Below are 57,671 nucleotides of genomic sequence, written 5' to 3'. Positions count from 1 at the left end.
CCTTGCTGATGCTATCGATCGGTACACTCGGCGCATTTATGAGTTCAACCGGTATTGTGGCGATTTTTATTCCGGTGACTTTAGCGATTTGTGCCAGTTTAAATATTTCGCCTCGCCGTTTAATGATGCCGCTTGCTGTTGCCGGTTTAATCAGCGGTATGATGACTTTAATCGCTACCGCACCTAATTTAGTGACACATGCCGAATTAGTTAAAGCCGGTTATGAAGGGTTTCATTTCTTTAGTTTTACCCCGATCGGTGCGTTAGTTTTAGTGCTTGGTATTTTATATATGTTAGCAGTACGCCGTTGGTTAGATGACGGCAGTATGCCTGTATCAGTCAATAATGACGATTCAATGGCACATTTGATTGAAGAATATAAATTAAATGGTCGAGCCAAAATGGTAGTGTTAAGCGAAGGTTCACACTTTATTGGTAAAACTATTGATGAATTGAATTTGCGTTCGATTTATCAGCTTAATATTATTGCAATTCAACGTTATAAGAACTTCCGTCATATTACCTTAGCGGCTTTTGGTAAAGACCAATTACAAAAGAAAGATATTCTGTTGATGGATATCGGGGTGGATGAAACTCGCTTTGCACAACTTTGCGAAGAATTCGGGATGCAGCAAATTGAGTTAAAGGGAGAATATTTTTCAACGCAATCTAAGTCGGTCGGTATGGCGGAATTGGGCGTGATGCCGGAAACCGAAACCATCGGGCAAACCGTTGATGCGTTAAATTTCCGTTCTAACTTTGGTTTAAGCGTGGTGGGGATTAAGCGAGAAGGGCAAATTCTACAAAATAACTTACTGACCGAAACAGTGAAGTCTGGCGATATTTTACTGGTAATGGGCGTGTGGCAGAAAATCACCGCGATGGTACAAATTCGCAAAGATTTCTTCTTAATCGGCATGCCGAAAGAAAGTAAGCAGGCTGTTCCTGCTGCAAGTCAAGCGCCTCATGCCTTATTCGCATTGGTAATTATGATCGGTTTAATGATTAGCGGATTAGTACCGAATGTCATTGCCGCTTTTATTGCCTGTTTGTTATTGGGGGCATTTCGCTGTATTGATATGAAATCCGCTTATGAATCGATTCATTTTCCGACCTTGATTTTGGTGATCGGTATGATGCCTTTCTCACTGGCGATGCAGAAAACTGGCGGTGTCGCATTGATGGTTGAGAAATTTATCGGGTTAACCGGTGGGGCGAACACGGCATATCCGCTCATTTTGATTGGGTTATTTGCATTGACTGCAGTGGTCGGTTTGTTTATTTCAACCAGTGCGACAGCCATTTTGATGGCGCCAATTGCGATTGAAGTGGCTCGTCAGCTCGGTTATCCGCCGACAGCATTAGTGATGGTGGTGGCGATTGCGTCTTCCGCGGCATTTATGACGCCGATCTCGCCGGTCAATTCAATGGTAGTTTCGCTTGGTAATTATCGTTTTAGCGATTTTCTTAAAGTCGGTTTACCTTTTACGGTAATTACGATGTTAGTTACCGCCTTTTTGGTACCAATTCTTTTCCCTTAGATAAGTAAGCGGTCGATTTTGAATGTTTTTTTACGAGTGTAACATTTAAAATCGGCCGCTTTTTTATGGGGTTAGACGTAAAAGTATGAGAAAAATTATTTCTTTTTTATTAATAGTCTATTAACGATAATTGGTCTTATCATTAATAATTATTCCTCTATAATACGCCCCTGCACAAAAGAGAAGAGATGATATTCGAGGAATAATAATGAGATTAACGTTTAAACATATTTTTTTATCACTTTTTTTAGGCATTGCCTTAAGTATTACAGCCAGTTTACCCGTCATTACGAATGCTGAAGCGAAGCAAGAACAACAAGAGAAAGTGATTGGTGCATACGAAGAATTAAATAGTGCCTTAATTAACCCGAATTTTACTAAGTTACAAAGTCTGTTAGCTGATGACTTTAAATTAATCACAGTAAAAAATGATACGCTCACAAAGCAAGAATGGATTAAAAGCCTCCAAAAAGGCAACATGAAGTACAATGCGATTCAAGAATCTAAAATCAAAGCAAAAGGTTATGATGAATTGTTAGTAACAGCTCGTGTATTTGGTGATCTATGGGATCAAGAAGGTAGTTGGAATGTAAAATTTGATATTGGTACTAAGCAAAACGGCGATAAAGTACAAATTACCAAAATCGTGGTAAAAGCAGTGGATGCATAAGTACGCTATCTAAGAACAGTGTTCACCTTGGCGGTCGGACTTTGCAAGTTTTTTGCAAAATCTGACCGCTTTTTTTATCACTCGCCATAGCGTCTTTGCATGATTTCCGTAAGAATATCAAAGACTTTTAAGACTCGAGGAGATGTGATCTGTTGATAAGGACGATATAAATAGAGTTGCCATTTTTCAAATTGTTGTTCAGGAAAAATTTGTACCAGTTGTCCGTTTTCAATATATGGTTTGCAAATAGTATTACCAATATGTGCAATGGTTCTACCGGCAAGAGCAGCTTGTAATTCACTATAGAGATCCGTCGTAATAAAGCCTAATTTTTGTGGCACGAGGACAGTATTCTCATCGATATAAATTTCCCACGGCTGACCGGTCGTTGCATTAATGAGGCTGCTAAAAGGAAAGTTTTTACGTAAATCGTCTAAGTCTTTCGGCACTCCCCAGCGTGCAATGAAATCGGGCGATGCGACAAAAATATCGTGCATTTCAGCTAATGGTCGCACGATAAAGTTTGGATTCGGCTCTTTACTGGCGCGGATACCGATATCAATTCGGTGTTTAACATTATCTAAGCGTGCGGCATCGACTCGCCAATCAATAATTAAATCCGGATAAGGCTTAAGAGCCTGTAGCAGTTCAAATAATATTTGTTCTTGATCACGTAGTTTAGGTAGGGTGATGCGTACCGTGCCAGCCATCTCATCTTGTTGTTTTTTACCTAAATTGAATACGCGTTCACTCTCAGTTAAAAGTTGTTTAGCGTGTAATAGAAATTCTTCACCGAAATCTGTTAAGGCAATATTGCGGGTGGTTCGTTTGAAAAGTTGTTCGCCTAATTCATTTTCCAATGCATTGATAACCCGTGTAATGACAGGCGGAGAAATCGCTAATTGATTTGCCGCCTCTCGGAAATTTAATGTTTGTGCTGCAGTGCAGAAGTATTTCAAAGCATCAAGTTTATTTAACATATTGTTTCGCTATCGGAAAGAATGAGAGAAATCGATTGTATAAAAATACCAATGATTTGAATATAGAAAGTTAGCGGTTTATGTCTTTTGTTATTTATTTTACATCCTAAAATATTTTGCATAGTTATGATTAGTTTTATTTATTTGAGCAATAAGTAAAACTTTTCTATAATAAATAACTGAATTTGGTGATATTTTAAGAATATTTAAGGAGAATCTTGTATGTCATTAAAAAGTGGAGTGTTTGGGCTTACACTCCTTTCGATTTCTATTGCTCAAGCTCACAATGTATGGCTAGAACCAACAAAAAATACGAATGAATATGTTGTGAAGTTTGGTCATGAAACCACAGAACCCTATCCTGAAACAAAACTCCAATCTGTTCAATTACTACAAAAGAATGGAGTTCTCTCTTCCATAAAACCTCAATTTAATCAAGGTGAAGCCTATTTTAATGCCGGTCGTCATTCCATGGTATTTTTGGAATTTAATAACGGTGTTTGGTCGAAATTACCGAGTGGTAAATATGTTGAGAAAACCAAAGCACAAGAACCTACAGCTGTACTCAGTTTAAATCCAATAAAACTTGGTAAAGCGATTCTAGTGTGGAATGCCGATTCATTTAAACCTCATGCCGTTGAATACGAGTTAATTCCGCTTTCAAAACCTGTTGCGGACAAAGCGATGGATATTTTGGTTTTACGCCACGGTAAGCCAGCATCGGGTATTAAAGTCGGTTTAGGTGAGGATAAACCTTTTAACCTAACAAATGAAAATGGGATTGCTCAATTTACACCGACAGCAGGCTATAACAAAGTTTGGGCTGAGTTTGAAGAAAAGGGCGTTGTTCATCCGGATTATACGGAGAGAACAATCGAATATATGCTGACGTTTGAAGTAAAATAATGAGATTAAAATATTTATTAGTAATGCTATTTGCATTGACCTCTTTAGGTGTTTCAGCGCATAGCCTACATTTATTTGCGCTTTATGACGGGCATGAAATTTCGGGTAAATCGTTTTATTCCGATCAATCGCCTGCTGCCGAAACTTATTTGGAAGTCTTTAGATTAGGTAGAGATGGGAGTGAGACAGTGCCGATTGCCACGGCAAAAACCGATGTTTACGGCAGTTTTTCTATTCCGATTTCCGGTGACGGCCCGTTCAAAGTGGTGGTAGAAGGAGCGGAGGGGCATCGTGCCGAGGGTATCGCTGATAATGTTGTTAAACGTACATTAGGGCGAGCCGAGTTCGAAGTATTACGAGAAGATATTCAGAAGTTAAAACATAAAATTTACCTCCACGATCTTATTGGTGGGATTGGTTATATCTTCGGATTATTTGGTATTGTGACATTATTAAAAGCAAGAAAGGACAAAAGCTAAGTGCATTTATCAGAAGGCGTTTTGCATGCCCCAACATTACTTGTCGGTGCCGTTATAGCGACTGTCGGAGTGGCAATTGGCTTGCGTAAACTTGATTATGGTCGTTTAACATTGACCGCATTATTTGCATCCGCATTTTTTGTTGCCGGAACCATTCATGTACCTGTCGGCATTGGTAGCGTACATTTAATTTTAAATGGGATGGCAGGGCTGTTTTTAGGTTGGGCCGTGTTTCCCGCCTTCTTCGTTGCACTGGTTTTACAAACGTTATTGTTTTCATTTGGTGGTTTTTCCATCTTAGGCATAAATTTATGTGTCATGGCATTACCGGCATTACTCGTGCATTACGTTTTTCGAAGTTCGCTTGCTTTAAATCTCTCTCGTCAGCAATTAATGGTGTCCGGTGTTGGCGCAGGCGTGATAGGAGTCGGAGGGGCAATCTTACTTGCTTCGGCGGTTTTGGCGTTTGATGGCGGTAAGAATTATGCAGATTTGATCGGCTTGTTGATCGTTTCACATCTGCCGATATTTTTAGTTGATAGCATCGTGAGTGTCGGCACATTATTTACGCTGGCAAAAATGTATCCTAACGTATTACAAGAAGTATAATGGCGCATTTATTTCAAGTACATTGGCGGCTGTTTTATTTGTTTGTCTTTGGCGTAGTAATCAGCGGGCTGAAATCGGTAAATATTTTACTTTTTTTGACCGCTTGTTTAGTCCCTTGTGTTCTTATCAGCCAAATTTTTTATGGACGATCATTAAAAGCCTTAGGTCGCCGTTGGCTCAAATTCAATATTTTTACGTTATTGATTTGGCTAACGCTAAGTTGGCGCTTGGATACATTCTCCGTGCAATGGAATCCGCATGGTATTGAACTGGCAAGCTTAATTAGCCTACGAATGAATTTGATTTTATGTGCGACATGGTTACTATTATTGAATGTAAATGAAGTCATGTTGGTTCAAGCTATTAGCCGACTTCCTCTTTCATCGAAATTAATTCATCTCTTTGTTTTAAGTATTCGCTATATTTCCGTATTAAATGAAGTAAACCGCAAGATGGATATCGCAATGCGAGCACGAGGCTATCAGCCGAAATGCAATTGGCTCACCCTGAAAATCACTTCACAACGCGTGGCATTATTGCTTATTCATGCCATGGTGCGAGCGGAAAGAACGGAAATAGCGCTGAAAGCACGAGGCTTTAAATTTGGCGCTAAATGATTTGCGGCTAAGTATAAAAATAAAAAATGAGTATATTGGAAATTAACAACCTGACGGTTTTTCGCAATCGACAAGCGGTCATAAATGCCCTAAGTTTTGCCATTGAACCGCAGCAACGAGTGTTTTTACAGGGGGAAATCGGTGTAGGAAAATCCACACTACTGCTTTCATTGCTCGGTTTCTTGCCGATTCACTCCGGTGATATTTATTTGTTTGGCACGCATTGCCAACGAGAAAAAGATTTTGTGCCGTTTCGTGGCAAAGTCGGCATTTGTTTTCAAAATGCAGAAGACCAATTATTTGGCCCCACCGTATTAGATGATGTTGCCTTTGGTGTGTTAAACCAAGGCTACCCTCAAGCACAAGCTTATCAAATCGCTCTTGAACAACTTCAGATGTTAGATCTTGAATATCTGAAAGATCGTCCGGTGAATGCGCTTTCCGGCGGTGAACAGAATTTTACCGCTTTAGCCGGCGTACTCGCGATGAAACCCAAACTACTACTGCTTGATGAGCCGACCAATGGTTTAGATGCAAAAAACTGTGCGAAATTGACCGCTTTACTCAAACAACTCCAATTACCGATGTTGGTGGCTTCGCACGATCAAACCTTTACGCGACAGTTAGCAGATAAAACGCTTTATTTACAAAAATAGTGGCAAAGCCACTTATGCAAACACACAGGAAAATGAAATGAAGCTTATTAAAACTACCCTTACTGGGATAGGGCAAATCTTTTTGCAAGAAAATGGTTTGTCCGGTTTGGTTATTGTTATTGCGATGTTTTTTAGTCACTGGACGTTAGGGGTAAGCTGTTTTCTCGGCGCACTTATCGGTACGCTGACAGCTAAAATATTAAAGTATCCGCCACAGCAAATTAGCCAAGGACTTTATGGCTTTAATGCAAGTCTAGCGTTTATGTGCACCATGTTTACCTTTGCGGAAGTGGATGCCTCCAATCCGTTAATTTGGGGTATTGGTCTTGTTGCTTCGATTGTTGCAACGTTAATTATGCGTTTATTTGTGAAGAAGAATAAAGTCGCATTTACCTTTCCGTTTGTGTTGAGCTGCTGGTTCTTTTGTTGGGGAATCGCCAAATTAGGTTTATTCGGTTTAACCCAGACAACGCCTCCTTTAGCGGATTACACCGGCACGCTCGATGCAATCCAAGAACCTTTCTATGCTTGGGCGGAAGTGAATTTTGGAACCAGTATGGTGACCGGCACCTTACTTTTTTTAGCGATTGCTATCAGTTCACCCATTGCAGCAATGTATGGTGTAGCGGCAGCTGCGATAGGCGCGGCATTTGCTCATCATTTACCGGGAATCGATCACAATAGTCTTGCCAACGGCATTTATGGCTTCTCTCCTATTTTAGTGGCGTGTGCTTTTGCCGGCACCCAATTACGCCATTTCCTATATGTCATTATCGGCACTTTACTTGCTATTCTTATTCAATATGCGGTTGCTCAAACAGGACTGGCAACTTATACCATCGGATTTATCGTTGCCAGCTGGCTTTTATTGATTGTTAAGAAACGATTGGATAAGGCTGCATTTGATAAACATAAATTAGTGCAATTACTCAATCCATAAATTCTTCCTCTTCCCCTCTTGGGAACCGGATTTTATAAATAACTCATAAAATTAAGAAGGTACAAAATGCATTTAACTTCAAGAGAACAAGAAAAATTGATGTTATTTCTTGCGGGGGAGCTTGCGGCAAAACGCAAGGCTCGTGGTGTGAAATTAAATTATCCGGAAGCAATCGCTTATATCGCCAGCCACTTACAGGAAGCGGCACGTGACGGAATGTCGGTGGCGGAAGTAATGCAATACGGCGCAACGTTATTGACGGTTGACGATGTAATGGAAGGCATTGCGGAAATGGTTCACGAAGTCCAAATCGAAGCCACTTTCCCTGACGGCACCAAATTAGTGACGGTGCATAATCCGATTAGATAGCATAAGTGATACCCTCGCCCTCTGTGGGAGAGGGTATCCCCCTCTCTCTGCAGAAAATTGCCTGACGCAATTTTCTGCTGTCTCTCTCCCTCAAGAGGGAGAGAGTAATAACATAAGGAATAAAAAATGATCCCCGGAGAATACCAATTAGCAGACGGTGATGTACGAGCGAATGTGGGTCGCAAAACCGTCAAATTAGAAGTCGTAAATAGCGGCGACCGTCCGATTCAAGTCGGTTCGCACTATCATTTTTTTGAAACCAACCACGCCCTAAAATTCGACCGCTTGCAGGCTCGCGGTATGCGCTTAAATGTGCCGTCCGGCAATGCAGTGCGTTTTGAACCCGGTGAAGCGAAAGAAGTAGAACTGGTTGAGTTTGGTGGTAATAAAGTGATTTACGGTTTCCATAACGAAATCGACGGCAAATTATAGGGAGTAAGAAAATGGCATTAACAATCCCACGCAGTCAGTATGTAGCGACTTATGGTCCAACAGTCGGTGATAAAGTCCGTTTAGGCGACACCGATTTATGGGCGACAATTGAACAAGATTTTTTAACTAAAGGTGATGAGTGTAAATTCGGCGGCGGTAAGTCGGTACGTGACGGTATGGCACAATCCAGTACCGCTACCCGAGATAATCCGAACGTATTGGATTTTGCTCTCACTAACGTGATGATTATTGACGCAAAATTAGGCATTATTAAAGCGGATATCGGGATTCGTGACGGACGTATTGTCGGCATTGGTCAGGCGGGTAATCCGGACACCATGGATAATGTGACGCCAAATATGATTATCGGCGCAAGTACCGAAGTACATAACGGCGCTCATTTAATTGCGACTGCAGGCGGTATCGATACTCACATTCACTGGATTTGTCCGCAACAAGCACAACATGCTATCGAAAACGGTATTACCACCATGATAGGTGGTGGTTCAGGCCCGGCGGACGGCACGCACGCGACCACTTGTACTTCGGGTAAATTCAATATTGAAAGAATGTTCCAAGCTTGCGAAGCGTTACCGGTTAATATCGGCTTTTTCGGCAAAGGTAACTGTTCTACGCTTGAACCGCTTAAAGAACAAATTGTTGCCGGTGCGTTAGGCTTAAAAATCCACGAAGACTGGGGCGCAACACCGGCGGTGATTGACGCAGCGTTAAAAGTGGCGGACGAGATGGACGTGCAAGTGGCAATTCACACCGACACGCTCAACGAAAGCGGCTTCTTAGAAGATACAATGAAAGCGATTGACGGACGTGTGATCCATACCTTCCACACCGAAGGTGCCGGCGGCGGTCATGCACCGGATATTATTAAAGCAGCGATGTATCCAAACGTATTACCGGCTTCAACCAACCCAACTCGCCCATTTACTGTGAACACGATTGACGAGCATTTAGATATGTTGATGGTTTGCCATCACTTAGATAAACGTGTGCCGGAAGATGTCGCATTTGCCGACAGCCGTATCCGCCCTGAAACGATTGCGGCGGAAGATATTCTGCACGATATGGGCGTGTTCTCAATTATGAGTTCAGACAGTCAGGCAATGGGACGTGTCGGCGAAGTAGTCACTCGTACGTGGCAGACTGCGGATAAAATGAAAGAACAGCGTGGAGCATTAGGCGATGAAGGTAACGACAACTTCCGTATTAAACGCTATATTGCGAAATATACGATCAACCCGGCAATCGCTCATGGTATCAGCCAACACGTTGGCTCGCTTGAAGTGGGTAAACTGGCTGATATCGTACTATGGAAACCGCAATTCTTCGGCGTAAAACCGGAGTTTGTGATGAAAAAAGGCTTTATCAGCTTTGCGAAAATGGGCGACCCGAACGCTTCAATCCCAACGCCACAACCGGTATTCTACCGTCCAATGTTTGGTGCAAGTGCGAAAGCGAATACCGAAAGTGCAGTATACTTCGTTTCCCAAGCTAGCGTGGATGCGAACATCAAAACGCAATACGGCATTCAGAAAGAAACCCTAGCGGTAAAAGGCTGTCGTGATGTAGGCAAAAAAGACCTCGTTCACAACAATGCAACGCCTGAAATTACCGTTGATCCGGAACGCTATGAAGTACGTGTAGACGGCGAGCATATTACTTGTGAACCAGCGACAAAAGTGCCGCTTGCACAGCGTTATTTCTTGTTCTAAATGAACTGCATACGAGCCGTATGCAGTTCGCTGACCCGAACCACTTTGTGGCTCTCAGAAAAAGCCGCAAAGTGGCTTAGATTAATTAACCTAGTACGGCTCGTGCTAGGTTTGTAAGGAGACTCTATGAAACTCTGGTATTCCACCACTAGCCCTTTTGTGCGTAAAGTGTTAGTTACGCTAAAACATCAACAATTAGAAGCTAAAACCGAGCTGTTAAAAATTAGTTCGTCATTTGACCCAAATTCGCCGCACAACCAAGACAATCCGCTTGGACGTGTACCGGCTTTACAACGTAATTGCGGCAATTGGTTATTCGGCAGCCAACTGATTTGTGAATATCTCGATCAAAAAGGCGACCAACCGAAATTATTCCCGGAAAGCGGTAAACCACGCTGGGCGGCGTTAGCGTTACATAACCTTGCGGACGGTATTTTAGAAAACACCGTACCGATTATGGCTGAACGTATGCTTCGCCCTGAAAACGAATGGTGGACAAGCCGTCAAGAGCAGTTAATGGATCGTAATATTCGCTCGTTCCCACAGCTTGAAAAAGCGATTGAGCCATTCGGCACAGAGCTAAATATCGGCACAATCAATGCAGTTTGCTTAATCGACTGGTGGCAATTCCGTGCCGAAAAACTTGGTTACGATCTTGCAAAAAATCACCCGAATTTGACCGCTTGGGCGGAAGAAATGAATGGCAAATATGCTGTATTGGCGGAGACAAAACCACACGTCTAACTACAAAACAGGTTGCAGAGCAACCGTACAATGCGTAACCCCATACGTAGTATGGGGAATGGAAGAAAGATAATGCAAATCCTTAACCCAATCCTTCCGGTAATGGAAGACATTTTAGGTAATTTGGCGGCACTTAAAGCAAGTGGGCAAATTACTACACAACAAATTGATTATGTACCGCTCGAATGGTTTGAGAGCGAGCGCAATATTTTACGTAAAAAAAGTCGGTCGGGACGTGAAGTGGCGTTTCGCCTTTTGAAAGAAGGACAACGTTTGAAGCACGATGACGTGGTGTTTGTGGGCGAGAACCTGGTGATTGCGATTGAAATTTTGCCATCTGAGGTCATTGTACTTTCGCCGAAAACCTTGCCGGAAATGGCGCGTGCTTGCTATGAAATCGGTAACAAACATTCGCCATTATTTTTAGACGGTGATGAAGTCACGCTTCCGTACGACAAACCGATGTTTGAATGGCTACAAGCGGCCGGATTTGAACCGAAGAAAGCAGAACGACGCTTAAGCCAAGCGTTGCGAGCAAATTCCGCGCAGGGACACGGACATTCTCACGGTCACAGTCATGCGCACGATCATCACGGCTATCATCACCATGGAGACGGAAATTGGCACAAGCACTAGATTTCGCACGTATGGGGCAGTTAGGGGCGTTGTTACACTTAGTTGATCCTACGCTGCCAATCGGTGGTTTTAATCATTCCAACGGCTTGGAAACCTTTGTGCAACAAGGCAAAGTGAACAGTCGAGCAAGTCTTGAAGAGTATGTTCAAACCCAGCTGATGCAGAACTGGATTTACAATGACGGTGCGTATTTATCACTGGCATTTGATGCAATGGCAAACCACGATTTAGACCGCTTGTTGGCGTTAGATCAAGAGCTTGCCGCCAGCAAAATCGCTCGTGAGAGTCGTGAGGGCAGTTATAAATTAGGTGTACGATTGCTGAAGATTTTTATTCGTTATGAAAATCACCCATTACTGAGTGCTTTCCAACAAGCGATCAGCGAAAAGCGTTGTCAGGGTTATTTCCCAATCGTATTTGCAATGGTGGCGCAAGCAATGAATCTAGATAAAGCCGAAACGCTCTATGCGTTCTACTACAATGCGGCAGTCGGAGCGGTAACCAATGGCGTAAAACTAGTACCGTTAAGCCAAATGGACGGGCAAGATATTTTATTTGCACTACGCACACCACTTGCGCAAGCGGTCGAAAATAGCCTAAATCCTGATCCTGAATGGCTCGGTGCAGCAACACTAGCAAGCGATATTCGCTCAATGCAACATGAACAGCTTTATACAAGACTTTATATGTCTTAATTTGAATAATAGGAAAACCAATGCGTAAATATATCAAAATCGGGGTGGCAGGCCCTGTGGGGGCGGGGAAAACCGCATTAATCGAACGTTTAACTCGTGAAATCGCAAGCAAATACAGTGTTGCGGTTATTACTAACGACATTTACACCCAAGAAGATGCGGAGTTTTTAACTAAAAACAGTTTGCTTCCACCTGAACGCATTATGGGGGTGGAAACCGGTGGTTGTCCGCACACTGCGATTCGTGAAGATGCTTCAATGAACCTTGAAGCGGTGGACGAAATGGTCGCTCGTTTCCCGGAAGTTGAGCTGATTTTCATTGAATCAGGCGGCGATAACCTTTCAGCAACCTTTAGCCCGGATTTAGCGGATGTAACCATTTTCGTAATTGACGTGGCACAAGGTGAGAAAATTCCACGTAAAGGCGGGCCGGGTATCACACGTTCAGACCTCCTAGTGATCAATAAAACCGACCTTGCACCGTTTGTGGGGGCGGATTTAAGCGTAATGGAACGTGATGCTCGCCGTATGCGTAACGGTCAGCCGTTTATTTTCACCAACCTAATGAAAAACGAAAACCTTGATGGTGTGATCGGTTGGATCGAAAAATATGCATTGTTAAAAAATATTGAAGATCCGGCGTCTTTAGTTCGTTAATACTTATAACCCTCGCCCCTTGTGGGAGAGGGACGGATTTTTCTTCGTACAGAAGAAAAATCAGGGAGAAGGGTAAGCGGTGAGAATATCGTAACATTTTGCAAATTTCCCCTCTCTCTGCAAAAAATTGCCTAACGCAATTTTTCGCTGTCTCTCTCCCACGAGGGGCGAGAATGAGCAATCAAATGCAAAGCAAACTTTTACTTTCAACAAAACTTACCTCGCAAGGTAAAACGCAGCTTGATCAATATTTTGTATCGCCACCGTTTAAGGTGATGACCTTGCCGAATTTGGATTCACATTGGCGCAATGCTTTGAATGCGATGCAGATGTCGTCATCGCCGGGATTACTGGCGGGCGATCAGCTGGATATAGAGATGACTTTGGCGGAGGGTACTGCGCTTTCGTTGAACACGCAGGCATTTACTCGCGTGCAATCAATGAATGAGGGCGATTATGCCACGCAAAAAACGTGCATAAAATTGGGCAAAAATAGCCGCTTGTTTTATCTTCCGCATCCGTTGGTGCTGCATAAAGACAGCGGATTTAAGCAAACGACCGAAATTGAGATGGGCGAGCAGTCTGAGCTGATTTATGGTGAGATTGTGGCGATTGGGCGTGTGCTAAACGGCGAACGATTCGCCTTCCGCCATTTTGCGTCCTATTTGCGAATTTCTCACCAAAATCGACCGCTTGTTACCGACCGTATTCAATGGCTGCCGGCAAAAATGGCATTGACGTCATTGAGCCAAATGGAAGATTTTTCGCATCAAGGTTCATTAACCTACATCAATTTGGCAAAAAATGCCTTAGAAATTAAGGCGATTGTGAGTGAGTTACAAGCCTTGATTGCCGAGCAAAAAGAGATGTTGGTGGGGGTATCCCAGCTAAATGACGGCGGATTAATAGTTCGAGTGCTTGCACATCGAGCGGATATCATTCAACATTTATTTGAGCGGATTGGGCAAGCTTTAAAAGCACATTCCAACATCGTGTAATTTTAGTTTAGGAGAGCAATTATGATCGCAGTTTATGCAGTATGTCATGTAAAAGCGGATAAAATCGCAGAATTTGAAGCATTGGCAAAAAACTTAATTCGTGCTTCGCTTAACGACCAAGGTTGTATTGCTTACGGCTGTGGTCCGGTACAAGGTCAGCCGAATGTGTATACTTTTGTGGAACAATGGCAATCGCAACAAGATTTGGCATTACACGCTCAGCAAACACATTTTATTGATGCAGGCGCTAGATTTGCCGAGTTATTAAGCCAGCCGATAGCGATTAATATCGTAGATTTACTTGAAGTTTGATTCTCTTTAATTGAAACAAGCGGTCGTATTTTCACAAGAATTTACGACCGTTTGCTTTTTTAATGATAGGTAAATTTGATTGGCAAGCCGGGTAACTTATTGCTAATTTGGCGGACGAATGAGCACTTAGTGCGCTAAGTGTATTAACCCTCAATCTTATTGGAGAAGAAACCCTATGGATTTCAGCAAAATTTTAAATCAAGTGCTAAGCGTTGCGCAGGAATCAGCAAAAAATGCGATGAACGGCAATACCACAACCGATAAAGTCGCTAAAATCGGTGGCGGTGCGGCGGCAATCGGTATTCTTTCTATGATCTTCGGTCGTAATGGTGGCTCTAGCCTAGCGAAATTAGGGTCATTAGCGGCAATCGGTAGTCTTGCTTATCAAGCTTACCAAAAATATCAGCAAAACCAAACGCAAGCTGCACCGGTGAGTGAAGAAAATTTTGCGGTGACAGAACAAAATGCCCAAGCAAGCAGCCAAGTGATTTTACAAGCAATGATCTCCGCAGCAGCTTCTGACGGTACGATTTCGGAAGAAGAAAGACAAGCCATTTTAGGCGAAGCGGGACAAGATCCGGAAATTCAACAATGGATTGAACAAGCGATGTACCAACCGGCAACCGTACAACACATTGCCGCACAAGTCGGTAACAACCCGGCATTAGCGGCACAAGTCTATTTAGCCGCTCGTGTAGTGTGTGCCGATTTAGCTCGCAAAGAAATCGTCTTCCTCGCCGACCTTGCCGAAGCACTTGGTTTAGACGATGCGTTAGTAGAGCAATTAGAACAACAAGCGGGCTTCTAATTCAATCGATAAGCGGTCGTATTTTATGAAAATTTTGCGACCGTTTTTTATTGTAAATCAACAACGGTATAAAGCTCGGTTGATTCAAACTCGCTTTAGTATTAGAGTAACAAGGTGATTAACTTATAATTTATAGGGGTTTTTATGAAATCAGATAAACCGGTTGAATGTGTGGGTTGTAATACTTTTGATGTCGGCTCAATCATTGATAACAGTGAACGAGATGCGAAATTTGAAAAAGTGTATGAAACACAAGCGGAAGCAGAACAAGCACTTGTGAAATTAACCCAAAAAGCACGTGATACGGAAAGCGAACCGTGTGAAATCACCAGTGAAATTAAAGCGGTAGAAGGTGGTTTTTTACTGGATGCGAATTTCCGTTTTAGTTGCCAAGCGGAAGTGGTAATTTTCCAATTAGGTACACGTGCGATCTAATTTTATTAATTTGAAAAGCGGTTGGATTTTGCTAGAAATTTGCAAAAAATGAGCAAAATCCAACCGCTTTTGTTTTCGGAGGAATTGATGAACCCTTGGATTTTATTGGGCTTTGCGATTGTTATTGAAGTGATCGGCAGTAATTGCATTAAGGCAAGCGAAGGTTTTAGCAAACCGTTACCGACAGCGGTAGCAATTGGGGCTTTTGTGGTAGCGTTATATTTATTATCGGTGATTACCAAAACATTGCCGATTGGTATTGTTTATGCAGTGTGGTCGGGTGTCGGTATTGTGCTAACCGCCATTGTGGCGTATTTCGCTTTCGGACAAAAACCGGATTTGGCGGGCTTTATCGGTATGGGTATGATTATTGCAGGTGTATTAGTGATTAACCTGTTTTCAAAGGCATCGGCTTAACTTTTGAATAAGATACAAGCGGTTGATTTTTGGAAGAATTTTGTAAGTTTTTCTTTAAAATCAACCGCTTGTTTTTACTTAAGGCTGATCACCGGCTAATGCACGAGGGAATAAATTATTATTTTCCAAATCTACATGTGCATCTAAATCAGCGGCAAACTCTTGTAAGCCTTGATATAGATTACACCAAGATGTGCAAGCCCCTTCTGGAGGAGTAAAGTTATTGGTCAGTTTTTGCATTGCTTCGACATCATTACCGGCTTCATCATGTTCGGATTCCATTACGGAAATCGGAGCCGCCGCCATTTTTCCTCTGCCGGCTTTAATCAATGGGAACAGAATTTGTTCTTCCTTCATCATATGATTCACTAAATCCGCATAAACTTTACGGATAAGTTCCGCTAAACCTTTCGGGCAATCAGCTCTATCTGCGTGAACGGATTCCACTTTTTCTGCCAATTCAATCAGCGTTGGCAATTGATTGCGATGTGTATCGTGAAAACGAGGGATAATAAAATCAATAATTTCACCAAGCGGGGCAGTACGCCAATCTTTATCAGTTAAAACGGACATCGTAAACTCCTAATAATATAGTTGATTAAATTAGTAGGAATTATAAATTTGGAAATTTAGTGGCTCTATAATCAAGACGGGGTAGCGGTTAGACTTAAATCAAAAAGCGGTTATTTTTCGCAACTTTTTCGGTATTATGTAGCTGTTGCACAAAATTATTGATAAATGAAACGTAGGGGCGAACCGATGTGTTCGCCCAAGAAAAACCAATAAGAAATGGTGTTTATCAAGGGCGGACACATCGGTCCGCCCCTACAAACTGATTTGTGCATTTGCTACATAATACTGAACTTTTTGCAAAAAATAACCTCTTGTTAGGAATGGATTAGCGATTTAACCACGCCATATATTCTTTCGTACCTTCGGCTACGGTTTTAAATGTGCCGGTGTAGCCTGCCGCACGGAGTTTGGTTAGATCCGCTTGGGTGAAGGTTTGGTAGCGAGATTTTAAATGATCCGGGAATGGGATTTTTTCGATTTCGCCTTTGCCGTGGAAGTCGATCACCGCTTGTGCCACCGCTTGGAACGATTCCGCTTTGCCGGTACCGAGGTTATAAATGCCGGAAATACCGTTTTGCCACGCCCAAATATTTACTTTCGCCACATCTTCCACATACACGAAATCACGTAAGAAGGTTTCTGAACCTTCGAATAATTTCGGATTTTCTCCTTTTAGCATTTGATTGTTTAAGTGGAACGCCACGCTTGCCATTGAGCCTTTGTGTTGTTCACGTGGACCATATACGTTGAAATATTTGAAACCGCATACCGGCGAATCCGCTTCCGGTAAAACTTGGCGTACATATTCGTCAAATAGGAATTTTGAATAGCCGTAAGCATTGAGCGGTTGTTCAAATTTACGCTCTTCAATAAAGTTATCCGAACGACCACCGTAAGTTGCCGCACTTGATGCGTAGAAGAACGGGATTTGGCGATCTAAACAGAAATGTAATAACTCTTTTGAATATTCGTAGTTATTGTGCATTAAGTATTTGCCATCCCATTCGGTAGTTGCCGAGCAAGCACCTTCGTGGAATACTGCATCAATATCGCCGAAATCATCGCCGGCAATGATCGAAGCGATAAAATCTTCTTTATCACAATAATCCGCAATATCTAAATCTACTAAATTTACGAATTTTTCGCCGTTTTTTAAGTTATCTACAACAAGAATATCTTTTCTGCCGATTTCATTTAATGCTTTGACGATATTGCTACCGATCATACCAAAGCCGCCTGTTACGATAATCATAGCTTTTTCCTTTTTGAAATTAAAAACGGGGATATTATCGGTGGATTAGGGCGGATTTGCAAATTTTGCAGCAAATTAGACCGCTTGCTAGCAAACAAAGAAAAAGCGAGACAATGCTCGCTTTTATTAATAGATAGGATTATTTTGCACGCTCAATTTGTTTTTTGAGTTTTTGCATTTTTTCTTTAATGCGTTGGCGTTTAAGTGCAGAGATGTGATCCACGAACAGCACACCGTTGAGGTGGTCGATTTCATGTTGGATACAGATAGCGAATAAACCGTCCGCATCGTAAATCACTTCTTCACCTTTACGGTTTAACGCTTTTACCTTCACTTTTTCTTTACGTGGCACTAACGCACGATGACCGGGAATCGATAAACAACCTTCTTCGATACCGGTTTCGCCGCATGATTCTAAAATCTCCGGGTTAATCAGTACCACTTGGTTAGTTTTATCGCCTTCAATATCAATCGTAATAACACGTTTTAATACGCCCACTTGCGGTGCGGCAAGGCCGATACCTTCGTGTTCGTACATCGTGTCAAACATATCATCGATGAACTGATTTAATTCATCGTCCACCTGTGCGACAGGCTCACACACTTTTGCTAACCCTTCATCCGGGTAAAGTACAACTTCTAAAACTGACATTTTTTTGTGATCTCAATCGAAAAATAAAAAATTATAAATTGGTTAATTAACTCGTTTTCTTATGATTGGCTATTTTGTGAAAAACATAGCCAAATAAGACGAACGTCCGACTAAATTACCTGTTTAATTGCGGTTTGTCTATGTTTCCTTTCAATAATCCATAATTAATTTGGGGAACTTATTAATGTCACAGACTGATTTACTGAAATTATTGCAGATTCCGCAACTGGGCGCGCAGCGAATAGCTCGTCTGTTATCCGAAGTGGATTTCGCCCAATTTTGCCAATATGACAAGCGCCAATTACAACAAATCGGTTGGAACGAAAAACAAATTCAGCGCTGGTTCAATCCGGAAATGCGTTGGATTGAGAGTGCATTGGCGTGGGCGGAGCAACCGAATCAACATTTATTGACCTTATTTGATGAGGAATATCCGTTTTTATTACGGCAAATCAGCACCGCACCGCCGGTATTATTTGTGCGAGGTTCGATAAGCAGTTTGAGTCTACCGCAAATTGCGATTGTCGGTAGCCGGGATTTTTCCGCCTACGGAGAATATTGGGCGGGCTATTTTACCGAGCAACTGATTAAACATCATTTGGCGGTAACCAGCGGACTCGCGATAGGTATAGACGGTTTTTGTCATCAGCGAGCGGTAGCGGAACAGGGAATCACTATTGCCGTTTTGGGTAGCGGTTTAGATCAAGTGTATCCGGCAAGGCATAAAAAATTGGCGGATCAGATTGTCGCAAGCGGCGGGGCGTTAGTGTCGGAATTTTTTCCGAATCAACCGCCGCTTGCCGAGAATTTTCCTCGTCGTAATCGGATTATCAGCGGTTTATCGCTTGGCACATTAGTGGTTGAAGCTACGGTGAATAGTGGTTCACTGATTACCGCCCGTTATGCGTTGGAGCAAGGGCGAGAAGTCTTTGCACTCCCGAATTCGGTACAAAATCCGTATGCACAAGGCTGTCATAAACTGATCAAAGAAGGGGCGCTTTTAACTGAGACGATAGAGGATATTTTGCAAGCGATTCAATATCAACTGCCGGATCAGCCTCGGCAACAGGCTCTGTTTGAACCGCCACAAGCGGCTGAAAACTCACAATTTTTTGCAAGGGGCAATCATCTTGCAAAAAAATTGCCGGAAATGACCGCTTGTCAGCAACAAATTGTGGAACATATCGGTCTTGATCCAATTTCGATTGATGATTTAGCGAAAGTGACCTCATTGGAAGTGGAAATACTATTAGTCGAGTTACTTGGTTTGGAATTATTAAGTGTAATTAAGCAGGTGAGTGGCGGTTATGTCAGACAATAAAAAAACGGCATCCGAAGATGCCGTTTAATGCAAAGAAGGGAAATTTATTTTTTCGCTTGTAGTACACGACGAGCGAAAATAATACAGCCGATCACAAATAGCGTTAAGCCGAGTAATTCCGCCATACCGTCCCAGTTCTCGAGATTTAGCGCTAGCGGCGCGTCAGAACCGCCCGAAGTAACGGAACCTGCAATCACAAAGGCTAACAGTACGCCGACTAAGCTTTCACCAACGATTAAACCGGCTGCGAAAAGGGTGCCGTAGCGTTCCGCTTTTTTACTTGCCGCTTCAACATCTTTGCCGCTACGTTTTGCATGGCGTTGAATATGACGATTAACCAACCAAGAAAGTAATGCGCCGATAATTAACGGTACGTTTACCACCGGCGGTAAGTAAATACCGATGCCCACGGCTAAAGTCGGTAAACCTAAACGACCTGCGCTGGCTTTTTTCAGTAAGGTATCCACGATAATTAAACAAATACCGAAAGCAACACCGACTAAAATGTAAGTCCATTCAAGGCTATTTGAGAAAATACCGTTTGAAATAGTCATCATAATCGTAGCTTGCGGTGCAGAAAGTGCTTGTGCCGCATCCATTCCTTCTCGTGGCATTGCACCGGCAAAACCGTATGCGTGGTAAAGAATTTCCAATACCGGTGTAATGACGAACGCACCTACGATACAACCGATAATTAACGCAAACTGTTGACGCCATGGCGTTGCTTTCACTAAATAACCGGTTTTTAAATCTTGTAGGTTATCGTTTGAAATCGTTGAAACACAGAATACGATAGATGCGGTGAAAATAGTTAATGCCGTGAGGAAACGTTGTCCATCCGCATTTTCCATTAAACCGATCGTATTACCCACCACCATCAGAACCAGCGAAATAATCACGATTGAGATGATACCGATACCTGAAATTGGGCTTGATGATGAACCAACCAAACCCGCCATATAACCGGATGCCGCTGCAACTAAGAAGCCGACTACCACTGCAAGAATCGTACAAAGTACAACTAATAAGAACGCTAATTCCATCGGTAAACCGACCGGTTGTAAGAAGCTGACTAATGCAATAATGATTAATGCGACGCTAGCGAGTACGGTATAAATCATCGTTTTCGGTGACAGGTCTTGTGCGGTACGTTCCACATTTTGTAATGTCGGATCTTTTAACGCACGGAAAGCTTGTGACATACCTTGTAACATCGGTTTGAACAATACGAGCAATGTCCAGATTGCCGCAATACCGATAGTTCCTACCCCGATAAAGCGAACTTTACTTTTCCATAAACCCATCGCAAAGCTAATCATATCCGCATCGGCCGGCATTGAAGTAGTCGCTGTGAAGTAAGGGACTGCAACACCCCAAGTAAAGATTGTACCGACTAACATAGCGATACCGCCCATCATACCGACTAAATAGCCAGCACCGAGTAATGCAAAAGAGAAGCCCATCGGTAATTGGAAGATCGCATTACCACCTTTAAACCAGTAGCTTGCTCCGTCAGCAACCACTCGTAAACCGTTAGTTAAGAAGCTTACCAATGCAGCCAATAGACCGCCTGATACGATCTCTTTGACGCCACTATCTTTGCTATCTGCTTCATCACCAGCTTTTAGAATTTCTGCTGCCGCAACGCCTTCCGGATAAGGAAGATCACTTTTTACCACCATGACATTACGTAACGGCACGGTGAAGATAACCCCTAAAGTCCCGCCGGAAATACAAATCAGTAAAGTTTGCCAAAACGGGAAGTTTTGCCAATAACCCATCATTAATAATGCAGGGATAACAAAGATAACCGATGAAAGTGTACCGGCAGATGATGCTTGGGTTTGTACCATATTGTTTTCTAGGATATTTGACCCCTTAAACATTTTGAGTACAGCCATTGAGATAACCGCGGCCGGAATTGATGACGCAAACGTCATGCCCACTTTTAGGCCTAAATAAACGTTAGATGCTGTGAACACCACCGTGATGAGCGCCCCTAAAATCATTCCGCGTAGGGTCAACTCACGTAGAGCAGTAGGATTATGCATAAGTCCTCCGAAATAAATAAAACAACATATTATAGGAAAACCAACAAATGTAGATAATTATTCAGCTTATTTTGCGTACATTCCAACTAACATTTACACCAAATTGTGATATAGCGCAAAAAAATAGAGCCAATTTTATAAAAATTGGCTCTAAATGAAAGAATGCGTAAGTGCATTAAAATGCAGTTTTTGCAAATTTTTATGAAAATTTGACCGCTTGTTATTGTTCTTCCGTATCGGTCACCGGTTTTTTAGCGAAATAGTTATAAGCGACTAACAACGCAAATAATCCGACAATAATGGCGGTAATCACATCTTTATTGAAGACCTGTGCCATATAACCTAATACGATACCGACCCCACCGAAATCTGCGTCCGAGAAGGTAGTATTGGCAAAACCTAATGAACCGAGAACAGGTAATAAGAACACCGGTAAGAAAGTGATTAATACACCGTGTGCAAATGCACCGATAATCGCACCGCGGCGACCGCCGGTGGCATTACCGAACACGCCTGCGGTTGCACCGCAGAAGAAGTGTGGCACAACACCCGGTAAAATCAGTACCCAATTTAATTGTCCTAATACGGCTAAACTGATGACCCCGCCGGCAAAGCTGGCTAAGAAACCGATTAATACCGCATTCGGTGCATAAGGGAAGACAATCGGGCAGTCCAACGCTGGTTTGGCATCCGGTACTAATTTTTCAGAGAAGCCAGTAAATGCCGGTACGATCTCCGCTAAAATTAAACGTACCCCTTGTAGAATGACATATACGCCGGCAGCAAAGGTAATCGCTTGGATCGTTGCATAAACCAAATAGTGTTGTCCGCCGCTGAGAGTTGAAACATATTCGCTACCGGAGGCAATCGCTAATACGTAGTAGATCACCATCATGGTGAGTGAGATTGAAATCGAACTGTCACGCAAGAAGCTGAGGTTTTTCGGTAAATCCATTTCTTCGGTAGATTTTGAGCCTTTTCCGACCGCTTGCCCAATTGCGCCGGCTAAGACATAACCTAAGGTGCCGAAATGACCGAAGCCGACATCATTACTACCGGTTACCTGACGCATATAACGATGTGCAATTGCCGGAAAGAACGCCATAATTAAGCCTAAGGTTAATGCACCGACAAATACCAATTGTACGCCCTCAAAACCGGCTACGGTCAGAATCACGCCGATCATACACGCCATATAAAAAGTGTGGTGACCAGTTAAGAAGATAAATTTCAGACGGGTAAAACGTGCAACGATAATGTTCGCAACCATACCGAATGCCATAATTAGTGCGGTAGCAGTTCCGTATTTTTCGATTGCCATAGATACAATCGCTTCGTTATTCGGAATAATACCTTGTACATTAAATGCATGTTCAAACATACCGCCTAACGGTGTTAATGAACTGAGTAACACGGTTGCACCGCCGCTTAGCACTAAGAATCCGAGAATGGTTTTTACTGTGCCTTTAATAATATCGGGTAGCGCTTTTTTCTGGGCGACTAAGCCAACTAAAGCGATTAAGCCGACTAAAACGGACGGCACTTTCAATATATCTAAAATGAAAAAGAGAATTGAGTCCATAACTCACCTCACGCACGATTAAAATAAGCGGTTAATTTTTCTTCAAATTCATTCACGCTAATAATATTTTTAACGACAATAATTTTGTCTTCTTCAATATTACTGCTGCCGGCTATGTCTTTTGCCATCACAAATACATCCGCATCAGCCGGCGTAACAGAGGCTAAATCGGTATGCCCGACTTCTGCTTCAACCCCAATTTTGGCTAAGGCTTTTTTGATGTTCATTTCCATCATAAAACTACTGCCGATACCATGACCACAAACTGCCATAATTTTCATGTTTGCCTCCATTTAAGAAAATTTTGTTGATAACTTCGGCGAATTCGAAGTGGGATTGACTATAAAATAGAAAGATTACCCGCTGCAATGAGCAAAAATGAAAAATGTGAACTGGCTAACATTTATTCTGATAAGAAAGTGAAAGTCATTTTGTTGTTTTATTTAAATGAATCCTTTGCAAAATATTTCGAAATAAAAATTTTGGATAAATTTGCATAAAAGATCGTGGCAAGTAAGGCTAAAAATGTTAGAATCTAATGCTTTTCAAAATAATTGTTCTCTTTTTCACAACATTTAGGTTTTATATGGCTACTGAGATTAAAAAGAAAACCCCTGAACAGATCGAAGAAAAGGGCGTTAAAAGTAAGGGTGTAAATGGTGCACTATGGGTTGTTGCTATTGCATTACTTGCTGTAGCTGCGATTGGTAATGCGTATTTCGCATCGCATTTTTCATTAGTTGTACGCGTATTATTACTTGTCGTATTAGTGGTAGGCGCTATTGTACTTGCAGCAATGACTAACCAAGGTCAAAAAGCGATTGGCTTTATTAAAGAATCTCGTACAGAGCTTAGAAAAATTATTTGGCCAACTCGCCCGGAAGCGACTCAAACTACATTAATTGTGCTCGCAATGTGTGTAGTGGTGTCATTAGTATTATGGGGTATCGACTCTATTATCGTTACATTGATTACGTTTTTAACAAATTTAAGGTTCTAAGATGAGCGAAGTAGAAAATACAGAAGTAACAAAAATGCGTTGGTATGTATTACAAGCATTTTCAGGTTTTGAAAACCGTGTTGCAGTAACATTACGCGAATATATCAAATTACATCAAATGGAAGATCAGTTTGGCGAAGTATTGGTACCGACTGAAGAAGTAGTTGAAAACGTAGGTGGTAAACGTCGCCGTACCGAACGTAAATTCTTCCCGGGTTACGTGTTAGTGCAAATGGAAATGAATGACGACACATGGCATTTAGTAAAAAGCGTGCCGCGTGTAATGGGCTTTATCGGCGGTACAGCGGATAAACCAGCACCGATTTCTAAACGTGAAGCGGATCGTATTTTAAACCGTGTTCAAGAAACAGCTGAAAAACCACGTCATCGTAACGAATATCAACCGGGCGAAAATGTTCGTGTAACGGAAGGCCCATTCGCAGACTTTACCGGTACGGTTGAAGAAGTGGATTACGAAAAAGGCCGCTTAAAAGTGTCTGTATCTATCTTCGGACGTGCAACTCCGGTTGAACTTGAGTTCGGCCAGGTAGAAAAACAATCGTAATTGTTTTTTATACAGAATCTAGCTGAAAGTAAGCGGTTTATTTTTACCTAATTTTTGCAAAAAATTTTAAAAAATGACCGCTTGTTTCATTTTGTAATGTATCTTTTATAGTACATATGAATTTTTCAGCAATAAAATTTTATTATTCCAAATAGTTTTGCTTGAAAAATGATCGCAATTTATTTAGAATAATCAGTCTATACGAGTTGGCTTGCTAACTCGTTTTTTGTGTAACAGGGGAGCCGATTTTCGGCGTTATTACCCACTTAGAGGAAACTTAAAAATGGCAAAAAAAGTCCAAGCATACGTTAAGTTGCAAGTTGCAGCTGGTATGGCTAACCCTTCACCACCAGTTGGTCCTGCATTAGGTCAACAAGGTGTTAACATCATGGAATTCTGTAAAGCATTCAACGCTCGTACTGAGAGCTTAGAAAAAGGTTTACCAATCCCTGTTGTTATCACAGTTTACGCAGACCGTTCATTCACTTTCGTAACTAAAACTCCACCGGCAGCAGTATTACTTAAAAAAGCTGTAGGTATCAAATCTGGTTCAGGTAAACCGAACAAAGATAAAGTGGGTACAGTAACTCAAGAGCAATTACGTCAAATCGCTGAAACTAAAGCGGCAGATATGACTGGTGCTACTATCGAAACTAAAATGAAATCAATCGCTGGTACAGCTCGCTCAATGGGCTTAATCGTAGAGGAATAATACAATGGCTAAATTGACTAAAAAAATGAAAGCAATTAAAGCTGGCGTAGATTCTACTAAAGCTTACGAAATCAACGAAGCGATCGCAGTTTTAAAACAATTCGCAACAGCTAAATTCGTTGAAAGCGTAGACGTAGCGGTGAACTTAGGTATCGACCCTCGTAAATCAGACCAAAACGTACGTGGTGCAACAGTATTACCACACGGTACAGGTCGTACAGCTCGCGTAGCAGTATTCACACAAGGCGCTAACGCAGAAGCAGCTAAAGCAGCAGGTGCTGATTTAGTAGGTATGGAAGATTTAGCAGAGCAAATCAAGAAAGGCGAAATGAACTTTGACGTTGTTATCGCTTCTCCGGATGCAATGCGTGTTGTAGGTCAATTAGGTCAAGTATTAGGTCCACGCGGCTTAATGCCAAACCCGAAAGTTGGTACTGTAACACCAAACGTTGCTGAAGCAGTTAAAAATGCTAAATCAGGTCAGATCCGTTACCGTAACGACAAAAATGGTATTATCCATACAACGATCGGTAAAGCAGACTTCGCACCTGAACAATTAAAAGATAACTTAGTTGCGTTATTAGCAGCGTTAAACAAAGCTAAACCAACAACAGCTAAAGGTATCTTCATCAAGAAAGTAAGCATCTCTACAACTATGGGTGCTGGTGTTGCTGTTGATCAAGCATCACTTTAATTTCTAACAGAAGTTAAAACTTTACAAGGTCGTAGATTATTGTATAATTTGCGACCTTAACTTGCGAGAGCAAGCTGATGGTGCTTAGCCTATCTAAGCCCCGTCCAAGACCGTAGGTGAATAAGTTTTCTTATTCTTAATCAAAACCTACGTAGATGGTGAACAGACAGAATTTTCTGCTTCTGGACACCTTAGGCTCAGAAGATTGCTACTTGCGATGCAAGCGGTGAGTTTTTTGAGGTTTTTTGTAAATTCCACTTTGGTGGAGTGTATCAGGAGCTAAAACCAATGGCATTAAATCTTCAAGACAAACAAGCGATTGTTGCTGAAGTAAACGAAGCTGCCAAAGGTGCCCTTTCAGCTGTTGTTGCGGATTCTCGCGGCGTAACAGTTGAGAAAATGACTGAGTTACGTAAATCTGCTCGTGAAGCTGGTGTAACAATGCGTGTTGTACGTAATACTTTATTACGTCGTGCGGTTGAAGGCACAGAATTCGAGTGCTTAAAAGATACGTTTACTGGTCCGACTCTTATCGCATTCTCTCACGAACACCCGGGCGCAGCAGCTCGTTTATTCACTGAATTTGCGAAAACAAATAAAGAGTTTGAACTTAAAGGTGCAGCCTTTGAAGGTAAAGTACAAGATGTAGAATTCTTAGCTACATTACCAACTTACGAAGAAGCAATTGCACGTTTAATGGGCACAATGAAAGAAGCTGCGGCAGGCAAACTTGTTCGCACTCTTGCGGCATTACGCGACAAATTACAAGAAGCTGCATAATTTTTAGCAGAAAACTTCTTAACTCGTTTAACAACTTATTTACTTTAGGAATTGATTGTCATGTCATTAACTAACGAACAATTAATCGAAGCGATCGCTTCAAAATCAGTATCAGAAATCGTTGAATTAATCGCAGCGATGGAAGAAAAATTCGGTGTTTCAGCAGCGGCAGCAGTAGCAGCAGCTCCAGCAGCAGGCGCAGCGGCAGCAGAAGAGAAAACTGAATTCGACGTAATCCTTGCTAACGCAGGTGCAAACAAAGTTGCTGTAATCAAAGCAGTACGTGGTGCAACTGGTTTAGGCTTAAAAGAAGCTAAAGACTTAGTTGAATCTGCACCAGCAGCATTAAAAGAAGGCATCTCTAAAGCTGAAGCTGATGCACTTAAGAAAGAATTAGAAGAAGCTGGCGCACAAGTAGAAATCAAATAATTTTTGATTTAACTTTTCCAGAACTTCAAGTTCAGAAAAAGCCAACGAGAAATCGTTGGCTTTTTCATTTTTGTTAGGCGGCGAAGTACAAGTACAGATTTATTTTTTAGCAAGAGAGTGTTCTTTAGACGAGAAAAATGCTTTTAGGCGTTATCATTGCAAGCGGTCAAAATTTTCCCATTTTTTGCAACGGGATTGACCAAAATTGCGAATCTCTGCTATAATTGCCAACCATTTTTGCATTCCGGCTGACGGCTATAACTCCGTCAGCCTTTTGTGCTTGAACGCAATTGCTGATTTTGTCATTTTAATCAACAAATTTTGCAAATTTCCTGCCCATTTTGACCGCTTATAGTAGTGATTTTTGACTGTAAGTTAGGCAAATGGAAAATGACACCTCGTAAATTAATGCCACTTCCAACTCGTCCTGTGACAGTCGGATTGTGTAATCTTAACCAAAAAAATCAGAAGGCTATCTAACAATGGCATACTCATATTCCGAGAAAAAGCGTATTCGTAAGAGCTTTGGTAAGCGTCCACAGGTTCTTAACGTACCTTATCTATTAACAATTCAGCTTGATTCTTTTGAAAAATTTATTGAAAGAGATCCAGATGGACAACAAGGTTTAGAAGCGGCATTCCGTTCAGTATTCCCAATTGTGAGTAACAATGGTGCGACTGAATTACAATACGTTTCTTACGAATTAGGTGAGCCGGTATTTGACGTTCGTGAATGTCAAATTCGTGGTACAACCTATGCAGCGCCATTACGCGTAAAATTACGTTTAGTGACTTTTGATCGTGAAGCGGCAGCAGGCACGGTAAAAGACATTAAAGAACAAAACGTGTATATGGGCGAAATCCCATTAATGACCGACAACGGTACTTTCGTTATCAACGGTACTGAGCGTGTAATCGTATCTCAGTTACACCGTAGTCCGGGCGTATTCTTCGATTCTGACAAAGGTAAAACCCACTCATCAGGTAAAGTGCTTTATAACGCACGTATTATTCCTTACCGTGGTTCTTGGTTAGACTTTGAATTCGATCCGAAAGACAACCTTTACGCGCGTATCGACCGTCGTCGTAAATTACCTGCAACAATCATTCTACGTGCATTAGGTTACACTACCGAAGAAATCTTAACGATGTTCTTCGATAAAATTACGTTCGAGATCCAAGATAATAAACTTTTAATGACATTGGTACCTGAGCGTTTACGTGGTGAAACAGCACAATTTGATATTGAAGCAAACGGCAAAGTTTATATTGAAAAAGGTCGCCGTATTACCGCACGTCATATCCGTACTTTAGAAAAAGACGACATTAAACAAATTGAAGTGCCGGTAGAGTACATTGTAGGCAAAGTAGCAGCGAAAGATTATGTTGATCTTTCAACAGGCGAATTGGTTTGCCCAGCAAATATGGAAATCTCAATGGAGATGTTAGCGAAATTATCGCAAGCAGGCTACAAAGAGATCGAAGTGCTCTTCACAAACGATTTAGACCATGGTCCGTATATTTCAGAAACATTACGTGTAGATCCAACTTATGACCGCTTAAGTGCATTAGTTGAAATTTATCGTATGATGCGTCCGGGCGAGCCGCCAACAAAAGAAGCAGCGGAAGCGTTATTCGATAATATGTTCTTCTCGGCAGACCGTTATGATTTATCTGCGGTAGGTCGTATGAAATTCAACCGTTCACTTGATATTCCGGAAGGTGTCGGTTCAGGTATTTTAAGCAACGATGACATCATCGGTGTGATGAAGAAACTGATCGAAATCCGTAACGGGCGTGGTGAAGTGGATGATATCGACCACTTAGGTAACCGTCGTATTCGTTCTGTAGGTGAAATGGCAGAAAACCAATTCCGTATTGGTTTAGTGCGTGTGGAACGTGCAGTACGTGAACGTTTATCATTAGGCGATTTAGACGGTATTACTCCGCAAGATTTAATCAATGCGAAACCAATTTCTGCGGCAGTGAAAGAGTTCTTTGGTTCTTCACAACTTTCGCAATTTATGGACCAAAATAACCCGCTTTCAGAGGTTACACACAAACGTCGTATTTCGGCATTAGGTCCGGGCGGTTTAACCCGTGAACGTGCAGGCTTCGAGGTTCGAGACGTACACCCGACTCACTATGGTCGTTTATGTCCAATCGAAACCCCAGAGGGTCCAAACATCGGTTTGATCAACTCACTTTCGGTATATGCACGTACCAATAACTACGGTTTCTTAGAAACACCATTCCGTAAAGTAGTAAACGGTCAAGTAACGGAAGATATCGAGTATTTATCAGCGATCGAAGAAGGTAACTACGTTATCGCTCAGGCGAACTCTAACTTAGATGAAGAGTTCCGTTTCACTGATACATACGTAACTTGTCGTGGTGAACACGGTGAGTCAGGTTTATACAAACCGGAAGATATTCACTATATGGATATCTCAACACAACAAGTTGTTTCTGTTGCGGCAGCGTTAATTCCGTTCCTTGAGCACGACGATGCGAACCGTGCGTTAATGGGTGCGAACATGCAACGTCAGGCAGTTCCTACATTACGTGCGGATAAACCACTTGTTGGTACCGGTATGGAAAAACCAATCGCACTTGACTCAGGTGTGGCGATTGTGGCGAAACGTGGTGGTACTATCCAATACGTTGACGCATCTCGTATCGTGGTGAAAGTAAACGAAGATGAAACGATTCCGGGCGAAGCAGGTATCGACATCTATAACTTAATTAAATATACCCGTTCAAACCAAAATACCTGTATCAACCAAATTCCTTGTGTGAATTTAGGTGAGCCGGTAGCACGTGGTGAGATCTTAGCAGACGGTCCTTCAACAGACTTAGGTGAATTAGCATTAGGTCAAAACATTCGTGTGGCATTCATGCCATGGAATGGTTATAACTTCGAAGACTCAATGTTAGTTTCTGAGCGTGTGGTACAAGAAGATCGTTTCACGACAATCCACATCCAAGAATTATCTTGTGTGGCGCGTGATACTAAACTTGGTGCGGAAGAAATCACTGCAGATATTCCAAACGTAGGTGAATCAGCATTAAGCAAACTTGATGAATCAGGTATCGTGTACGTTGGTGCAGAAGTTAAAGGCGGCGACATCTTAGTAGGTAAAGTAACGCCTAAAGGTGAAACCCAATTAACACCGGAAGAAAAACTTTTACGTGCAATCTTCGGTGAGAAAGCATCTGATGTTAAAGATTCTTCATTACGCGTACCAAACGGTACTTCAGGTACAGTTATTGACGTTCAAGTATTTACTCGTGATGGCGTTGAAAAAGATAAACGTGCATTAGAAATCGAGGAAATGCAGCTTAAAGAAGCGAAGAAAGATTTAACTGAAGAGTTAGAAATTTTAGAAGCTGGCTTATTCACACGTGTTCGTAACTTATTAGTTGAAGGCGGCGTATCTGAAGCTGAATTAGATAAAGTTTCTCGTGAGAAATGGTTAGAACAAACCTTAGATGACGAAGCAAAACAAAATCAATTAGAACAGCTTGCGGAACAACACGAAGAATTACGTAAAGAGTTCGAACGTAAACTTGAAATTAAACGTAACAAGATCATCCAAGGTGACGATTTAGCACCGGGTGTGTTAAAAGTTGTTAAAGTTTACTTAGCGGTTCGTCGTCAAATCCAACCGGGTGATAAAATGGCGGGTCGTCACGGTAACAAAGGTGTTATCTCGAAAATCAACCCAGTTGAAGATATGCCGTACGATGAAAACGGCCAACCGGTTGAGATCGTATTGAACCCGCTGGGCGTACCTTCACGTATGAACATCGGTCAGATCTTAGAAACACACTTAGGTTTAGCGGCGAAAGGTATCGGTGATCAGATTAATAAGATGATCAAACAGCAACAAGAAGTGGCTAAATTACGTGAATATATCCAAAAAGCGTACGATTTAGGTCACGGTTCACAAGTTGTTGATTTAAGTACCTTTACTGATGAAGAAGTAATGCGTTTAGCAGAAAACTTACGTAAAGGTTTACCGCTTGCAACACCAGTATTTGATGGTGCGCACGAAGCTGAAATCAAAGGCTTATTAGAATTAGGTGGCTTACCGACTTCAGGTCAGATTACATTATTTGATGGTCGTACCGGTGAGAAATTCGAGCGTCCTGTAACCGTAGGTTATATGTATATGCTCAAATTGAACCACTTAGTTGACGACAAAATGCATGCTCGTTCAACAGGTTCTTATAGTCTTGTTACTCAACAACCACTTGGTGGTAAAGCGCAATTCGGTGGTCAGCGTTTCGGTGAGATGGAGGTTTGGGCATTAGAAGCATACGGTGCTGCTTACACCTTACAAGAAATGTTAACGGTTAAATCGGATGACGTAAACGGTCGTACGAAGATGTATAAAAACATCGTAGACGGCACACACCAAATGGAACCGGGTATGCCGGAATCATTCAACGTATTGTTGAAAGAGATTCGTGCCTTAGGTATCGATATGGAGTTAGACGAAGACTAGTCGTCAACCGTCAAGCGGTCGAATTTGGTAAAAGTTTTGCAAAATTTGACCGCTTGTAAAACCTGATTTCCTCGTTTAGAGCCCAGCGTTCTAAGCAAAACTTTAATTCCTCACTAGGGGCAAAAAGTGAAAGACTTAGTAAAGTTTTTAAAAGCACAATCAAAATCGAATGATGATTTTGATGTAATTAAAATTGGTTTAGCGTCACCGGATAAAATCCGTTCTTGGTCTTTCGGTGAAGTAAAAAAACCGGAAACAATTAACTATCGTACCTTTAAACCTGAGCGTGATGGTCTTTTCTGTGCACGTATCTTCGGACCGGTAAAAGATTACGAATGTCTTTGTGGTAAATACAAACGCTTAAAACACCGTGGTGTAATTTGTGAAAAATGTGGCGTTGAAGTAACCCAAACTAAAGTACGTCGTGACCGTATGGGTCATATCGAACTTGCTTGTCCGGTTGCGCACATTTGGTTCTTAAAATCACTTCCGTCCCGTATCGGTTTAATCTTAGATATGCCTTTACGTGATATTGAACGCGTACTTTATTTCGAATCTTATGTTGTTACTGAACCGGGTATGACTGATTTAGAAAAAAATCAGTTATTAACCGAAGAACAATATTGGGAAGCGGAAGAGCGTTGGGGCGATGAGTTTGAAGCGAAAATGGGTGCGGAAGGTATTCAAGCACTTTTACGCGATATGGACTTAGAGCACCAATGTGAAATGATGCGTGAAGAGTTACAAGAAACTAACTCTGAAACAAAACGTAAGAAAATCACAAAACGCTTAAAATTATTAGAAGCATTCCAACAATCTGGTAACAAACCGGAGTGGATGGTAATGACTGTGTTACCAGTGCTTCCACCGGATCTTCGTCCATTAGTACCACTTGATGGTGGTCGTTTTGCGACTTCGGATCTGAACGATTTATATCGTCGTGTGATCAACCGTAATAACCGTTTAAAACGCTTATTAGATTTAGTAGCACCGGATATCATCGTACGTAACGAAAAACGTATGTTACAAGAGTCTGTTGATGCGTTATTAGATAACGGTCGTCGTGGTCGTGCGATTACAGGTTCTAACAAACGTCCATTAAAATCTCTTGCAGATATGATCAAGGGTAAACAAGGTCGTTTCCGTCAGAACTTATTAGGTAAACGTGTAGACTATTCAGGTCGTTCGGTAATCACCGTAGGTCCTTACTTACACCTACATCAATGTGGTTTACCGAAAAAAATGGCATTGGAATTATTCCGTCCGTTTATTTACTCTAAATTAGAATCTCGCGGCATTGCTTCAACAATCAAAGCTGCGAAGAAAATGGTTGAACGTGAAGAACCGATCGTATGGGATATCCTTGCGGAAGTTATTCGTGAACACCCAATTTTATTAAACCGTGCGCCAACACTTCACCGTTTGGGTATCCAAGCGTTTGAACCGTTATTAATCGAAGGTAAAGCAATCCAGTTACACCCACTTGTTTGTGCGGCGTTCAACGCGGACTTCGATGGTGACCAAATGGCGGTACACGTACCATTAACACTTGAAGCGCAGTTAGAAGCTCGTGCGTTAATGATGTCAACTAACAACGTACTTTCACCGGCAAGTGGTGACCCGATTATCGTACCTTCTCAGGACGTTGTATTAGGTCTTTACTACATGACGCGTGAGAAAGTAAATGCGAAAGGTGAAGGAATGTATTTCCTTGATCCACGTGAAGCGGAAAAAGCATACCGTACAGGTCAAGCTGAATTACACGCACGTGTAAAAGTTCGTATTACTGAATACGTGAAAAATGAAGCAGGTGAATTAGTTCCAGAAACTAATTTATTAGATACTACAATTGGTCGTGCAATCTTATGGATGATCGCACCAAAAGGTATGCCGTTTAAAGTATTCAACCAAACGTTAGGTAAAAAAGCGATTTCAAAACTAATCAATGAAAGCTACCGTCGTTTAGGTTTAAAAGAATCGGTAATCCTTGCTGACCAAATTATGTACACTGGTTTCGCATACGCTGCGCGTTCAGGTGCATCAGTTGGTATCGATGATATGGTTATTCCTGCGCAAAAACACGAAATCATTCGTGCAGCAGAAGCAGAAGTTGCAGAGATCCAAGAACAATTTAACTCAGGTCTTGTAACTGCAGGTGAACGTTATAACAAAGTAATCGATATTTGGGCGGCTGCAAACGAACGTGTTGCAAAAGCAATGATGGAAAACCTTTCAACGGAAGAAGTGATCAACCGTGAAGGTAACCCGGAAAAACAAGCGTCATTCAACAGTATCTTTATGATGGCTGACTCGGGTGCGCGTGGTTCTGCAGCTCAGATTCGTCAGTTAGCGGGTATGCGTGGTCTTATGGCTCGTCCGGACGGCTCGATCATCGAAACACCGATTACCGCAAACTTCCGTGAAGGTCTGAACGTTCTTCAGTACTTTATTTCAACCCACGGTGCGCGTAAAGGTCTTGCGGATACCGCATTAAAAACAGCTAACTCAGGTTACTTAACACGTCGTTTAGTAGACGTAGCACAAGACTTAGTAATCACTGAAGATGACTGTGGTACACACGAAGGTATCGTGATGACTCCGTTAATCGAAGGTGGTGACGTTAAAGAAGCATTACGTGATCGTGTATTAGGTCGTGTGGTTGCAGAAGACGTATTAAAACCGGGTACGGAAGAAGTATTAATTCCACGTAACACCTTAATCGATGAGAAATGGTGTGATGTGATTGATGCGGAATCTGTGGACGTAATCAAAGTACGTTCGGTGGTAACTTGTAACACAGACTTCGGTGTGTGTGCGAAATGTTACGGCCGTGACCTTGCTCGCGGTCACCTTATCAACCAAGGTGAAGCAGTGGGTGTTATCGCGGCACAATCAATCGGTGAACCGGGTACACAGTTAACCATGCGTACGTTCCATATCGGTGGTGCGGCTTCTGCGGCAGCAAAAGAATCTAGCATCCAAGTGAAAAACGCAGGTACGATTAAGTTAACTAACGCTAAATTTGTAACTAACAAAGAAGGCAAAATCGTATTAACTTCACGTAACACAGAATTAACCGTAATCGACACATTCGGCCGTACCAAAGAAAACTATAAAGTACCTTACGGTGCAGTGCTTTCTAAAAACGACGGTGCAGAAGTTGCAGTAGGTGAAGTAGTTGCGAACTGGGATCCGCATACAATGCCGGTAATCTCAGAGGTAAGCGGTCGCATCCAATTCAGCGACATCGTAGATGGCTTAACCGTTACTCGTCAAACCGACGAATTAACCGGTTTATCATCTATCGTGGTGCAAGATGTGGGTGAACGTGCAACAGCAGGTAAAGATTTACGTCCGGCATTACGTTTAGTTGATGCGCAAGGTAACGACATCTTAATCCCTGGCACAGACGTTGCAGCACAATACTTCTTACCGGGTAAAGCAATCGTAACCTTAGATGACGGTGCAGAAATCGAAGTCGGTGAAGCATTAGCACGTATTCCGCAAGAATCTGTGGGTACGAAAGATATTACCGGTGGTCTTCCACGCGTAGCAGACTTATTCGAAGCACGTAAACCGAAAGAGCCGGCAATCCTTGCTGAAATTTCAGGTATCGTGTCATTCGGTAAAGAAACGAAAGGTAAACGTCGTTTAGTGATCACGCCGGCGGAAGGCGAAGCATTCGAAGAAATGATTCCAAAATGGCGTCAGCTCAACGTATTCGAAGGTGAGATGGTACAACGTGGTGACGTAATCTCTGATGGTGCAGAAACTCCGCACGACATCTTACGTTTACGTGGCGTTCACGCTGTAACAGATTACATCGTAAACGAAGTACAAGAAGTTTACCGCTTACAAGGGGTAAAAATTAACGATAAACACATCGAAGTTATCGTTCGCCAAATGTTACGTAAAGCGGTTATCACCAACGCATACGACAGCGAATTCCTCGAAGGGGAACAAGTTGAAGTGGCTCGCGTGAAAATTGCTAACCGTAAACGTGCAGAAGAAGGCAAACCACTTGTTGAGTTCGAACGTGAATTACTTGGTATTACCAAAGCGTCGCTTGCAACTGAGTCGTTTATCTCAGCAGCGTCGTTCCAAGAAACCACACGTGTTCTTACTGAAGCGGCAGTGGCAGGTAAACGTGACGAATTACGCGGCTTGAAAGAGAACGTAATCGTAGGTCGTTTAATCCCAGCTGGTACAGGTTTCGCATATCACCAAGCGCGTGCGAAAAAACGTAGCCAACAAGAACAAGCGGTCGCTTTTGAAGCACCAGTTGCACCGGCTAACGTATTCGCAACGGATGCTGATATCGAAGCAGAATTCGAATTCGTTGCAGACGATGCAACTCAGAGCCTAGCAGCGTTATTAAACGCAGGTGATGAAGATTAATTCGTAGGGTGGGCATTCTTGCCCACCGATAGATAGAAAAATTAAAATCCCCAGAACGAAAGTTCTGGGGATTTTTGTTGCTAAGAGACAAGTTTGATTTATACTTTTTCAGCTAAACTTAATTGAGGATCTAGGAATGACAAAACAAGAATTAGTTGATTTTTTACTTATTGTCGATAAACAACATATTAATGAATTAATCGATATTGTAACGGACTTCGGCAAAGGTCGATTAATGCTCAGTTCTAACGTGAAAGATGTGCTATTACATGCTAAAGAATTTGAGCAACCATTTACAAAGAAAGAGTTGGATTTGCTTATACAAGAATTCCAAGACTTTAGTGGGCATACAATTATTAATTTAGTTAGAGATGTAGTTTCTTCACAAAAAGTAGAATACAAAGAAATATTAGATGATGTTTTTAGCAGAGTTATTAGTGAGAGTCATAATGATTTATCTGATAAAGAAAAGGAAGATAAAATTATTGCTAAATTATTTGGAGATAAGTGGTTAGATCTTCCTTTTAAAAAAAGATATGAGGCTAGCTCTAATAAGAGATACCTAGTTAAAAGTATTACAAGCACTATAATGAGTACTTCATCTGGTATATTGGGCGGTACAGTAAATAAAATAGCCGCTCCTATTGGCATTGGATTAGGGATTGTGAATTCCTTTTCGGAATCTTCCTATAGGTTGATGATACCATTTATTGCTCAAGTAGCATGGTTAAAAAAGAAATATAAATATTATGAATCTCCTAGTAGCTTGGTGTGTGATCATTTATCAAAAAAAGAATTATTGATAAATGATAGTAATGAAGTAGTTTTGTCAGAGCTAGAATATTCTAAACAGTCAATAATATATGGTTCGTTAAATGAAAATGATATCTCAGCTTTTAATCAGTTATTCAATAATGTACCTAGCCTAGCAGCTAAATATCAAGCAGTAAAAAGTCATACTGTGAATATTAACTTAGATCCTAGAAAATTAACGCCTGCTAGAGATGGGAATGGATTGAGAGGTATGATTCATGAAAAGAAAGGAATTAAGGAAAACGTACGTATTTATGAGGCAAAAGGATTAAAGCAAGCTATAAATACAGGCGTTTTATGGAATTTAGCCTCCACAGTTGTAGCTCAAAAACATTTAGCAGATATTAATGAAAAGCTCAAAGATATTCAGCAAGGTATTGATGATATTAATGAATTTTTGAATAATGAAAGAACAGCTAAACTTGAATCGGCACTAGAAAGTGCTTGTGAAGAGTTTGAATATATTAAAGAAGGTAATCTTGTTCCAGCTAAAATGATGAAGGTATTGGTTGATAAATTATCTAATATTGAAGATGTGGAGAAGCATTTAGAAAAAGAAATGAAAAGAAATCTCCAAAAGATTACAAAATTAAAATGTGATAGTTTATTTGGTCAGAATACTCAAGGTGAACTTAGAAAGTTAACAAAGGAGCTACAAAACTGGTATAAATCTTATCGAGAATACAAACTGTGTTGTAATGTAATTATGATGATTTACTCTATCTTACGTTTTAATACACGGGACAAAAATGAGCAAGAACGATATGAAACGAAAGTATATAATTTAGGAAAGAAAGCTTCTAAATTTATGAATGGTACGGTATCAGAGTTAATAAAACACTTAGAAAGTGCCTATAAAAACTCTAAGGGGATTACTAATTTTGGGAATACGGATAAAGCAAATCAGGTTTTTTTTGAAAGTCGCATACAAAATCTGAGAGATTTTAGAAACGAAATCATTAAAGATCTAGAAATGTTACCTCTTTCTATTAAAGGAGAACTACCTATTAATGTAGCTTTACGAATTGAGAATGGTAAGATAATTGAAGGAAAATTTATTGATATAAGCGAAGATTTTATAAACATAAGCAATTAAATATTGCAAGCCTCCCTAGATAGAAACCCTCTCCTGACGGGTTCTATATTTTAATATAGTGAAAGGTTTATACAAGCACTCGTCAGAGACGAGCGCTATCATTTCTAGGAATAGAGAGCAGAGAATAGAAACCAAGCGGTTAAATTCCTTCAACTTTTTGCAAAAATCCTGAGGAATTTAACCGCTTGTATTGTATCAATTACTCTAAACCGACAATTTTCCAGCGGTTGTGAGACACGCCTTCCACTTTGCCTTTTTTCACGTTAGAGATGTAATCGATCATCATATTTTGAATGGTGCCAGCTTCGCTGCCCATTGCGACTTTAGATTCCCAAACAACTGGGATTTGTTGTCCTTCCCATACGCCGCCTTTTTTGATGAGCTGTTCATAGCGATATGAATTCATACCGAGTTTGATTTTGCTGTCATCAGTGATTGCTTTGCCATTCGCAAGGCTAAGATCAACGATTTTTTCACCACTTGGTTTGCGTAGGTCAATCTGATATTTCACGCCACCAAAAATATCGAAAGTAACGTATTTCGATTTTCCACGTTTTTCATTGATACGGTAATCTTTGTCTTGCGGCTGAATTGTATCGAAGTAATCTGCCGACCAGTTCATATACGCCTTGAGCTGTTTGCCGGTCACTTCGTACACGCTCACATCACCGCCCGCATAGCGATAGTTATAGATAATATCTTTTTTCTTAATATCGCCTTTGTCTAAACGTACGGTTTGGTGGTCGAAGGCAAAAGACACCACGTCCGCTTTGCTGTAATGTTGTTGCACGTCATTAATCAATGAAGATAAGCCGGTATCTTGTGTGAAGGCAATCGCTACGCCGTGATTTTTACCTTGCGGAATCATGGTTTGTGCGGTTTCACCGATTTTCACATTATTTAAACGGCGTAATTCGTCGTGATACGGTTGGTAAATTTTTTCGATTGCCGGATCGGAAGCCAATTCCTTAACCGGTACGGTTTTGGCATTTTTTGAAAGTAATTTCACTTTGCCGTCATCCGCGACATCAAAGGTTAAATCCACTTCTGAAACCACGGTACCGTAGCGGTGCGGTTCGGTAATCAGTGTATTTTTAATCGTTTCTGCTGAAACGTTTTTGTGCATATGACCGGCGATAATTACATCAATACCGTCCACGTTGTTGACTAAATCCGCCACACCGGTATCAGGGATATTATTTTCGTTTTCAATCCCCATATGCGCTAACACGATTATCGCATCAACCCCTTTCGCTTTTAACTCAGCAATTTGTATCTTCGCTTCTTCGCTTGGCGAGCTGAATTTCATTTCATCAAGGTGATGGGTATCTTTTTCAAAAGTTGCTGACATCGGCGTGGTTAAACCGATTAAACCGAGTTTTACCCCGTCTTTTTCAATAATATCGGTGGCGGTAACGTAACGTTTACCGTCTTTTTTGTAGTAGAAGTTGGCGGTTAATACTTTGGCATTAATGTCTTTAATGATTTCATTTAAAGCGGTCATACCGAAGTTAAATTCGTGGTTACCTAAAATAAAATAGTCGTATTTCATCTCGTTTAACACTTTAGGAACCGGGTTGTCTTTGTAGTATTTTTCTGTTTTCGCAAAAACTTCTACTTGGTTGTCTTGAATCGCATCGCCGATATCGACTAACACCACATTTTTATTATTCTGACGTACCTCTTTTACATAGGTAGAAATTTGTGCGTAAGAACCGGATTTGTCCTCAATATCTGCGCCATAGTTCCAAGGTACGATACGACCGTGAACATCCGATGTGCCTAAAAATTTAATATTCACTTCTTTAGCGACTGCAATACTCGTTGCAGACAATATAAATAAAGTACTGAGTACTTTTTTCATGATGCTCTCCTTGTGAGATAAGTAGGGATAGATAGATTCCAAGCTATTTTAGCTTAGGCTGATTACAATTTGTAATCAATCGAAAGAGTTTTTCTGGAAAATGTGATCTTAACGACATAAATTTGCGTATTTACGAAACAAGCAAGCGGTCGAATTTCGCAAAAAATTTGCAAAACTTGACCGCTTGTAATGAAAAGCTATAAACCTATCGCATAGCGCAACGCTTTTTTCTTGAGTGGTGTGATTTTTTCCGCCAGTACCAAGCCTAAATTTCGGGCGACTTTTACCGGCAATAACTCAGTTTTGAATGTCTTATAAAAAACGTCCATACCGGTTTGCATCAATAAATTATCGGGTTTACGTTTATGTTCATAACGTTTAAGCACCGCTTCATTTGCAAAGTTTTCGCCTTTTTTGACCGCTTGTTCAATCACTTCCAATAACACTTGCACATCTTTAAAACCGAGATTGACGCCTTGTCCGGCAAGTGGATTAATAGTGTGCGCCGCATCACCAATCAACACCACGCCGTTTTTGACATAATGTTGGGCATGTTGACGAGTTAGTGGAAAACTGGCGGCATTGACTACTTCCACTTTGCCTAAACGGGCAGGGAAATGCTGCTGAATTTCAGCGGTGAGTTTTTCTGAAGACGATTGTTTTAGCTGAGTAATGCGTTGCGGTGCGTCGTACCACACGACACAACCGTTGTGATCTGATAGAGGTAAAAATGCACGAGGGCCGCTCGGGAAGAATTGTTGCCAGGTAACTGATTGTTGCGGTAATTCGGTTTTCACCGTGGCAAGCAAACAATGTTGGCGATATTGCCAGCTGGTTAGCCCAATACCCGCCCAGCTACGCACTTGTGAGTTTGCGCCGTCCGCAGCAATTAGCAGTGGGGCGGTAAATGTTTGCTCATCAACGGTTACCGTCCATAATTGTTCGTGATAATTTGCAGAAATTTGCGAAAATCCGACCGCTTGTCGGCAGTTTGGATACTGGTTTAAGGCTTGCCATAAACCAAGCTGAATCGCATTATTTTCCACCATAAAACCGAGCTTATCCAAGCCGATTTCCGTTGCATGAAAAGCGGTATTAAACCCTTCGATTTCCCAAGTTTCCAAACCGTCATACGGGCAAACTCGCAATTGGCTAATCGCCTGCCACGCGCCTAGTTCTTCAAGCAGTTTGACCGAGGTAATACTGATAGCGGAAATGCGTAAATCATAAGCGGCATTTGCATCAAATGAGGGAAGCGGATTTTTTTCGATTAACGCGATATTTAACCCTTGTTTCGCCAAGCCGAGCGCCGCCGCTGCCCCGACCATACCGCCACCGATAATGATAATATCCTGTGTTTTCATTTTGCCCCTCATTTGCTGAATATTGATGTCCTATTATAACGTTTTAATCACCGGAACTAACTCTATATTTAGTGCTTTTAGGATTTTTAGTTTGGATTTAATAGAGAAGAAACTTATTTTTGCGATCCTGATCGAGAAAAGCGATTTTGTTGCTGTGACGTAGAACATTTATCTTTTACCCTCCTAAAAATTTTTAGGAGGGAAGATGTCTTTAGCCATTGTTTATAGCCGTGCATCGATTGGTGTAGAAGCACCGTTGGTAACGATTGAAGTGCATTTGAGTAATGGAAAACCGGGGCTAACGATTGTCGGCTTACCGGAAACCACGGTAAAAGAGGCGGGCGATCGAGTGCGTAGTGCATTAATGAATGCCAATTTTATGTACCCTCCGCAGCGGATCACCATTAACCTGGCACCGGCGGACCTGCCTAAAGAGGGTGGGCGTTTTGATCTGCCGATCGCAATTGGGATCTTAGCTGCCTCAGGCCAGATGGATTCGGATCGCTTAAAACAGTTTGAGTTTTTAGGGGAACTGGCTTTAACCGGTACGTTACGAGGCGTTCACGGCGTGATTCCGGCGGTAATTTCCGCCGAAAAAGCCAAACGACAGATGATTATTGCCCGCCCGAATGTGAATGAGGCTTCGCTAGTTTCGAATGCGGAAACCTATTTTGCCAGTTCATTATTGCAAGTGGTCAATTTTATGAATAAGCGAGATAGCCTGCCGATTGCTCAGCAGATTCTGCAAAAAACACAAGAAATTCAACCGCTTGTAAAACGTGATTTAACCGATATTATCGGGCAACAGCACGCTAAACGAGCGTTGATGATTGCGGCTGCCGGACAACATAATTTACTTTTCCTTGGTCCTCCTGGTACCGGCAAAACGATGCTCGCCAGCCGTTTAGCGGATTTGTTACCGGCAATGAGTGATGACGAAGCGATTGAAACTGCTTCGGTCACTAGCTTAGTACAAAACGAATTGAATTTTCATAACTGGAAAGAACGCCCGTTTCGTTCACCACATCACAGTGCATCTATGGTGGCGTTGGTGGGTGGCGGTTCTATTCCTAAACCGGGTGAAATCAGTTTGGCGCACAATGGTGTGCTTTTTTTAGACGAATTGCCTGAGTTTGAACGCAAAGTGCTGGACGCATTACGTCAGCCGTTGGAAGCCGGTGAGATTATTATTTCTAGAGCGAATGCTAAGGTGCAATTCCCTGCCAGTTTTCAATTAATTGCAGCAATGAACCCTAGCCCGACAGGACATTATCAAGGCACGCACAACCGTACTTCTCCGCAGCAAGTAATGCGTTATCTAAATCGTTTATCCGGCCCGTTTTTAGACCGTTTCGATCTTTCGATTGAAGTCCCTTTATTACCAAAAGGCGCATTACAAAGTAGCGATAACCGGGGCGAAACCACCGAGCAAGTACGCAAGCGGGTATTTTTGGCAAGAGAATTACAAATGGCGAGAGCCGGAAAAATTAATGCCAAGTTAACCACCAAAGAAATCGAACGTGATTGTCGCCTTGCAGAAAAAGACGCGCTATTTCTAGAAAATGCACTGACAAAATTAGGACTTTCGGTGCGTGCTTATCATCGGATCTTAAAAGTTTCTCGCACAATTGCCGATCTGGCTAACGAACCGCATATTCAACAAATCCATCTTGCCGAAGCGCTAGGCTATCGGGCGATGGATCGGCTTTTGCAGAGGCTGCAATGTGATTAAATTGTAAACTTTAGAGATCGTTGTTTTCTTTTTTGTTACTATATTTACTTTTATATAACTTACTTTGTAAGTTAATGTTTTAAGTGTGATAGTGTTTAATTGTAAGGATTTTTTAAATGAATGTTGTAACAAAATTAACAGCTACTTTGGCGGCTAGCTTGATTCTTACGGCGTGTAGTGGTTGTTCATCGGGTTCCGCGACTAAGCCTAATAACCAAAAAGCTAAAACTGATATACTTGCACCCAAAGTGGAGCAATCTAAAGAAGCGGCTTCACAAGCGGATAATTTAAAAGTGGAACAGCCAAAAGAAGTGGTTCCACAAGTAGATAATTCAAAAGTAGAACAGCCAAAAGAAGCAGCTTCACAAGCGGATAATTCAAAAGTAGAACAGCCAAAAGAAGTGGTTCCACAAGTAGATAATTCAAAAGTGGAACAGCCAAAAGAAGCAGCTTCACAAGCGGATAATTCAAAAGTAGAACAGCCAAAAGAAGTGGTTCCACAAGTAGATAATTCAAAAGTGGAACAGCCAAAAGAAGTGGTTCCACAAGTAGATAATTCAAAAGTGGAACAGCCAAAAGAAGTGGTTCCACAAGTAGATAATTCAAAAGTAGAACAGCCAAAAGAAGCAGTTCCACAAGTAGATAATTCAAAGGTGGAACAGCCAAAAGAAGTGGTTCCACAAGTGGATCATTCAAACATGGAGCAGCCAAAAGAAGTGGCTCCACAAGTAAATGAACCAAAATCAGAAGATTCAAATAAGGATATTAAACTTAAAGATAAAAGTAATGAGGAAATCCTTAAAGAGCTAGGAGTTAAGGATATTAATTCCGGGAATATTAGTATTTCTGATGTCGTATTAAATCTTCAACTAGATAATAATGATAGTGTCACAATATCTTTATTAGATGAAGATCTAAAGCGTGGGAATTTAGCTATTACTAATAAGATTTCGAGTTCAGATATTAGAACATTAAAAGATTCTACAGGTCGACTACTGGGTTATTATGGATATATGCAATTAAACCAAGTAAGAGAAGGTGAACGTGATGGCATTAATGATGCAGATCTTGTAGGACATTATTTATTATCTATGGATGAATCATCAAAAATGATTCCGAGTAAATCTATGAAATATAATGGTCATATGCTATATAGCTATAAAAATGTAGATAACCAAAATTTAGTAGCAGATGTACAAGCATCGTATAATGATGCAGATAAAAAATTATCAATGAAGATATTTGATAATCATGGTGGTTATTGGCAGTTAGGTGAGTTTAATAAAGTTAAATTATTGGAAAAGCAGGTGAATGGAGTCAAAGTTAATGGCGATGGTTCGATTTCAAATGCTATGTTATTTTCTCAAAAAATAGATGATACTCCAGGAAAATTAACTCCTGATGCAAACTTCTCTGGCGGTCTTTTTGGTAAAAATGGCGAAGTGCTTGCAGGGAAGGCTGAGAGTATTAAAGGAGAATGGCAAGGTGTAATCGGCGCTACTGCTACGGAAAATAAAAAATAAACGCTTTACCAGTTAATCAAAAAGCTATCCCAAAGGGATAGCTTTTTTAGTTTGTAATAAGTTTTAGTAGAGCCTTGGTAAAAAACAGTGAGTTTTCATAATGGGTATTATGTCCCGCTTGCGGAATCACTTGGTAAGTAAGCTGATTTTGCTCTGCCATATTTCGAAATTTTTGATCGTACTCGCCGATAAAAAATGTGATTGGTGACTTGGTGGCTTGTTGTAAGCGTTGGGCGTAAGACGGCTGTTTTGCCAAGCTAGTTGCTTCAAGCATCGTGGCGATGGCTAAGCCGCTGTTGTTTTGTCTTTTTTCGATTAAATTTGACCGCTTGTTTTGGTCTAAATTGGCAAAAACGGCTTGTTGGTACCAATCATTTAATACTTTCACTATCGGCTCGTGGCGGAAACGTTCCGCCCATTGATGATCGTTTTGCCAACGTGCTTGGCGTTCCGTATCCGTCGTTAAGCCGATATTCGCCCCTTCAAGAATAGTATGTTTGAGATAAGGATTATTGGCATTGAGTGCATAGTCCAACGCTAAACGTCCACCTAATGAATAACCGACTAAATAAAAAGGCTGATTGCCGATATATTGCAAAATGGTTTGATGAATGAGTTCTCTGGCGTGAGCAAAGCCGTGGCAGGCAATATGTTCGCTTGCACCATGTAAGGGGAGATCAATGGTAAGCGGTCGAATTTGCGGAAAATTTTGCAAGCGGTCTAACACCGCTTGCCAATCTTGTTGTGAACCAAGTAAACCGTGCAGAAAAACCACCGGTGTACCCGTTTCACTGTGCCATGTTGCGTGGAGCATTAGGCAATTTCCGCTTGAGAGATTTGTTTGATTAATGATTTATAAAGGTTGCTACCGTCTTGATCATTCACTTTAATTTCAACGATAGTCACGCCTTTACGTCCGTAAGCGAGTTTCAGTTTGGCTTTCAGATCAGCCCAAGTGAACGGGCGGATATATTCAATGCCGAACATGGTCGCAATTGATGCAAATTCGTAGTTATGCGATAAGCGGTAGAATTGTTCTTTGGCTCTCGCCTCCACTGGTAACATATCGAAAATCGCACCGCCGCTATTATTAATCACAAACAAAATGCAAGGGTGATTGATTTTGTTGAGTAAGGCGATAGAGTTCAAATCGTGTAACGCAGAAATATCTCCAAGCACGCCGACAGTCGGTTGACCGCTACCTTTTGCTACACCCGCCATGGTTGCGATTAAACCGTCAATGCCGCTTGCACCACGGTTGGTATAAACCGGATAACCTTCAGGTAATTTGCATAGCGCATCGACTAAGCGCACGAAGAGGCTGTTACCGATAAATAAATTACCGTTAGTTGCCAATACTTCTTCGATATGATGTGCTAATGAAGCTTCGTTTAGGCTGCCGCCGACTTGTTGCTCAATAAAACCGGCACAGAATTGTGAAAGTGCCAGCGGCTCTAATAACCACGGTTTTTGGCGAAGCGGCGGATGCACACGTAGGAAATGGTGCGCTTTTGCCACAAAGCGGGTTTGATGATGCGCAAACGGATTGAGGTAATTGCTGTATTCATCCACTTGCCAAAACTCGCCTTTAAATTCTTCAAGGAATTTATTCACTCTTTTACTCACGATTTGGCTACCGAATTGAATCACGATATCCGCTTGTAGCAAGCGTTGGTGAACCGTATTGTTCGACAACCAAATATCTGCATACGGTAAGCTCGCATCTACGCAAGATTGTACATCGGTAAGTAAGCACCAACCGAGCGTTTCAGCCCATGCTTTAATGCCGATACCTTGTTCGACCGGTAATTTACCCACCACGATTACACCGCGTTTGGTACGCCAGTAATCCCAATTCTCGTGCATTGACACTTCGCTTTGAATCGTTTGGCTGTTAATCCATTTCGTTTGTGAATTGATTAACCAGCTTTGAATCGGTTTTAACCACGGGTGAGTGCTAATTGCATTTTCGTCCGCTTCATATAACGGTTCGGCAAACGGCGCATTGATATGTACCACGCCGCCTTGTTGGTTTTGCGTGACACAGGCTTGCTCAATAGTTGCGACTAACCAGCTTGCGTTATAGTGTTCCGCCGGTTTTGGTAAATTAACGCTCGCAACCGGATAATTAGCAAAAATACCTTGTTGTGGAATAGCTTGATTTGCACCGCAGCCGATTAATTCCGGTGGGCGATCAGCAGAAAGTACGATCAATTTATGATGAGTGAGACTAGCTTCGATAACGGCAGGGTAAAGGTTTGCCACCGCTGTGCCTGAGGTCACAATAATCGCTACCGGATCATTGGTCGCTTTAGCAATACCTAAGGCAAAAAAGCCTAATCCACGCTCATCAAAATGGCTGTGGCATTGCGCTTGTTGGTCTTGTTGCAACTGAAGCGCTTCGAGTGTTAAAGGTGTTGAACGTGAACCCGGTGCGATACAGAAGTGTTTCACGCCATAACGTAATAAGGCATTCACAATTACTTTTGCCCAAGAGCGGTTAAAGGTGCTGACTGTCATATCTCTTCTCTGTTCTTAATAACTGGTTGAATTTTCACTAAATGGCAAGATTGTAGCAAAATCTGTAAAAAATAGGTGGAAAATTACCGCTTATATATGCATTTTATTCCATTTTTGTTCCTTTAATTTCATTGTTTTTTGATGTTTTTCCAAGAATTAATGAGAAGTAGTTCACATATTTCTATTTTACTAAATGAAAATTACGCCATTATGGATATAATAAATGGCGTATTTATTCATAAAGTTTATGAGGTTTGGAGAAATGTTGTCAGATGAGGATATTGTTCGGCGTTATCTCGCAAAAAATACGGAGTTTAAACGTATTGCGGACATCAGTTTGCTTGGTCATTCTTTATTTGATATGTGGAGTGATTGGCAACATGAACTGACGCTTAATGGTTTGTCGGTGGCAAATTTAGGCATTTCCGGTGTGAGTACCCGCCAATACTTAGACGTGATTGCGAAACCGCAACGCATTACTTCATTAGGGCAAAAGGTTTTTCTCTTCTTAGGCGTAAATGATATTGTGAAAGAGCCTGACTATTCTCCTACCCAAGTCATGTATTGGTTATTGCAAATTATTCAGCAAATTCAACCGCTTGCAATGCCAAATACCCGTTATTTCTTGTTGGAAGCCACGCCTGTTCGTCATATTCATACAGTCACGAACAGCCAAATTCAGCAGCTTAATGCCTATCTCAGCGAACATTGTCCGGCAAATCTTACTTTTGTTAAAACCTTTGACGCATTTGCGGATTCAGAGGGAAACCTCAATGCGGCATTTACAACGGACGGTTTGCACTTCAATTTACAGGGTTATGCGATCTTACGCCGCTTATTAGAAGCTTATGTGTAATGTGTGTTGGAAAGCATAACAGACTCAAGGAGTTTATATGTCAAAGTTATCTCGTACGGAAATATTAAATACGATTCGAAACGGTTTAATCGCCTCGTGTCAGCCGGTTGATGACGGCCCGATGGATAGGCCGGAGATTGTCGCAGCAATGGCACAAGCTTCGATTATCGGGGGAGCGGCAGGGTTACGTATTGAAGGGGTAGATAATTTAAAGGCAACACGTCCAACTGTAAAAGCGCCGATCATTGCGATTGTAAAGCGTGATTTACCGGATAGCCCGATACGCATTACGCCGTTTTTACAAGATATTGAAGATTTAGCGGCAGCCGGTGCGGATATTATTGCGGTGGACGGTACGGATCGGGTGCGACCGGTCACGATTGAAGCGGCGTTGAAACGGATTCACGAGCTAGGCTGTTTGGCAATGGCGGACTGTTCGACCTTGGCAGAAGGGCTATATTGCCAACAACTCGGTTTTGATATTGTCGGTAGCACAATGTCGGGTTATACCGGCGGGGAAGTACCGAATGAACCGGATTATCAGTTAGTTAAAGACTTAAAAGCAGCGGGCTGCTTCGTGATGGCGGAAGGGCGTTATAACTCACCACAACTGGCAAAAACCGCGATTGAAATCGGCGCGGATTGCGTCACGGTCGGTTCGGCATTAACTCGCCTAGAACATATTGTCGGTTGGTTTGCTGATGCAATCAAAACGGCGAAAGCTTAGGAGGCGTTTATGCGTTGTTTAGCATTAGATATTGGCGGTACTAAGATTGCTTCAGCGTTAGTCGAAAATGGGCTAATTTCCCAACGCCGACAAATCAGTACACCACAACAAGATGCGGCGGAAGCGATGCACCACACTTTAGCGAACATTTTGCAACAGTACCAAGGGCAGTTTGATGCGGTGTCGGTGGCTTCAACCGGTATTATCAATAACGGTGTTTTGACCGCATTAAACCCGAAAAATTTAGGTGGGTTAGCTTTTTTTCCGTTGCAAGAAAGTATTGCATGTCATACTGACAAACCGATTTTTTTACTCAATGATGTACAAGCGGCGGCTTGTGCCGAATATCAACATCAAGATAAACAAGCGGTCGAAAATTTCGTATTTATTACCGTTTCAACCGGGGTTGGTGGCGGCATTATCCAAAACGGCAAATTGCTAACCCAACCGAATGGCGTAGCAGGACATATCGGGCATACCTTAGCGGATCCGAACGGGCCAATCTGTGGCTGTGGTCGCCGAGGTTGTGTGGAAGCGATTGCTTCCGGGCGAGCTATCGAAGCGGTTTCAAGCCAATGGGCAGAGCCTTGTACCCCGAAACAAGTGTTTGAGCAATTCCGAGCGGGCAAAGTACAAGCGGTCGAATTAGTCGAAAAATCTGCAAAAGCGATCGCCAATTTAGTGGCGGATTTAACCATTGGTTTGGATACGCAAAAAGTGGTGATCGGCGGCAGTGTCGGCTTGGCGGAAGGCTATTTACCGCTTGTACGACAATATTTAGCCGAAATGCCGCATTTCTATCATTGTGAATTGGAAGCAGCGAAATATGGCGGCGATGCCGGTTTAATCGGTGCGGCAGCATGGGCGGAACAACATTTTTAATTAAATTTAAGGAACATAATATGAAAAATTTAACCGGTATTTTTAGTGCGTTACTCGTGGCATTCAACGAGGACGGCTCAATTAATGAGAAAGGCTTACGCCAAATTATTCGTCATAATATCGACAAAATGAAAGTGGACGGTTTATATGTCGGCGGTTCAACCGGCGAAAACTTTATGCTTTCCACCGCAGAGAAAAAAGAAATTTTCCGTATCGCAAAAGACGAAGCGAAAGATCAAATTGCGCTGATTGCTCAAGTGGGTAGCGTGAATTTACAAGAAGCGGTCGAATTAGGTAAATATGCAACCGAATTAGGCTATGACTGTTTATCGGCAGTGACACCGTTCTATTACAAATTTAGTTTTGCCGAAATTAAACATTATTACGACACCATTATTGCGGAAACCGGCAACAATATGATCGTCTATTCGATTCCGTTCTTAACCGGTGTGAATATCGGTGTAGAGCAGTTCGGCGAATTGTATAAAAATCCGAAAATTTTAGGGGTGAAATTTACCGCGGGCGATTTTTATTTATTAGAACGCTTGAAAAAAGCCTATCCGAACCATTTAATTTGGGCGGGTTTTGATGAAATGATGTTACCGGCGGTAGCACTAGGTGTGGACGGCGCAATCGGTTCGACCTTCAACGTGAACGCCCCGCGCGCTCGTCAAATTTTTGAATTGACCAAACAAGGTAAATTGGCGGAAGCGTTAGCGGTACAACACGTTACCAATGATTTGATTGAAGGCATTTTAGCGAACGGTTTATATCTCACCATTAAAGAATTACTTAAATTACAAGGTGTAGAAGCCGGTTATTGCCGTGAGCCGATGACCGCCAAAGCAACCGATAAACAACTTGAAGTGGCAAAAGCGCTTTATGCAAAATTTTTATAAAATTTGACCGCTTGTCATATATATAACAACAATAATTAGGAAATATTATGCGTCTTATCCCATTACAAACCAGTGAGCAAGTAAGCCTTTGGGCTGCTCGTCATATTGTTGAACGAATCAATCAATTTCAACCGACGGCTGATCGTCCTTTTGTGTTAGGTTTACCGACCGGCGGTACGCCGCTACAAACCTATCAGGAATTGATTCGTTTATACCAAGCCGGCGAAGTGAGCTTTCAGCATGTGGTTACGTTTAATATGGACGAATATGTAGGCTTACCTAAGGAACACCCGCAGAGTTACCATACCTTTATGCACCGTAACTTCTTTGATCACATCGATATCCAGCCGCAAAATATCAATATTTTGAACGGCAATACCGAGGATCATGATGAGGAATGTCGCCGTTATGAAGAGAAAATTCAGTCGTACGGCAAAATTCACCTGTTTATGGGCGGTGTCGGTGTGGACGGTCATATCGCCTTTAACGAACCGGCTTCTTCTTTGCGTTCACGTACTCGGATTAAAACACTCACTGAAGATACTTTGATTGCGAATTCTCGCTTTTTTGATAATGATGTTACTAAAGTACCGAAATATGCGTTAACCATTGGGGTAGCGACATTACTTGATGCGGAAGAAGTGATGTTACTGATTACCGGCCACAATAAAGCATTGGCATTACAGGCTTGTGTGGAAGGGGCGGTAAACCATATGTGGACGGTTAGTGCCCTGCAATTGCATGAACGGGGAATTGTGGTGTGTGACGAACCGGCAACCCAAGAACTCAAAGTCAAAACCGTGAAATATTTCACCCAACTAGAAGCAAATGCAATTCAAAGCGTGTTGTAAGTTTTAAGGTCTGTTACACTATTAACAGACCTTTTCCTTTGGAGAACAAGAATGAAATATGCTTTCACCAACAGTGTAATTTATACCGCTAAAGATGTGTTATATGGGCACGCAGTTGTTATTGAAGATGACAAAATTCAAGCGATTGTACGTGAAGAACAATTAGCGGACGATATCCAACGTATTGATTTAAAAGGGCATAATCTCACCGCCGGTTTTATTGATTTACAGCTAAATGGCTGTGGCGGCGTAATGGTAAACAGTGAACCGACAGTTAACACTTTTGAAATTATGCAGCAAACCAATTTACGTTCCGGCACGACAAGTTATTTGCCGACCTTTATTACTGCGCCTGATGAGGGAATGAAACAAGTAGTTGCGGCGATGCGTGATTATTTGCAGAAATATCAAAACCAAGCGCTCGGCTTGCATTTGGAAGGCCCTTATCTCAGCCTTGAGAAAAAAGGTGTACATCGTGCCGAATATGTGCGTGAAATCAGCCCCGAAATGCAGCAGTTTTTATGTGATAACGCTGATGTGATCACCAAAATTACCTTAGCGGCGGAAAACCCGACCGCAAAAGCAATTCCTGATTTTGTGAAAAGCGGCATTATTGTGTCGGTTGGGCATTCGAACGCCACTTATGAAGTGGCAAAACAAGCGTTTGCTAACGGTGCAACCTTTGCTACCCATTTACACAATGCGATGTCGCCGATCAGTTCCGGACGTGCAATGGGCGTTGTCGGCGCCGTGTTAGACAGCGATGAGGTTTATACCGGTATTATTGTGGACGGCTTACACGTAGAATTCGGTAATGTCAAAATCGCCAAACGAGCTAAAGGCGACAAGCTTTGTATCGTCACCGATGCCACCGCAGCGGCAGGTTCGGATATCGAACAATTTGATTTTGTCGGTACTACGGTGTATGTGCGTGACGGTAAATGCTATGACGCTAACGGCACTTTAGGCGGTGCATCAATTACGATGATCGAATCGGTTAAAAATGCGGTGCAAGAAGTGGGGATTCCGTTAGACGAAACGCTGAGAATGTGTAATTACTATCCGGCGAAAGCGATTGGTGTTGATGATCGTTTAGGTTCGATTGAAGTGGGTAAAATTGCGAATCTGACCGTTTTTACCAACCGTTTCGAAGTGATTGGTTGTGCAGTCAACGGTGAATGGAACGCTTTTAGCTAAGAATTGAATAAGCATTGAATGGAACAAGCGGTTAAATTTCGAGAAAGTTTTGCAAAAAAACATTGAAATTTAACCGCTTGTTTTATGGATTAGAGTGCTGCAAACGCTTTGTCAGCCGCTGCTAATGTCGCTTGAATATCTTCATCGCTATGTGCAAGAGACATAAAGCCGGCTTCAAATGCGCTTGGGGCAAGATACACGCCTTGTTCTAACATTAAATGGAAGAAACGGTTGAATTTCGCCGCATCGCATTTCATCACATCTTGGAAATTATTGATTTCCGCTTGTTCGGTAAAGAATAAACCGAACATACCGCCGACATATTGTACGGTTAACGGTACGTTATGTTTATCCGCTAATGCTTTAAAACCTTCCGCCAATGTTTTAGTTTGTGCAGCAAGTTTCTCTTCGTTGCCCGCTTTGGATAGTTCGGTTAAACAAGCTAAACCGGCTGCCATCGCAATCGGGTTGCCTGAAAGTGTACCTGCTTGATATACCGGCCCTGTCGGTGCAATGTATTCCATAATCTCTTTTTTACCGCCAAATGCACCAACCGGCATACCGCCACCGATAATTTTACCGAGTGTAGTTAAATCCGGTTTAACATCGTAATAGGCTTGCGCACCGCCTAATGCGACACGGAAACCGGTCATTACTTCATCGATAATAAACACTGCACCGTATTGATCACATAAAGCACGTAAACCTTTTAAGAAATCATTTTTCGGCGGAATACAGTTCATATTGCCGGCAACAGGCTCAACGATTAAACATGCAATTTCATTCGGATATTGTTCGAAAGCGGTTTTTACCGAATCTAAATCGTTGTAAGTACAAGTGAGCGTGTGCTTCGCAAAATCAGCAGGTACACCAGGACCGCTTGGCTGACCTAGGGTTAACGCACCGGAACCGGCTTTTACTAATAGCGAATCGGAATGTCCGTGGTAACAGCCTTCAAATTTGATAATTTTGTCACGACCGGTATAACCGCGTGCTAAACGAATCGCCGACATGGTTGCTTCGGTACCTGAGCTGACCATACGGACTAATTCGATAGAAGGGACTAATTTGGTAACCAATTCAGCGAGAGTGATTTCGCTTTCGGTCGGCGCACCGAAACTTAAACCGTTCGGTACCGCTTTCAGTACCGCATCAATAATTGCCGGGTGATTATGACCTAATACCATTGGCCCCCAAGAACCGACATAATCAATATATTGCTTACCGTCCGAATCGGTAATATACGCACCTTCCGCTTTTTGGATAAATACCGGTGTTCCGCCTACACCTTTAAATGCACGCACCGGTGAATTTACACCACCGGGGATAACTTTCTGAGCTTTTTCAAACAGTTGTTCTGAGAGGGTCATTAGTGTTTTCCTTACTTGATAAATATAGCCCTTATTCTCTTGAATTTATATTCTAAGTGCAACAAATAAAAAGATTTATAATTAAGTAATTATATAGACTATACAATTATTTTTCACATGGTTTGTTTTTTTAACGTTCTCTTAAACTTTCATTAATTGTAGAATTAAGAGGGCTGAGAAAATAATCTATGACGGTTTGTTTGCCTGTTTTAATTTCAACGGAAACTAACATTCCTTGCTTTAAGTATAATGGTAGATCATCTATAAGCAAATAATTTTTATCCATAGAAATAGTGGTATTAAATACAAATCCTAATTTTTCGTCTTGAATCGCATCTAGGCTAATATTCTTTACTTTTCCAGTAATATAACCATATTTTGTATATGGGAAAGCTATAGCTTTTATAATAACATCTTGCCCAGCTCTAATAAAACCAATATCTTTATTATTAATAACCGCCTCAATCTCTAGTTTATCTTCTTCTGGAACAATCATCATCAATGATTGCCCAGTTGTAACAACTCCTCCAATAGTATAAGTTTGAAGCTGCTGAACAACTCCATCTATAGGAGAACGAAGCTCCATAAAAGCATGCCTTTGCTCTGCTTTTACTTTGTCTAAAGATGCTAGAGATAAATTATTAGATATATGTTTTAATTCAGATAATAAATCCCGTTTAAATGAAGTAATGAAATTATGATATTCTTGTTGATATTGTATGATTTCTTTTTCAATTTCATTAAAGCGATTTTTTTGAGTTATTAAATTACTTTCGATTTCTAAAACTTTATTTTTTTGTTGATAATATTCATGTTTAGATGCACTTTTTTGTTTATATAATTTATATAAATCATGATTTCTTTCCTTTTCATAATGAAGGATATTTTCTAAATTATCAATATTTCCTAAAATAGTTTGTTTTTCTGCTTGCTTTTGTTCAATTTGAGCTGTTAATTTCTGTTTCTGAGCTTTCCATGCATAATACTGATTAATAGCAAGTTCTTGCTCTTGCTTTAATTTTGTTATTGGTAATACGATAGAGGGCTTTTTTAGAATGGGCTTATTTTCTTGTTCAATACCTTCAAGTAAGGCCAGTAAACGTAGACGGCTTAACTCCATTGCTATTAATGTTTCTTGAGATTGGAATAAGTCGGTATCGACCCCTGTAGTAGTTAATGAAATTAAGAGCTGGTTTTTATGAACTCTCTCACCATTTTTCACATATACTTGTTTAACTATTGCTGTTTCTAAAGGTTGTATATTTTTGCTCTTACTACTTGTAGTAATTTTCCCTTGAGCTACAGCAACTATATCAACTTTTCCAAAATTGGCCCATAATACAGTAAGACATAAAAATGTAATCATTGCTCTTGCAGACCATTTAGGCAAGCCTGAAACAGGTTTTTCACATAATTCAAGATGTGCTGGTAGAAATTCTATCTCATCTGCTGTTCTAGGTAAATTCTCTAATTGTTTGCGCCCTTTCCAAACAGACATAAAAATGGAGATATATTTCTGAATTAGATCTTTAATAGCTTGTAATTTAAGAAAAAACATAATTAGTGTGATTGTAGCTGATAAAGATGGTAATAAATTCCTTGTAATTCAAGTAATGAGTAATGATTTCCTTGCTCAACCAATTTCCCTTTATCCATTACTATGATTCTATCTGCATGCATAATTGTTGAAAGACGATGAGCAATCATGATAACAGTTCGCCCCGCGCAAATGTTTCTCATGTTTTGCATTATTATATGTTCCGATTCATAATCTAGTGCACTAGTTGCTTCATCAAAAATAAGAATTTTGGGATCAGAAATTAGTGCTCTAGCAATAGCGATACGTTGTTTTTGTCCACCAGATAAATTAGTACCTTGTTCACCAACTAAAGTATCATAACCCTCAGGCAAATTGATAATAAATTCGTGAGCTCCAGCAAGTTTCGCTACAGCAATAATTTTATCCATAGAAATTGATGGTTCTGCTAAAGTAATATTATCTCGAATCGAACGATTTAGTAAAATATTATCTTGGAGGACAATTCCCATTTGCCTGCGTAACCAAATGGGATCAATTAGAGCAAGATCTTGTCCATCAATTAAAACCCTACCATGTAAAGGTGAGTATAGACGTTGAATCAGTTTTGCCACCGTACTTTTGCCTGAGCCTGAACGTCCTACTATACCAATAATTTCACTAGGCTGAATTTTAAATGATAAAGCGTCTAGTATATTCATTCCATCAGGGCGATATCGAAACGATACTTGTTTAAATTCTATTTCCCCTCTAATTTGGGGTAATGCAATTGTACTTTTAGAACTTTCTGTTGGTATATTTAGAATATCACCTAAACGGCTAACTGATATACCTATTTGTTGAAAGTCTTGCCAAAACTGCGCCAAACGAATAACAGGGCTCATAACTTGACTCGCTAACATATTAAATGCGATCAATTGTCCAATAGTAATATCGTTATTGATAACTAAATGAGCTCCAATCCATAGATTGGCTACCGCAACTAGTTTTTGAATTAGAAGTATTCCTTGTTGACCGAGAGTAGTGAGTTTAGTTACTTTTAAACTGGAAGACACATAACTAGCAAGTAATTTATCCCAGTGTTCTGTGATTTGCGGGCTAATTGCCATTGTTTTAATTGTATTCATGGCGCTAACAGATTCAACTAAGAAAGAATGGTTATCCGCATTGCGGGAGAATTTGTCATTTAAACGATGCCTTAATATAGGACTGATTATTGCAGACCATATAGCATATAGCGGTAGAGATATAACAACAACTAATGTTAACCAAGTACTATATTGCCACATGACTATTAAAAATAAGAGGGAAAATATTAGATCTAATACAGCTGTTAAGGCTTGCCCTGTTAAGAAATTTCGGATTTGCTCTAACTCTTTTATTCGAGCTACAATTTCTCCTACCCTGCGAACTTCAAAATAAGCAATAGGTAATGAAAGCAAGTGGCGGAATAGTTTTGCCCCTAATTCAACATCTATCCTACTAGTTGTATGAGAAAATATAAATGTACGTATACCTCCTAATAGTATTTCAAAAATACTTACAACCATAAGACCTATTGCAACTACATTGAGGGTACTAAAGCTTTGATGTACCAAAACTTTATCCATTACAACTTGAAAGAAAAGAGGCGAGACTAAGGCAAAAATTTGTAAGGCAACTGAAATTAATAAGACTTCAAATAAAATCCGACGATATTTGATAATAGCAGGAATAAACCATGTAAAATCAAATTTCGCTAAAGAGCCTAGAGTTGAAAAACGAGAAGTCACAAGGATAACTTCGCCGCTATAGCGTTGTTCAAAATCTGATTCAGATAATAAGATAGTTTTATCAAGAGCAAAATCATAAATCAAATATTGGTTGGTTTTATAATTTATTTGAGCTAAAACGAAATGATTAGCTGTTTTTTTGTCCCATACCATAATAGGTAAGTTGATAAATGGAAGACGAACTTTATCCTTTTGGACTACTTTAGCTTTTAATCCTAACTCTTTCGCAGCTAGTAGCCAAGATTGTAAGTCTAGCCCTCTCCCATAAATATCATATTTATGCTTGATTTGTTCCGGGGATATTGGAATATTATGAAATTGAGCTAATAGTATTAATCCATCTAATGCAAAGTTATTATTCAAAATAAATATCCTATTTTATTTCTTCCCAAGAATCTTGAATATAAGTTAAGTTTTTAGAAATTTCGGGGTTAGGCATTCTGATAAAAGCATGACGTACGTACTCTGGAATAGCAAAACTTCCATCATCCTTAAAAATAGCCATTGCTTCGATAAGC

Annotated in this window: 53 protein-coding genes (2 of these 53 cut by a window edge); 38 read left to right on the top strand and 15 right to left on the bottom strand. The window is 41.2% G+C overall.

From position 1 onward, the window contains the following. Together EL121_RS05680 and EL121_RS05675 are read left to right on the top strand one after the other, a co-directional pair. On the top strand, positions 1-1,541 hold the 3' portion of the coding sequence (locus tag EL121_RS05680; RefSeq protein WP_039198302.1) for an SLC13 family permease. The gene continues 319 nt to the left of window position 1, outside the view; 1,541 of the gene's 1,860 nt are visible here — the last part of the coding sequence; its start codon lies beyond the left edge, outside the window; it ends in the stop codon at positions 1,539-1,541. Positions 1,542-1,749: 208 nt separating this feature from the next. Next, positions 1,750-2,211, top strand: coding sequence for a nuclear transport factor 2 family protein (locus EL121_RS05675; RefSeq protein ID WP_039198301.1), 462 nt, complete (start codon positions 1,750-1,752; stop codon positions 2,209-2,211). A 77-nt stretch (positions 2,212-2,288) separates the two neighbouring features. Here the strand turns inward: EL121_RS05675 and EL121_RS05670 are convergent, their stop codons facing one another. Next, entirely contained in the window at positions 2,289-3,191 is a 903-nt protein-coding gene (locus EL121_RS05670) for a LysR family transcriptional regulator (RefSeq protein WP_039198300.1), read from the bottom strand. A gap of 222 nt (positions 3,192-3,413) precedes the next feature. Here EL121_RS05670 and EL121_RS05665 point away from each other — a divergent pair, with 222 nt between their 5' ends. From EL121_RS05665 to EL121_RS05580, 18 genes are all read left to right on the top strand, one after another. Next, complete coding sequence (locus EL121_RS05665) at positions 3,414-4,097, top strand: DUF4198 domain-containing protein (RefSeq protein ID WP_039198299.1); 684 nt, start codon at positions 3,414-3,416, stop codon at positions 4,095-4,097. Continuing rightward, positions 4,097-4,576, top strand: a complete 480-nt coding sequence (locus tag EL121_RS05660; RefSeq protein WP_081978380.1) for a hypothetical protein — start codon at positions 4,097-4,099, stop codon at positions 4,574-4,576. Before EL121_RS05665 ends, EL121_RS05660 begins: the two co-directional genes overlap by 1 nt. Continuing rightward, on the top strand, positions 4,577-5,185 hold the full coding sequence (gene cbiM, locus EL121_RS05655) for a cobalt transporter CbiM (protein WP_039198297.1): 609 nt from the start codon (positions 4,577-4,579) through the stop codon (positions 5,183-5,185). Further along, positions 5,185-5,802: an energy-coupling factor transporter transmembrane component T family protein gene (locus EL121_RS05650; RefSeq protein ID WP_039198296.1), complete on the top strand. Its 618-nt coding sequence runs from the start codon at positions 5,185-5,187 to the stop codon at positions 5,800-5,802. Before cbiM ends, EL121_RS05650 begins: the two co-directional genes overlap by 1 nt. 26 nt (positions 5,803-5,828) lie before the next feature. Further along, positions 5,829-6,458: an energy-coupling factor ABC transporter ATP-binding protein gene (locus EL121_RS05645; protein ID WP_039198295.1), complete on the top strand. Its 630-nt coding sequence runs from the start codon at positions 5,829-5,831 to the stop codon at positions 6,456-6,458. Between the two features lie 37 nt (positions 6,459-6,495). Further along, a complete protein-coding gene (locus EL121_RS05640; protein ID WP_039198294.1) occupies positions 6,496-7,398 on the top strand; it encodes an urea transporter in 903 nt (300 codons plus the stop codon). Positions 7,399-7,464: 66 nt separating this feature from the next. After that, positions 7,465-7,767, top strand: a complete 303-nt coding sequence (ureA, locus tag EL121_RS05635; protein ID WP_005599005.1) for an urease subunit gamma — start codon at positions 7,465-7,467, stop codon at positions 7,765-7,767. 126 nt (positions 7,768-7,893) lie between these two features. Further along, positions 7,894-8,199: an urease subunit beta gene (ureB, locus tag EL121_RS05630; RefSeq protein ID WP_039198293.1), complete on the top strand. Its 306-nt coding sequence runs from the start codon at positions 7,894-7,896 to the stop codon at positions 8,197-8,199. 11 nt (positions 8,200-8,210) lie between these two features. Next, the gene (gene ureC, locus EL121_RS05625; RefSeq protein ID WP_039198292.1) at positions 8,211-9,929 is read left to right on the top strand and encodes an urease subunit alpha; all 1,719 of its coding nucleotides are present in this window, start codon (positions 8,211-8,213) and stop codon (positions 9,927-9,929) included. Positions 9,930-10,055: 126 nt separating this feature from the next. Next, complete coding sequence (locus EL121_RS05620; RefSeq protein ID WP_039198291.1) at positions 10,056-10,673, top strand: glutathione S-transferase; 618 nt, start codon at positions 10,056-10,058, stop codon at positions 10,671-10,673. Between the two features lie 72 nt (positions 10,674-10,745). Next, complete coding sequence (gene ureE / locus EL121_RS05615) at positions 10,746-11,309, top strand: urease accessory protein UreE (RefSeq protein ID WP_039198289.1); 564 nt, start codon at positions 10,746-10,748, stop codon at positions 11,307-11,309. 11 nt (positions 11,310-11,320) lie between these two features. Beyond that, complete coding sequence (locus tag EL121_RS05610) at positions 11,321-12,004, top strand: urease accessory protein UreF (protein ID WP_164997545.1); 684 nt, start codon at positions 11,321-11,323, stop codon at positions 12,002-12,004. Between the two features lie 20 nt (positions 12,005-12,024). Continuing rightward, positions 12,025-12,660 carry an urease accessory protein UreG gene (gene ureG, locus EL121_RS05605; protein WP_009874590.1) on the top strand — a complete coding sequence of 212 codons (636 nt, stop codon included), beginning with the start codon at positions 12,025-12,027 and terminating at the stop codon, positions 12,658-12,660. A 185-nt stretch (positions 12,661-12,845) separates the two neighbouring features. Continuing rightward, positions 12,846-13,658: an urease accessory protein UreD gene (locus tag EL121_RS05600; RefSeq protein ID WP_039199081.1), complete on the top strand. Its 813-nt coding sequence runs from the start codon at positions 12,846-12,848 to the stop codon at positions 13,656-13,658. A 21-nt stretch (positions 13,659-13,679) separates the two neighbouring features. Then, entirely contained in the window at positions 13,680-13,970 is a 291-nt protein-coding gene (locus EL121_RS05595; protein ID WP_039198287.1) for a putative quinol monooxygenase, read from the top strand. Positions 13,971-14,145: 175 nt separating this feature from the next. Further along, on the top strand, positions 14,146-14,778 hold the full coding sequence (locus EL121_RS05590; protein WP_039198286.1) for a tellurite resistance TerB family protein: 633 nt from the start codon (positions 14,146-14,148) through the stop codon (positions 14,776-14,778). A 144-nt stretch (positions 14,779-14,922) separates the two neighbouring features. Then, positions 14,923-15,213, top strand: coding sequence for a YfcZ/YiiS family protein (locus EL121_RS05585; protein WP_005602339.1), 291 nt, complete (start codon positions 14,923-14,925; stop codon positions 15,211-15,213). An 87-nt stretch (positions 15,214-15,300) separates the two neighbouring features. Further along, complete coding sequence (locus tag EL121_RS05580) at positions 15,301-15,630, top strand: DMT family transporter (RefSeq protein WP_039198285.1); 330 nt, start codon at positions 15,301-15,303, stop codon at positions 15,628-15,630. A 78-nt stretch (positions 15,631-15,708) separates the two neighbouring features. On the opposite strand, the gene EL121_RS05575 is transcribed toward EL121_RS05580, so the two are convergent. The 3 genes from EL121_RS05575 to def form a co-directional block, all read right to left on the bottom strand. Then, a complete protein-coding gene (locus tag EL121_RS05575) occupies positions 15,709-16,203 on the bottom strand; it encodes a hemerythrin domain-containing protein (protein ID WP_039198284.1) in 495 nt (164 codons plus the stop codon). A 325-nt stretch (positions 16,204-16,528) separates the two neighbouring features. Further along, positions 16,529-17,455: an ADP-glyceromanno-heptose 6-epimerase gene (gene rfaD / locus EL121_RS05570; RefSeq protein ID WP_015674211.1), complete on the bottom strand. Its 927-nt coding sequence runs from the start codon at positions 17,453-17,455 to the stop codon at positions 16,529-16,531. 139 nt (positions 17,456-17,594) lie between these two features. Beyond that, complete coding sequence (gene def / locus EL121_RS05565; protein ID WP_039195517.1) at positions 17,595-18,107, bottom strand: peptide deformylase; 513 nt, start codon at positions 18,105-18,107, stop codon at positions 17,595-17,597. Positions 18,108-18,291: 184 nt separating this feature from the next. On the opposite strand from def, the gene dprA reads away from it, so the two are divergent. After that, positions 18,292-19,428, top strand: a complete 1,137-nt coding sequence (gene dprA, locus EL121_RS05560) for a DNA-processing protein DprA (RefSeq protein ID WP_039198282.1) — start codon at positions 18,292-18,294, stop codon at positions 19,426-19,428. 44 nt (positions 19,429-19,472) lie between these two features. Here dprA and EL121_RS05555 read toward each other — a convergent pair whose 3' ends face one another. From EL121_RS05555 to EL121_RS05545, 3 genes are all read right to left on the bottom strand, one after another. Next, complete coding sequence (locus EL121_RS05555; RefSeq protein ID WP_039198281.1) at positions 19,473-21,479, bottom strand: OPT family oligopeptide transporter; 2,007 nt, start codon at positions 21,477-21,479, stop codon at positions 19,473-19,475. A 220-nt stretch (positions 21,480-21,699) separates the two neighbouring features. Further along, the gene (locus tag EL121_RS05550) at positions 21,700-23,061 is read right to left on the bottom strand and encodes a PTS ascorbate transporter subunit IIC (protein WP_039198280.1); all 1,362 of its coding nucleotides are present in this window, start codon (positions 23,059-23,061) and stop codon (positions 21,700-21,702) included. 8 nt (positions 23,062-23,069) lie between these two features. Beyond that, positions 23,070-23,342, bottom strand: a complete 273-nt coding sequence (locus tag EL121_RS05545) for a PTS sugar transporter subunit IIB (protein WP_039198279.1) — start codon at positions 23,340-23,342, stop codon at positions 23,070-23,072. A gap of 305 nt (positions 23,343-23,647) precedes the next feature. Between EL121_RS05545 and secE the strand changes: the two genes are divergently transcribed. The 9 genes from secE to EL121_RS05500 all read left to right on the top strand — a co-directional run bounded on the left by secE (position 23,648) and on the right by EL121_RS05500 (position 38,059). Further along, positions 23,648-24,061 (top strand): preprotein translocase subunit SecE, encoded by a 414-nt coding sequence (secE, locus tag EL121_RS05540; RefSeq protein ID WP_039198278.1) that lies wholly within the window; start codon positions 23,648-23,650, stop codon positions 24,059-24,061. Position 24,062: 1 nt separating this feature from the next. Then, the gene (gene nusG / locus EL121_RS05535) at positions 24,063-24,626 is read left to right on the top strand and encodes a transcription termination/antitermination protein NusG (protein ID WP_015674218.1); all 564 of its coding nucleotides are present in this window, start codon (positions 24,063-24,065) and stop codon (positions 24,624-24,626) included. Between the two features lie 283 nt (positions 24,627-24,909). Beyond that, positions 24,910-25,338: a 50S ribosomal protein L11 gene (rplK, locus tag EL121_RS05530; RefSeq protein ID WP_005599211.1), complete on the top strand. Its 429-nt coding sequence runs from the start codon at positions 24,910-24,912 to the stop codon at positions 25,336-25,338. A 4-nt stretch (positions 25,339-25,342) separates the two neighbouring features. Then, positions 25,343-26,032 carry a 50S ribosomal protein L1 gene (gene rplA, locus EL121_RS05525; RefSeq protein ID WP_005599212.1) on the top strand — a complete coding sequence of 230 codons (690 nt, stop codon included), beginning with the start codon at positions 25,343-25,345 and terminating at the stop codon, positions 26,030-26,032. Between the two features lie 288 nt (positions 26,033-26,320). Further along, a complete protein-coding gene (rplJ, locus tag EL121_RS05520; RefSeq protein ID WP_039198277.1) occupies positions 26,321-26,812 on the top strand; it encodes a 50S ribosomal protein L10 in 492 nt (163 codons plus the stop codon). A gap of 60 nt (positions 26,813-26,872) precedes the next feature. Continuing rightward, the gene (gene rplL / locus EL121_RS05515) at positions 26,873-27,241 is read left to right on the top strand and encodes a 50S ribosomal protein L7/L12 (RefSeq protein ID WP_015674252.1); all 369 of its coding nucleotides are present in this window, start codon (positions 26,873-26,875) and stop codon (positions 27,239-27,241) included. A 482-nt stretch (positions 27,242-27,723) separates the two neighbouring features. After that, a complete protein-coding gene (gene rpoB, locus EL121_RS05510) occupies positions 27,724-31,752 on the top strand; it encodes a DNA-directed RNA polymerase subunit beta (protein ID WP_039198276.1) in 4,029 nt (1,342 codons plus the stop codon). 126 nt (positions 31,753-31,878) lie between these two features. Beyond that, a complete protein-coding gene (gene rpoC / locus EL121_RS05505; protein WP_039198275.1) occupies positions 31,879-36,150 on the top strand; it encodes a DNA-directed RNA polymerase subunit beta' in 4,272 nt (1,423 codons plus the stop codon). A gap of 136 nt (positions 36,151-36,286) precedes the next feature. Beyond that, complete coding sequence (locus tag EL121_RS05500; protein WP_039198272.1) at positions 36,287-38,059, top strand: hypothetical protein; 1,773 nt, start codon at positions 36,287-36,289, stop codon at positions 38,057-38,059. A gap of 199 nt (positions 38,060-38,258) precedes the next feature. Here the strand turns inward: EL121_RS05500 and EL121_RS05495 are convergent, their stop codons facing one another. Beyond that, positions 38,259-39,923, bottom strand: a complete 1,665-nt coding sequence (locus EL121_RS05495) for a bifunctional metallophosphatase/5'-nucleotidase (protein WP_039198271.1) — start codon at positions 39,921-39,923, stop codon at positions 38,259-38,261. 197 nt (positions 39,924-40,120) lie between these two features. Further along, complete coding sequence (locus tag EL121_RS05490) at positions 40,121-41,287, bottom strand: FAD-dependent oxidoreductase (protein ID WP_039198269.1); 1,167 nt, start codon at positions 41,285-41,287, stop codon at positions 40,121-40,123. A gap of 205 nt (positions 41,288-41,492) precedes the next feature. On the opposite strand from EL121_RS05490, the gene EL121_RS05485 reads away from it, so the two are divergent. Both EL121_RS05485 and EL121_RS05480 read left to right on the top strand, forming a co-directional pair. Further along, positions 41,493-43,019, top strand: coding sequence for a YifB family Mg chelatase-like AAA ATPase (locus tag EL121_RS05485; protein WP_039198267.1), 1,527 nt, complete (start codon positions 41,493-41,495; stop codon positions 43,017-43,019). 116 nt (positions 43,020-43,135) lie between these two features. Further along, entirely contained in the window at positions 43,136-44,542 is a 1,407-nt protein-coding gene (locus EL121_RS05480; RefSeq protein ID WP_081978379.1) for a HupA family protein, read from the top strand. A 46-nt stretch (positions 44,543-44,588) separates the two neighbouring features. Here EL121_RS05480 and menH read toward each other — a convergent pair whose 3' ends face one another. Both menH and menD read right to left on the bottom strand, forming a co-directional pair. Beyond that, a complete protein-coding gene (gene menH, locus EL121_RS05475) occupies positions 44,589-45,356 on the bottom strand; it encodes a 2-succinyl-6-hydroxy-2,4-cyclohexadiene-1-carboxylate synthase (protein WP_039198266.1) in 768 nt (255 codons plus the stop codon). After that, on the bottom strand, positions 45,356-47,062 hold the full coding sequence (gene menD / locus EL121_RS05470; RefSeq protein ID WP_039198264.1) for a 2-succinyl-5-enolpyruvyl-6-hydroxy-3-cyclohexene-1-carboxylic-acid synthase: 1,707 nt from the start codon (positions 47,060-47,062) through the stop codon (positions 45,356-45,358). Before menD ends, menH begins: the two co-directional genes overlap by 1 nt. A gap of 262 nt (positions 47,063-47,324) precedes the next feature. Between menD and EL121_RS05465 the strand changes: the two genes are divergently transcribed. The 6 genes from EL121_RS05465 to nagA are packed head-to-tail and all read left to right on the top strand — an operon-like array spanning position 47,325 to position 52,474. Further along, a complete protein-coding gene (locus EL121_RS05465; protein ID WP_039198262.1) occupies positions 47,325-47,918 on the top strand; it encodes an SGNH/GDSL hydrolase family protein in 594 nt (197 codons plus the stop codon). Positions 47,919-47,955: 37 nt separating this feature from the next. Next, positions 47,956-48,645, top strand: coding sequence for an N-acetylmannosamine-6-phosphate 2-epimerase (locus EL121_RS05460; RefSeq protein WP_039198260.1), 690 nt, complete (start codon positions 47,956-47,958; stop codon positions 48,643-48,645). A 9-nt stretch (positions 48,646-48,654) separates the two neighbouring features. Next, positions 48,655-49,527 carry an N-acetylmannosamine kinase gene (locus EL121_RS05455; RefSeq protein WP_039198257.1) on the top strand — a complete coding sequence of 291 codons (873 nt, stop codon included), beginning with the start codon at positions 48,655-48,657 and terminating at the stop codon, positions 49,525-49,527. A 20-nt stretch (positions 49,528-49,547) separates the two neighbouring features. Beyond that, the gene (gene nanA / locus EL121_RS05450) at positions 49,548-50,426 is read left to right on the top strand and encodes an N-acetylneuraminate lyase (RefSeq protein ID WP_039198256.1); all 879 of its coding nucleotides are present in this window, start codon (positions 49,548-49,550) and stop codon (positions 50,424-50,426) included. A 47-nt stretch (positions 50,427-50,473) separates the two neighbouring features. Next, positions 50,474-51,277: a glucosamine-6-phosphate deaminase gene (gene nagB / locus EL121_RS05445; RefSeq protein ID WP_015674267.1), complete on the top strand. Its 804-nt coding sequence runs from the start codon at positions 50,474-50,476 to the stop codon at positions 51,275-51,277. Between the two features lie 51 nt (positions 51,278-51,328). Then, positions 51,329-52,474, top strand: a complete 1,146-nt coding sequence (gene nagA / locus EL121_RS05440) for an N-acetylglucosamine-6-phosphate deacetylase (RefSeq protein ID WP_039198255.1) — start codon at positions 51,329-51,331, stop codon at positions 52,472-52,474. Positions 52,475-52,563: 89 nt separating this feature from the next. On the opposite strand, the gene hemL is transcribed toward nagA, so the two are convergent. The 4 genes from hemL to EL121_RS05420 form a co-directional block, all read right to left on the bottom strand. After that, positions 52,564-53,844 carry a glutamate-1-semialdehyde 2,1-aminomutase gene (hemL, locus tag EL121_RS05435; RefSeq protein WP_039198254.1) on the bottom strand — a complete coding sequence of 427 codons (1,281 nt, stop codon included), beginning with the start codon at positions 53,842-53,844 and terminating at the stop codon, positions 52,564-52,566. A gap of 130 nt (positions 53,845-53,974) precedes the next feature. Then, entirely contained in the window at positions 53,975-55,342 is a 1,368-nt protein-coding gene (locus EL121_RS05430) for an HlyD family type I secretion periplasmic adaptor subunit (RefSeq protein ID WP_231554674.1), read from the bottom strand. Positions 55,343-55,404: 62 nt separating this feature from the next. Continuing rightward, the gene (locus EL121_RS05425) at positions 55,405-57,525 is read right to left on the bottom strand and encodes a type I secretion system permease/ATPase (protein ID WP_231554694.1); all 2,121 of its coding nucleotides are present in this window, start codon (positions 57,523-57,525) and stop codon (positions 55,405-55,407) included. Between the two features lies 1 nt (position 57,526). Further along, positions 57,527-57,671 carry the final stretch of a hypothetical protein gene (locus EL121_RS05420; RefSeq protein WP_039198250.1) on the bottom strand. The gene runs 1,142 nt beyond the window's last position, so the window shows 145 of its 1,287 coding nt (coding positions 1,143-1,287); its start codon lies beyond the right edge, outside the window; it ends in the stop codon at positions 57,527-57,529.

It is taken from the genome of Actinobacillus equuli, from assembly GCF_900636745.1.
GTDB classification, from domain to species: Bacteria; Pseudomonadota; Gammaproteobacteria; order Enterobacterales; family Pasteurellaceae; genus Actinobacillus; species Actinobacillus equuli.
This window is presented reverse-complemented; position numbering and strand designations above follow the sequence as displayed.

Excerpts from the sequence above, each read along its gene's own strand:
- ureG (WP_009874590.1), top strand. The coding sequence starts at position 12,025 with ATGCGTAAATATATCAAAATCGGGGTGGCAGGCCCTGTGGGGGCGGGG.
- EL121_RS05460 (WP_039198260.1), top strand. The coding sequence starts at position 47,956 with ATGTCAAAGTTATCTCGTACGGAAATATTAAATACGATTCGAAACGGT.
- nagA (WP_039198255.1), top strand. The coding sequence starts at position 51,329 with ATGAAATATGCTTTCACCAACAGTGTAATTTATACCGCTAAAGATGTG.
- EL121_RS05675 (WP_039198301.1), top strand. The coding sequence starts at position 1,750 with ATGAGATTAACGTTTAAACATATTTTTTTATCACTTTTTTTAGGCATT.
- EL121_RS05660 (WP_081978380.1), top strand. The coding sequence starts at position 4,097 with ATGAGATTAAAATATTTATTAGTAATGCTATTTGCATTGACCTCTTTA.
- EL121_RS05550 (WP_039198280.1), bottom strand. The coding sequence starts at position 23,061 with ATGGACTCAATTCTCTTTTTCATTTTAGATATATTGAAAGTGCCGTCC.
- def (WP_039195517.1), bottom strand. The coding sequence starts at position 18,107 with ATGTCAGTTTTAGAAGTTGTACTTTACCCGGATGAAGGGTTAGCAAAA.
- nanA (WP_039198256.1), top strand. The coding sequence starts at position 49,548 with ATGAAAAATTTAACCGGTATTTTTAGTGCGTTACTCGTGGCATTCAAC.
- EL121_RS05465 (WP_039198262.1), top strand. The coding sequence starts at position 47,325 with ATGTTGTCAGATGAGGATATTGTTCGGCGTTATCTCGCAAAAAATACG.
- EL121_RS05430 (WP_231554674.1), bottom strand. The coding sequence starts at position 55,342 with ATGTCTGTTTGGAAAGGGCGCAAACAATTAGAGAATTTACCTAGAACA.
- EL121_RS05575 (WP_039198284.1), bottom strand. The coding sequence starts at position 16,203 with ATGTCCGTTTTAACTGATAAAGATTGGCGTACTGCCCCGCTTGGTGAA.
- EL121_RS05585 (WP_005602339.1), top strand. The coding sequence starts at position 14,923 with ATGAAATCAGATAAACCGGTTGAATGTGTGGGTTGTAATACTTTTGAT.
- EL121_RS05555 (WP_039198281.1), bottom strand. The coding sequence starts at position 21,479 with ATGCATAATCCTACTGCTCTACGTGAGTTGACCCTACGCGGAATGATT.
- dprA (WP_039198282.1), top strand. The coding sequence starts at position 18,292 with ATGTCACAGACTGATTTACTGAAATTATTGCAGATTCCGCAACTGGGC.
- menH (WP_039198266.1), bottom strand. The coding sequence starts at position 45,356 with ATGCTCCACGCAACATGGCACAGTGAAACGGGTACACCGGTGGTTTTT.
- EL121_RS05485 (WP_039198267.1), top strand. The coding sequence starts at position 41,493 with ATGTCTTTAGCCATTGTTTATAGCCGTGCATCGATTGGTGTAGAAGCA.
- EL121_RS05610 (WP_164997545.1), top strand. The coding sequence starts at position 11,321 with ATGGGGCAGTTAGGGGCGTTGTTACACTTAGTTGATCCTACGCTGCCA.
- EL121_RS05500 (WP_039198272.1), top strand. The coding sequence starts at position 36,287 with ATGACAAAACAAGAATTAGTTGATTTTTTACTTATTGTCGATAAACAA.
- EL121_RS05665 (WP_039198299.1), top strand. The coding sequence starts at position 3,414 with ATGTCATTAAAAAGTGGAGTGTTTGGGCTTACACTCCTTTCGATTTCT.
- ureA (WP_005599005.1), top strand. The coding sequence starts at position 7,465 with ATGCATTTAACTTCAAGAGAACAAGAAAAATTGATGTTATTTCTTGCG.
- EL121_RS05620 (WP_039198291.1), top strand. The coding sequence starts at position 10,056 with ATGAAACTCTGGTATTCCACCACTAGCCCTTTTGTGCGTAAAGTGTTA.
- ureE (WP_039198289.1), top strand. The coding sequence starts at position 10,746 with ATGCAAATCCTTAACCCAATCCTTCCGGTAATGGAAGACATTTTAGGT.
- ureC (WP_039198292.1), top strand. The coding sequence starts at position 8,211 with ATGGCATTAACAATCCCACGCAGTCAGTATGTAGCGACTTATGGTCCA.
- EL121_RS05645 (WP_039198295.1), top strand. The coding sequence starts at position 5,829 with ATGAGTATATTGGAAATTAACAACCTGACGGTTTTTCGCAATCGACAA.
- EL121_RS05590 (WP_039198286.1), top strand. The coding sequence starts at position 14,146 with ATGGATTTCAGCAAAATTTTAAATCAAGTGCTAAGCGTTGCGCAGGAA.
- secE (WP_039198278.1), top strand. The coding sequence starts at position 23,648 with ATGGCTACTGAGATTAAAAAGAAAACCCCTGAACAGATCGAAGAAAAG.
- nagB (WP_015674267.1), top strand. The coding sequence starts at position 50,474 with ATGCGTCTTATCCCATTACAAACCAGTGAGCAAGTAAGCCTTTGGGCT.
- nusG (WP_015674218.1), top strand. The coding sequence starts at position 24,063 with ATGAGCGAAGTAGAAAATACAGAAGTAACAAAAATGCGTTGGTATGTA.
- EL121_RS05455 (WP_039198257.1), top strand. The coding sequence starts at position 48,655 with ATGCGTTGTTTAGCATTAGATATTGGCGGTACTAAGATTGCTTCAGCG.
- EL121_RS05545 (WP_039198279.1), bottom strand. The coding sequence starts at position 23,342 with ATGAAAATTATGGCAGTTTGTGGTCATGGTATCGGCAGTAGTTTTATG.
- hemL (WP_039198254.1), bottom strand. The coding sequence starts at position 53,844 with ATGACCCTCTCAGAACAACTGTTTGAAAAAGCTCAGAAAGTTATCCCC.
- rpoB (WP_039198276.1), top strand. The coding sequence starts at position 27,724 with ATGGCATACTCATATTCCGAGAAAAAGCGTATTCGTAAGAGCTTTGGT.
- rplA (WP_005599212.1), top strand. The coding sequence starts at position 25,343 with ATGGCTAAATTGACTAAAAAAATGAAAGCAATTAAAGCTGGCGTAGAT.
- EL121_RS05650 (WP_039198296.1), top strand. The coding sequence starts at position 5,185 with ATGGCGCATTTATTTCAAGTACATTGGCGGCTGTTTTATTTGTTTGTC.
- rplL (WP_015674252.1), top strand. The coding sequence starts at position 26,873 with ATGTCATTAACTAACGAACAATTAATCGAAGCGATCGCTTCAAAATCA.
- EL121_RS05580 (WP_039198285.1), top strand. The coding sequence starts at position 15,301 with ATGAACCCTTGGATTTTATTGGGCTTTGCGATTGTTATTGAAGTGATC.
- EL121_RS05480 (WP_081978379.1), top strand. The coding sequence starts at position 43,136 with ATGAATGTTGTAACAAAATTAACAGCTACTTTGGCGGCTAGCTTGATT.
- ureB (WP_039198293.1), top strand. The coding sequence starts at position 7,894 with ATGATCCCCGGAGAATACCAATTAGCAGACGGTGATGTACGAGCGAAT.
- EL121_RS05640 (WP_039198294.1), top strand. The coding sequence starts at position 6,496 with ATGAAGCTTATTAAAACTACCCTTACTGGGATAGGGCAAATCTTTTTG.
- EL121_RS05595 (WP_039198287.1), top strand. The coding sequence starts at position 13,680 with ATGATCGCAGTTTATGCAGTATGTCATGTAAAAGCGGATAAAATCGCA.
- rfaD (WP_015674211.1), bottom strand. The coding sequence starts at position 17,455 with ATGATTATCGTAACAGGCGGCTTTGGTATGATCGGTAGCAATATCGTC.
- rplJ (WP_039198277.1), top strand. The coding sequence starts at position 26,321 with ATGGCATTAAATCTTCAAGACAAACAAGCGATTGTTGCTGAAGTAAAC.
- EL121_RS05490 (WP_039198269.1), bottom strand. The coding sequence starts at position 41,287 with ATGAAAACACAGGATATTATCATTATCGGTGGCGGTATGGTCGGGGCA.
- EL121_RS05495 (WP_039198271.1), bottom strand. The coding sequence starts at position 39,923 with ATGAAAAAAGTACTCAGTACTTTATTTATATTGTCTGCAACGAGTATT.
- rplK (WP_005599211.1), top strand. The coding sequence starts at position 24,910 with ATGGCAAAAAAAGTCCAAGCATACGTTAAGTTGCAAGTTGCAGCTGGT.
- menD (WP_039198264.1), bottom strand. The coding sequence starts at position 47,062 with ATGACAGTCAGCACCTTTAACCGCTCTTGGGCAAAAGTAATTGTGAAT.
- EL121_RS05670 (WP_039198300.1), bottom strand. The coding sequence starts at position 3,191 with ATGTTAAATAAACTTGATGCTTTGAAATACTTCTGCACTGCAGCACAA.
- EL121_RS05600 (WP_039199081.1), top strand. The coding sequence starts at position 12,846 with ATGCAAAGCAAACTTTTACTTTCAACAAAACTTACCTCGCAAGGTAAA.